Below are 54315 nucleotides of genomic sequence, written 5' to 3'. Positions count from 1 at the left end.
GCCTCCGTCGGCGTCGCTCTCATCATCCAGAACAGCGCGCTGCTGATGTGGGGATCCTCGGCACGCACCGTGCCGCCCGTCGTCTCCGGCGTTCTGTCCGTTGGCGGGATCGTATTCCCCTGGTCGCGGCTGGTGGTCATCATCGGGGCGATTGTCGCCGTCGTGTCGCTCAATCTGTTGATCGGGTATACCCGGATCGGCCGCGCCATGCGGGCGGTGGCGCAGGACTCCGAGATTGCCCAGGTGCAGGGCATTCGCGTCGACGTCATCTTTCCCGCGGCGTTCGTGCTCGGCGTCAGCCTCGCGGCCTTCGCCGGCGTTCTGATGGCGCCGGTCCTGTCGGTCTCGCCCTTCATCGGGCTGGCGCCGACACTGAAGGCCTTCGTGATCGTCGTCATTGGCGGGCTTGGCAGCGTTCCCGGCGCGGTTGTCGGCGGGCTGCTGATCGGCCTGATCGAGAGTTTTGCGGGCACCTTCGTCAGCGCCTCGCTGTCCGAGATTCTTCAGTTCCTGGTCGTGATCGCCGTCGTGTTGCTGCGCCCGCAAGGTCTGCTCGGCCGAAAGGAGCGTGAGGCGTGAAGTCTCCAACCATCAAGCCCCTGCATTATACCTGCGTCCTCGTCGCGGTTGCGCTTGCGGCGCTGCTGCCTTGGCTCGCGCCGAACCAGTTCTACATTCACCTCGCGACGGTCGGCTGCATCAACCTGATGCTCGTGCTTGGCCTTGCCATCATTGCCCGAGCGGGTCAGCTCTCCATGGGCCATGGCGGCTTTGCGCTGGTCGGCGGATATGTCTCCGCTCTGTTGTCGATGAAAGGCTGGCCGCCTCTGCTGACGCTGTTTATCGCAGGATTGGTTGCCGCCGTGATCGCCGCCGCCCTCGGCTGGATCATCCTGCGCCTGCGCGGCGTGTATTTCGTGCTGGTGGCCTTTGCGTTCAGCCAGATCGCGGTGCTGCTCGCGCTGGACATGAGCTCCATCACCGGAGGCGCGAACGGGCTCGTCGGCGTGCCTCCGATTTCGATCTTCGGCCATGTCCTTCGCGCCAAGCCGCAATTCTATCCCTTTGCGCTCGGCTGCGCGTTGACGACGCTGGTCCTGACCTGGCTGCTCTACCGCTCGCCGCTGGGGACGATGATGGCGGCCACCGCCGAGAACCAGCGTCTCACCGAATCCAGTGGGATCGACACGCACCGGGTCCAGGTGATCGCCTTCACGATCGGATCCGGCATCGCTGGCTTTGCCGGTGCATTGTCGACGCATTATCTCCGCTTCATTTCTCCTGATTCCTACACGTTCTGGGAATCCGTCTCCTATCTGACGATGCTGGTCGTCGGCGGCCGCGACGGCGTGCTTGGGCCGGTCGTCGGTATTCTCGTCCTCACGCCCCTGCCGGAGCTGCTGCGATCCACCGAAGGCCTCCAGCACATCATCTATGGGACCGTGCTGGTGCTCTGCCTGATGTTCGTGCCGAATGGCCTCGCGAGCATTGTCCAGATGTGGCGTGCGCGCCAGCGCGTCACAACGACCAGCGCAACCCTCGTGGCCGGGGAAATGCCATGAGCATGCTCAAGGTCGACAGGCTGAAGCGTTCCTTCGGCGGCCTTGTCGCCGTCCGCGACGTCTCCTTCGATGTTAGCGAGGGCGACTTTCTCGGTCTCATTGGCCCGAACGGCGCAGGCAAGACCACGCTGTTCAACGTCATCTCCGGCGTCCTCCGACCTTCGGCGGGCACGGTCCGGTTCATGGATCGCGATATCTCCGGGCAGCCTGCCAACCAGACGGTGCGCCAGGGGCTTTCGCGGACCTTCCAGGCCGCAACCGTTTACCCCGAGGCGACGGTGATCGAAAACGTGTCGCGCGGCACGTTGGGCTCGAGCCTGACCGGCCTGTGGGGCGGGTTTCTCTCCAACAAATGGCGCGTTGCGGCGGAAGAGAAAGCGCTGCATGTGCTCGACCTGCTCGGGTTGGCGCGCCGTGTGGGCCTGAAGGCGCGCGAACTGTCCTATGGCGAGCAACGGCGCCTTGGCGTTGCGATCGCGCTCGCCAGCGAACCCCGGCTGTTGATGCTCGATGAGCCCGTGGCCGGACTGAACCCTGAAGAGGCGGCCGAGCTCGCATCGGTGCTGCGCCGGGTCAAGGCGGAGCGCGGCGTCACCATGGTGATGGTCGAGCACCACATGCGCACGGTGATGGGCCTCTGCAATCGCGTCGTGGTGCTCGATCACGGCACGCTGATCGCGCAAGGAACGCCTGCGGAGGTCGTATCGAACCCGGTCGTGATCGAAGCCTATCTCGGCAAGGAAGCGGTCCATGCTTGATGTTCGCGGGATCAACGTCGCCTACGGCCCCCTTACGGCGGTCCGCAATCTGAGCCTGTCGGTTGCCGATGGATCCATCGTGTCTCTCATAGGCTCGAATGGCGCGGGCAAGACGACCACGATGAAGGCCATCATCGGGCTGAAGCCGGTGAGCGGCGGGGAGATCTATTTCGACGGTGAGCGCATCGATGGCGTCGCCGCCCCGCAGCGGGTCGGACGCGGCATTGCACTGTCGCCTGAGGGGCGGCGTGTGTTCCCGCAGATGAGCGTGCTCGATAATCTCCTGGTCGGCGGCTACTCGCAGGGCGACAAGGCGCAGCAGAAGAAGACGCTGGACCAGATCTATGGTTATTTCCCGCGCCTGGTGGAGCGACGGAGCCAGATGGCGGGGTCGCTGTCGGGCGGCGAACAGCAGATGGTCGCCATCGGCCGCGCGCTCATGGCAAGGCCGCGCCTGCTGCTGCTGGATGAGCCCTCGCTCGGGCTGGCTCCGATCATCGTCGACGAGATCGCGCGCATCATCGCCGAGATCAACCGTGATATCGGTGTGTCGATCATTCTGGTGGAGCAGAACGCAAAGCTTGCGCTGAACCTCTGCCACGAGGCCTTTGTGCTGGAAACCGGCGCGGTCGCGCTCAGTGGAAAGGGCCAGGAACTCCTGGCCAGCGACTATGTGCGCCGGGCCTATCTTGGTATCTGAATGACTCAGTCTGGAAATTCCGGAGTTTTGACATGACTGGCACTTCGACCTTCGGCTTCATCGGTTTGGGCGTCATGGGTGAGCCCATGTGCCGGCACCTCGTGCAGACGACGAAGCAGCCAGTGCTGATCCACGACATCAACCCCGAGCCGCTGGCGCGCCTGGTTCAGGCCGGCGCTGTCGATGTCGGCTCGATCGCGGGCCTTGCGAAGGCCGACATCATCTTCATCTCGATGCCGAGCGGCGAGCATCTCAAGAAGATCTGCGAGGTGCCGGGCGGGCTTCTTGAGCTTGCGCGCGCCGGCCAGACCATCGTCGACCTCTCGACCAGCCCGTTGAAGCTGACGCGTGAGCTGGCCGGCGCTTTCGCTGCGAAGGGCGCCGACTATGCCGATGCCCCTGTCGCCCGGACACGCGCGGCGGCTGAAGCCGGAACGCTTGCCATTTCCGTCGGCGCCACCGCAGGTGTGTTCGCCCGCATCGAGCCACTGCTCCGCTGCTTTGCCAGCGAGGTCACCCATTGTGGCGAGGTCGGGTCGGGCCAGGTGGTGAAGATCCTCAACAACATGGTCGTGGTCGGGACCGTGACCGCCTTGTGCGAGGCCGCCGCCATCGCGAACGCCGCGGGTGTCTCGACCGAGACCTTGTTCGATGCCTTCTCCAAGGGCTCCGCGGACAGCTTTGCGCTGCGCAATCACGGATACAAGGCCGTTGCGGCGGGCGAATTTCCCGAGCGGGTGTTCTCGACCGACTACATGCACAAGGACGTGTCCTACGCGCTCGACATGGCGAAGGACGCCGGCATCGAGGCAAGGGAGGCCGCGCTCGGTGCCAGACTGCTGACCGAGGCGTCTCGTGCCGGCTTCGGCGCGAATTACTGGCCTGTCATCGTGAAGATCATCGAGCGCTCCTCGAAATAGCGGTCAGGTGCCGGCAACCCGGCTGAACCATCAGGACGAACAATCAACGGGAGGACTTCGTGCGGGTGCCGTTGTTGACGATCGCGCTGCTTCTGTCGAGCTGGAGCCTGGCAGCCGCGGAAAACTATCCCTCGCAGAGAATTACCGTCATCGCGCCCTTTGCCCCGGGCAGCGGGACCGACGGCGTCGCGCGCATCGTGTTCCAGCGGCTGTCCGAGCTCTTGAAAACGACGATCGTCATCGACAATCGCGTCGGTGCAAACGGAGCGCTGGGAGCGACGGCGGCGGCGCGTTCGGCGCCGGACGGATACACCTTGCTGGTAGGTGGCACCTCCACGCATGCCGCCAATCCCAGCATGCTGAAGTCGATCCAGTACGACCCCATCGCCGACTTCGTTCCGATTTCCCAGTTCGGCCTGTTTCCCTATTTCCTGATCGTAGATCCCAGCCTGCCGGTCAAGAGCGTGGCCGATCTCGTGGCACTGGCCAAGAGCAAGCCGGGCACGCTGACATTCGGCTATGCCAACGCGCTAGGCCAATTGTCCGGCGAGGCATTCAGGCGCCGCGCGGGCATCGATATCGCCGCTGTACCCTACCGGAACAGCCCGCAGGTCGTGACCGACATCATCGCGCAGCGTGTCTCGATGACGTTCATGGACATGGCGCCCGCGGTCTCGCAGGTGGAGGCGGGCCAGGCGCGTGCGATCGCCACCACGAACCCGGCCCGTAGTTCGCAATTCCCGGATATTCCGACCATGAAGGAGGGCGGGCTCGCGTTCATCAATATCTCCGCATGGTCCGGGCTGTTCGCGCCGAAGGACACGCCGCCCGAGGTCGTGGCGAAACTTTCGGAAGGCGTCCGAGAGGTGTTGGCGGAGCCCGAGATCCGCAGCCGTCTCGCCGATATCGGCTTCGAGGCTCAATGGATCGGTCCGGCGGATTTCGCCAGGCACGTCAAGGACGACATCGAATTGTGGGCGACCACAACGAAGGAAGCCGGCATCGAGCGCCAGTAGGGATCGACATGTCCGAGTATGAAATCTACGCGATCCGATACGCTCGCAAGGACGAGCGCCGCGCATTGGAGAACTTCATCGACAGCAGCGACGTGCCGGATATTCCGATGCCGCTCGATTTCTTCGTCTGGGCGCTGGTTGGCCGGGATCGCACGGTGATCGTCGATACCGGCTTCGACGAGAATGCGGGCAAGCCGCGCAACTATGCCGTGACGCGCCCGGTCGCCGAAGGCCTCAAGCAGATCAGCATCAATCTGGACAGCGTCAAGGACGTCATCCTGACCCACATGCATTGGGACCATGCCGGCAACCACGATCTGTTTCCGCGAGCGCGTTATCACGTCCAGGAGCGCGAGATGAACTTCTGCACCGGTCGCTGCATGTGCGACGCCGAGCAGAAGAAGGCCTACAACGCGGAGGACGTCAGCCATATCGTCCGGCGGAACTTCGAAGGGCGCGTGACCCTTCATGATCCCAACTCCGCTTTTAACGACGGAATATCCCTGCACTGGCTGGGCGGCCATACCGCGGGACTTCAGGTCGTGAGGGTGAAGACGCGCCGGGGTTACGTGGTGCTGGCCTCGGACGCCTCGCACTATTACGCCAACATCCTGCGGCGCCGGCCATTTCCTGTCTTGTTTGACACGAACCAGATGCTGAACGGCTTTGCGATCATCGAGAAGCTGGCGGATAGCCCGTCGCACATCATTCCCGGTCACGACCGGCAGGTGCTCTCGCTGTTTCCTCCCGCCCGCGAAGGGATCGACGGGGTCGCGCGATTAGACGCCGATCCCCTCGGGAGTCCAGCCTAACCATCAACCGAAGACAGACGTCCCGTCCGGATCAGACAGGCAATTCGCCAGTTGCGGAGACAATCGACCATGCCAAAGAAGTACGGAATTGCCATTGCCAACGAGACGGTCAGCACGCCGAACCAGGAATGGTTCGCCGCCATAAACCCCTATACCCGCGAGGAATGGGCGCAGGTCGCGCAAGCGACCCCCGCGCAGGTCACGGACGCGATCGCGGCGGCGAGACGGGCCTATGACACCGTCTGGAGCAAGACCACGGGTCTTGCCCGCGCGACCTTGCTGAACAAGCTCGCCGATCTGCTCGACGCGCAGGCCGAGCGCATCGCCGTCATGGAGAGCACCGACAACGGAAAGATCATCCGTGAGACGCATGGGCAGATGCATTTTGCCGCGCGCGCCTACAGGTTCTTCGCAGGCTGTGCCGACAAGATCTTCGGCGATACCATTCCGCTCGACCAGCGCGATGTGTTTGACTTCACGCGCCGCGAGCCGATCGGCGTTGCGGTTCTCATTACCGCCTGGAATTCGCCGATGGGCCTGCTTGCGAACAAGCTCGCGCCGGCCTTGGCGGCGGGCAATTGCGTCGTCATCAAGCCGTCCGAGCATGCGTCGGTGACGACGCTCGAATTCGCCGAGCTGGTCCGCCAGGCGGGCTTCCCCGCGGGTGTCGTCAATGTCGTCACCGGCGATTACAGGACGGGGCAGGCGCTGCTCGCGAGCGGCCGGATCGACCGGGTCAGTTTCACGGGCAGCCCGAACGTCGGCCGCCAGATCGCGGCGGAAGCGGGTCGGTCTCTTGTCCCGGTCACGCTGGAGTTGGGCGGCAAGTCTCCCAATGTCATCTTCGAGGACGCCGATCTCGACAAGGCGACGGTCGGGGCTCTCGCCGGCATTTTCGGTGCGACCGGGCAGACATGCATCGCCGGCTCGCGGCTCCTCGTACAGCGTTCCATTCACGACGACATCGTGAAACGTCTGGTCGCCCGGGCGCACAAGATCAGGCTCGGCAATCCCCTGGACAAGGCGACGGATATGGGGACCGTGGCGAACGAGCCGCAATTCGAGCGCATCCTCAAATGTATCGGCGATGCGCAAAAAGAGGGAGCGGTTCTCGTGTGTGGCGGCAGGCCCGCGACAGGCGATGCTCTCGGCAACGGTCTGTTCATCGAGCCGACCATCTTCACGGGCGTCGAGAACAAGATGGCGATTGCCCAGGAAGAGGTGTTCGGACCCGTGCTCTCAATCATTCCCTTTGACGGGGAAGACGAGGCGATCGGCATCGCCAACGACAGCAAATATGGCCTCGCGTCCGGAATCTGGACGACGGACCTGTCGCGCGCCTTGCGCGTGTCGCGGGCTGTCCACGCCGGAACGGTCTGGGTGAATACCTACCGCGCCTCCAGCGCTATGGCGCCGTTCGGCGGTTTCAAGGAATCCGGCTTCGGCAAGGAGCGCGGCGTCGCGGCGCTGGACGAGTTCCTGCAGACCAAGAACGTGATGATCGATTTCTCCAACGAGGAGCGCGATCCGTTCGCGCTCAAGATGTGAGCTGCGTGGCCGCCGAACGGCGCCCGCGACTCATCTCGCGAATAGAGCGGCGCGAATGTGCCGTCTCCAATCTCCGGAGCCGCAATCGGTCGTCTGGAGAATAGCGGCGGTCGATGAGATCGCCGTCGCCCTCAGGGCGTCCTCCCTGGACTCGAGCTCCGTGACCCCTTGGGGTCGCGGAGCTCTTTTTCTTGGGTGGCCGGCTGCAGGTCCCTTCAGGCGCGGCGAGGAGGGATCGACGCGCTCAGAGAAGGCCGGCCCCCGCAGCCAGAAAATGCATTATCTGAAGGCGGGAAAATCGCGATCATCCCGCCGCTTCGCCTGACTGGTCTGGCTTTTCGGCATTTTTCGGCCTACGCGTTCGAAAATTACCCGGACAGGGTGTTGACCGTCGTCAAATAGAATGCATTATGCATTATATGTTGATCGCTGAAGCTCAAGGCAAGGCTCTGCTGCGCAGCGCCGCCATCGCCACTCCTTCCAGTCAGGAATTGCGCTCCCTCGACGAAGCGCGGGCCTGTCGCATCGCGCTGCCCGTCGCCGTGAAGGCGCAGGTTGCCGCCGGCGGACGGGGAAAGGCCGGCGGCATTCGCAAGGCGAGCTCCGCCTCGGAGCTGGAAAGCGCCTTCGAGGCGATCATGGGGATGCGGTTCGCTGGTGAAGCGCCGTCGTCCGTCCTAGTCGAGAGCTGGCTCGACATCGACCGCGAGCTCTATCTCGCGGTCGCGATCGACAGCCGGATCGGCGGCTTCAACGTGCTCTATTCGCCGCGCGGCGGGGTCAACATCGAGAACGGCCCGCTGCCGCTGAGCTATCCGGTCGGGCTCGCCCGTAATTTTCGCGCTCATGCCTTCCGCGCGCTGCTGGAGCCGGTCGAGAGCGATCCGAAGGTGCGCGAACGCGTCATCTCGACTGCGCGCCGGTTGCTGGAGATCGCGCAGGCCAGCGAATGCACGACGGTGGAGATCAATCCGCTGGTCGTTGCCAAAGGTGGCGCGTTGATTGCCGCGGACGCCAAGATCGTCCTGGACGAAGCTGCGGCGTTCCGCAAGGCCGCCACGGCATCCGCCATCGCAGCCTCCCGCGACAAGGCGGAGCACGACATCCGCCGATGCGAAGAAGCCAATCTGATGTTGGTCTGGCTGGACGGCGAGATCGGGCTGATCTCCGGTGGTGCCGGCATGACCATGGCTGCGATGGACGCCATCGACGGCGCCGGCGCACAGCCGGCCTGCTTTCTCGACGTCAGCGGCAACCCGACGCCGGCGGGATTTGGGCTTGCGTTCGACCTGCTCGACCGCGCGCCGAATGTGAAAGGCATCCTGGTCAGCATGTTCGGCGGCGGGCTGCACACTGACCGCGTGGCGAAAACGCTGGTCGAGCTTCTGGCGCGGCGAACCTCGGCGAAGCCGGTGACGTTGCGGCTGAACGGCACGCGCAGCGATCTTGCGACCACGATCCTCCGCGACGCCGGCCGTCAGAACCACGCGACGCTGGAGAGCGCGGTCGCCGATATCGTCAAGCGAGTGGCGGGAGCGCAGTCATGAGCATACTTCTCGATGCTGATGCCCGCGTGTTGATCGTCGGCATCACCGGCAAGTTCGGCACCTTCTCCGTCAAGGATCTCGCGCAGAGCCAGACCAAGGTCGTCGCCGGCGTGGCGACGGGACGCGGTGGCCGGGCCATCGAAGACGTTCCGGTGTTCTCCAGCGTCGCGGCGGCGATGCGGGAAACCCACGCCAATGCGGCACTGGTCTACGTGCCCGCCGTCGTTGCGCTCGATGCGGTGCTGGAGACGATCGAAGCCGGCTGTCCGCTGATCGCATATCCCGGCGACGGCCTGCCGGTGCTGGACGCGATGGAGATGCGCGCGGCCGCGCTCCACCGCGGCGCACATCTGGTCGGGCCGAACTCGCCCGGACTGATCTCGCCCGGCAAGGCCAAGCTCGGCTTCATGCCCTCGTTCTGCTACGCGCCCGGGCCGATCGGCGTGATCTCGCGCAGCGGCTCGCTGTCCTATGAGGCCTGCTTCCGCCTGTCGTCGGCAGGTCTCGGCCAGAGCAGTGTCATCGGCATCGGCGGCGATCCCGTGCGAGGCGTCAACGCCGCGGAAGCAATCGCGCTATTCCACGACGATCCGGAGACGCGCGCCATCATCTATCTCGGCGAGATCGGTGGTTCGGAAGAATATGCCCTCGCCGAATACGCCAAGCGGCCGGATGCGAAGCCATCGGCAGCTCTCCTGGTCGGCCGCACCGCGCCCGCCGGCAAGAAGATGGGGCACGCCGCCGCGATGATCGGCTCCTACGCCGAGACCTGGGCGGCGAAGGTCGAGGCGCTCGATCGCGCCGGTGTCGTGATCGCGCGCGATCTCGACGGCCTCGCCTCTGCCGCCGCTTCGGCGTTGGCCCGCGCCATGAAACCCGCAGCATAGCAAACTCAACTCGTACAGGGATTGGAGACGAAAATGTCAGACGTGATGGAAAAGGAAAAAGAGGTCGGCCACGCCCCGGCGGAAGGCAGGATCACCGACGAGGCGATCGCGCAGGCGCGGGGCATGATCGGGCTTCAGCTTCGCCCGGAAGGGCCGTATCTCCAGGACGCGACCGAAGACACCATTCGCAACTTCTGCAACGGCATCGGCGATCTCAACCCGCTCTACCGCGACGCCGAGCACGGTCGCCAAAGCCGCTACGGCACCAACGTTGCCCATCCGATGTTCCCGATGGCGTTCGGCTGGATCGGCCGCACCCGCTGGGGCCTTCCCGGCGTGCATGGTTTCTATGCCGGCAATGACTGGGAGCTATTCCGTCACATCCGTCCGGGTGACCGCATCACCGCGATCGAGCGCGTGGTAGGCATCGAGGAGAAGGAGAGCAAATTCTCCGGCCGTCTCGTGCTGCAATATGTCGAGGCCACCTATTCCAACCAGCGCGGCGAAATGGTCGCCCGCGCGCTCGGCACCTGCACCCGCCACGAGCGCAAGGCCGCGCGCGACGCCGGCAAATACAAGGACGTCAAGCCCTACGAATACACGGCCGACGAATTCGCTGCGCTCGACGAGGCGATCCTGAAGGAGGACGAGCGGATCCGCGGCACCACGATGCGCTATTTCGAGGACGTCAACGAGGGCGACGAACTGCCGCCGATCGTGCGCGGCCCGCTCTCGCTGATGGACACGATGGGCTTCCTGGTCGGCTGCGGCCGCGGCCACACCCACGGCATCGTGCTGAAATCCGCCGTCAAGCATCCCGGCCACTTCTTCCGAAATCCGGAGGCCGGCGGCGGCATCGAATATACCGGCATCGGGCATCACCGCGAGTCCGTAGCCAAGGAAGTCGGCGTGCCCGGCACCTATGATTACGGTCCGCAGCGCTCGTCCTGGCTCGCGAGCCTCGTCAGCAACTGGATGGGCGATGCGGCCTTCCTCAAGCGCGTGCGCACCGAGATGCGGCGCTTCAACACCATGGGCGATTCCACCTGGTGCAAAGGCAAGGTCACCAGGAAGTATGTCAAGGACGGCTTTGCATTGGTCGATCTCGAGATCTGGGGTGAGAACCAGCGCGGCGAGTTGACCACCCCGGGCCTTGCCACCGTGATGCTGCCCTCGCGCGACGTGAAGAACCGCGTGTTCTTCGATGGAGCGGGGCTTGAGCTGGAACTGCCGACCATCCGCTGAAGCCCTTCGTGCCCAGGCAAGAACCGAAGCGTGGTGCGCCACGCTTCGGACCCAACCAAGAACAACACGAGGAAGCGTTGCCATGACGGACGAGGCTGCTGCGCCTCCGCTTGCGGGCGTCATTGCCGTCGAGATCTCGCGCGGCGTTTCGGCTGGCCATGCCGGCCGGCTGCTCTCCACCCTCGGCGCAGAGACAGTCCTCGTCGAGCCGCCGGAAGGCAATCCTCTTCGCCGCGAGCCGCCGTTGCTTCCGCCGGCCCATGAAGCGAGCGCGCTGTTCGCGTTTCTGGCGGCAGGCAAGAAGAGCGTCACCTGCGATCTGACGACGCCAGCCGGACGGGCGGGACTGTCCGCGCTGCTGACTGAAGCCGATGTCCTCGTGCATGATCTTCGTCCCGACGAGCGCGCAAATCTCGAACTGGATGAGCAGACGCTCAGGGATCGCCACCCGAACCTGATCGATGTCTCGGTGTTGCCGTTCGGCGCCTTCGGACCGAAGGCCGACTGGCGAGCCGAGGAGATCAATCTGATCCACGCGTCCGGCGAGGGCTTTCTGCTGCCCAACGGACTTGCCGCCGAACTCTTTCCCGAGCGTCCGCCGTTGAAGGTTTACGGTCATTTCGCCGAGTATCAGGGCGGCGTGGTCGCCGCGTTGGGGGCACTGTCCGCGCTGGTCAGCCGCGCGCAAGGCGGTGCCGAAAGCGTAGATGTCTCCATCCAGGATGCGACGCTCGCCGTTGGCGCGTTCGCGCTTCAGCGTCTCGGGGACGGCTCGCTGGAGCACCGCAGCACGCGCTCGTTCAAATATGGCGGCGTGCTCGAATGTGCCGACGGCTATGTCGAGCTGCTGACGCTCGAGGAACGGCAGTGGCGCGGCCTGATCGAACTGATGGGGCGCCCCGACTGGATGCTCGACCCCGAACTCTCGGACTCGCTGGAGCGCAGCCGGCGCGGCGCGGAGATAAATCGCGCAATTCGCACCTGGGCACGCGAACAGCGGACCGCGGATATCGTCACGCGGGCCCAGGCGCTCGGTGTGCCCATGGCGAAATATGCCAGCCCCGCCGAAGTGCTGTCCGGTCCGCATGAGGCCGCGCGACACCTGTTTCAACCTGTCGAGATTCCCGGCGCTTGCCGGCTGCCGGTGCTGTCGGCGCCGTTTCACGTCGACGGCGCCGCGCTGGCCTTGCGAAGCGGGCCGCCCCGGCTCGGCGAACATCAGCACCTGCTCTCGGCCAGGCATCATCGCGAACGGACTGCAATTACCGCGGAGGTCTCATGAAGCCGCTTGCCGGAGTCCGCATCGCCGATTTCTCGCTGCATGCGGCCGGGCCGTTCTGCACTCACATTCTGTCGCAGCTTGGCGCGGAGTGCATCAAGGTCGAGAGCGCAGCGCGTCCGGACATCTTTCGCAAGCCGCATCCGGTTTATGGCCGGATGGGGCCGGCGAGCTTTGACCAGGTTGCTTCCAACAAGCTTTCGATCCGCATCAATCTGAAGGACGCCAAGGGAGTCGCGCTGGCAAAGAAGCTCGTCGGTGTCAGCGATCTCGTCTGCGAGAGCTTTCGCCCGGGCGTGATGGAGCGGCTCGGCCTCGGTTATTCGGCGCTCGCCGCGCTGAAGCCGTCGGTGGTGATGGTGTCGGTCTCGTCCTCGGGCCAGAGCGGACCGGATTCGCATTTCGCCGGCTACGCGCCGTTGTTCGGTGCCTGGGGCGCGCTCGGATATCTCACCGGTTATGAGGACGGGCCGCCGGTCGAGATGCGGCACGTGATGGACCACAGCGTCGGCATGAACGCCGCCATGGCAGCGGTGGCTGCGGTGTATCGGCTTCGCCAGACCGGGCGCGGCGGACATGTCGATGTCAGCGCGCGCGAGGTGGCCTGCTCGCTGGTCGGCGAAGCCCTGCTGTTCGCCGCCGCAGGCGGAGAACCGGCGCGGATCGGCAATGGCCATCTGCGGATGGCGCCGCATGGCGTGTTCCGGACCCGCGAGGAGGATCGCTGGCTGACCATTGCCGTCGGCACCGACGCCGAATGGCGGCGCCTGGCGAAGCTGATCGATGCGCCGCATCTGCTGTCCGATCCGCGGTTTCAGACAAGAGCGAGCCGTCACATGCACCGGCAGGTGCTGCATGGTGAGGTCGAGCATTGGACAATGACGCGCGAGGCCGGTGAGGCCGAGCGGAAGCTCCAGGCCGCCGGCATCGCCGCGCATGTCTCCTGCAACATGGAGGACATCGCCCACGATCGGCATCTGCGCGAGCGCGGGACGGTCGTCGATGTCGTCGACACGACCGGCCGCGAGCGCGCTGCGCTGAAAGCGCCGATCCGCTTCTCGAAGTCCGACGTCGGCATGACGCGCGGCACGCCGCGGCTCGGCGAGGACGAGGACTACGTGTTCGGCGATCTGCTCGGCCTCAGCCGTGAGGACCGCCAGAGTCTGATCGATCAGCAGGTGATTTACTGAACGCTTGAAGTGGAGTTTCCGTCATGAGCGAGAGCGTAGCATTGGCAGGCGAGGACTGGCAGGCCTGGGTCGGCCGCAAGGAAACGATCCGCGAGCGCATCGCGCCGGATCGTGTCGCCGCGTTGGCCTCCACGCTGGGCCTCGAAGGAAATCATGCGGCCGGTGCGCCCCTGCCGCCGGGCTGGCACTGGATCTTCTTCAATCGCTTCGTGCCGCGACAGGAGCTGGGAACGGACGGACATCCGAAGCGCGGCGGATTCCTGCCGCCGGTGTCGCTGCCGCGCCGCATGTGGGCCGGTGGGCGGCTCACCTACCACAAGCCGCTGACCATCGGCGGCGAAGGCGTGCGCGAAAGCACCATCCTGAAGGTCGAAGCCAAATCCGGCCGTGCCGGAGAGCTGGTATTCGTCACCGTCAGCCACAGCATTGCCTGCGACGGCGCGCCATGCATCACCGAACAGCAGGACATCGTCTATCGCGAGGCGGCCGCGCCGGGATCGCCGGCGCCCGCGGCCACGCCGTCTCCACGGGATGGCGCGTGGTCGGAGGAGTTTCGGCCCGACACCGTTCTGCTGTTCCGCTATTCCTCGCTGACGTCGAATGGCCACCGCATTCACTATGACCAGTCATACGCGCAGGCTGAGGAGAATTACCCCGACCTCGTCGTGCACGGTCCGCTGACAGCGACCCTGCTGCAAGGCTTCGCGCAGAAGCATGCCGGCAAGCCGCTCAAATCCTTTGAGTTCAGGGGCGTCTCACCGCTGTTCGTGAGCTCGCCGTTCCACCTGGAGGGAAAGGGGGACGGGCGCGCGCTCGACCTCTGGGCCAGCGGACCGGGCGGCGCGCTGGCGATGAAGGCTTCCGCAGAGGTCTGAACGCATCGGGACGGTCCAGGAAACAAGAAAAGCACGGCGGAGGCGAGGGCGATGAGATCGGCGCATCTTTCTGTTGTCCCGGTGCAAGGCGGGGAGGCGCGGTGCGCGCCCGCGGTCGAGCTGCGCGGTGTTGGCAAGAACTTTTCTTCGCGCAGCGGCCGCGTCGATGTCCTGAGCGGGCTCAACCTCTCGCTTGAAAGCGGCGAGTTTCTCGCCATCGTCGGCCCCAGCGGCTCCGGCAAGTCGACCGTGCTGAATCTGCTTGCCGGCCTCGATCGGCCGACCACGGGCACGGTGCTGTGTCAGGGCGCGCCGGTTGGCGCCATCAACACCGGGATCGGCTATCTCACCCAGCATGACAGCCTGCTGCCGTGGCGGACGGTGGAGCAGAACATCGCGGTTCCTCTCGAGCTGCGCAATGTCGACCGCGCGGAGATCGCCACCCGTGTGCGCGAACTGATCGCGCAGGTCGGTCTCGACGGCTTCGAACGTCACTATCCGAGCCACCTCTCCGGCGGCATGCGCAAGCGCGCGATGCTCGCCCGCACGCTGATCTACGATCCGCCGGTGCTGTTGATGGACGAGCCGTTCGGACCACTCGATGCTCAGCTCAAGCTGGTGCTCCAGGCGGAGCTTCTCAAATTGTGGTCGGTGCGGCGCAAGACGGTGGTGTTCGTAACCCACGACATTGTCGAGGCGATCACGCTCGCCGATCGCGTTCTGGTGTTCTCGCCGCGCCCCTGCCAGATCAGGCTCGATGAGCCCATCAATATCCCGAGGCCGCGCGAGGTGCATGAGGTGCGTTTCCATCCCGCCTTCGAAGAACATTACAGGCGGCTCTGGGCCGCTCTCGAACCGCCGGCGAGGCGAATGTCATGAGCACAGAGGCGCTGTCCGATACGCGAGCTGAACCCATGCTCGGCCAATCCGGTCGCGTATGGCTCTACCGTACGGTCTTCGTGGTCGCGATGCTCACGGCATGGCAGGCTGCATCCGGTACGCTGCTCGATCCGTTCTGGGTGAGCAGCCCGGCGGCAGTTCTCAAGACGGTGGTGGCGTGGACCGCCAGCGGGCAGCTCGCCTATCACCTGCTCATCACGTTCAAGGAAACCGCCGCCGGATTCGTGTTGGGCGCGACCGCCGGTGTCCTGTTCGCGCTGATGATCGGCGCGAGCGACATCCTGCATCGCACCGTCGATCCCTTCGTCACGGCGGTGTACGGCGTGCCGAAGGTCGCGCTCGCGCCGCTCTTCATCATGTGGTTCGGCATTGGCCTCGCGCCGAAGATCGTGCTCGCGGCGATCAGCGTGTTCTTCCTGGTGTTCTTCTCGACCCTGCGCGGCGTGCGCGAGGTGGATCTGAAGATGGTCGATGCGTTGCGGACCATGGGCGCCGGGCGGTTCGCGGTCCAGCGCATGGTCATCTTTCCGTCCGCGCTGCCATGGCTGTTCACGGGATTGAAGCTCGGTCTGCCCTACGGCTTCGTCGGCGCGGTCGCGGCCGAGATGATGGCCTCGAATGCGGGCATCGGTTACCTCACGCAGAATTCCGCCGGCCAGCTCGACACTGCCGGGGTGTTCGCAGCGCTGTTTGCCCTGATGGTCGTCACCACCCTCCTCAACGAAGTGCTTGGACGGCTGGAGAGCTGGATCTTCCGCTGGCGCTGAGGAGACCTTGCGGGAACGAGAACAAGAGGGAGGACATCATGATCACGCGTCGGACGATGTTGGGCAATATCGCGGTAGGAGCGCTGGCCGGCTCGGTCAAGCCAGCCCTGTCGCAGGGCGCCGGCAAGCCGGTGACGATCGCGATCGGCGGTTACACCTTCGCTTATTTGCCGCTGCTGGTCGCGACGGCGGCCGGCTACATGAAGGATGCGGGCCTCGACGTCTCCCTGATCGACACCGGAAGCGGCACCAACAGCATGGCGGCGATCCTCGGCGGCAGCGTCGACGTGGCCGGTCTCGTGATGAGCGACGTGATCCTTGCGGTCGCCAAGGGCCAGAAGATCAACGCCTTCGCGCCGCTGATGTCGCAATATGCAAGCGACGCGGTGATCGCGAAGAAGACCGCCGAGAAGATCGGACTTGTGGCGGACATGCCGCTGAAGGAGCGCATGGCCCGTATGAAGGGGCTGACGCTGGCGATCTCCGGTCGCGGCAGCGGCACCGACAAGATCTGGCGCTATCTGCTGTCGCTCGGCGGGCTCGATCCCGAGAAGGATGTCAGCCTGACGGTCGTCAAGCTCGACAAGATGTATCTGGCGCTGCGCTCCGGCCAGATCGACGGCTTCAACACCACGGCGCCCGCGAACAACCAGGCGGTGGAAGAGGGGCTCGGGGTATGGGCCGCGCGCCCGTCGCACGGCGAAGTGCCGGGCATCGAGAACTTCCTCTATACCGTTCTGTGCGGACGGCCGGACTTTCTGGACAAGAATCCGGAGACCGCCGCATCGCTGGTCCGGGGCATGACCAGGGCGTCGGAATTGATCCGCAACGATCCTGAGGCGACGGGCCAGATCCTGCACGATCGCTATTTCCAGCAGACGGATACAGCGCTGATCAAGCACACGGTCTCGGATCAGCGCACGACCGTCTCGGTGCCGCCGACATTGTCCGAGCAGCAGTTCGCGCACAACATGGAGTTCGAGCTGAAGTTCAGCGATGCCGTGCGCGGCGTGACCTACCGGCAGGCGATCGATCCGCGCTGGCTGGGCGCATAGTCTGAGATCCAGACCACAGTTTCGGTGCACCTTCTCCCACAAGGGGAGAAGGAAGAAGGCGCTAGCCGAAACTCACATCCGCGCTGTTCTTGATCGCGCTGAAGCGGGCGAGGCAGCGCAGCGCGCTGTCGTGCTCGTCGGTGGTGCCGCCGGCGCAGCAGTCTTCCAGCACCGTGCAGCCATAGTCGCGGTCGTGCGCTTCGCGCGCGCCGGTGTGCACCACGCCGTTGGTCGAAACGCCGCTCAGGAACAGATCAGTCACGCCATGGGCGCGCAGGATCGGCTCCAGGGAAGTGCCGTAGAACGGGCTCACCCGATGCTTGACAATGTCGAAATCGCTGGCTTTCGGCGCGAGCTCGGGATGGACCTCCGTGCCCCACGTGCCGAGCTTGAACATGCCGGCGCTCCTGGCGCGGGAGAAGATCGGCGAATTGGGCGGACATTCCCGATAATCGGGCGAAAAGCCGACGCGGACATAGCCGATCAGCACGCCCGCTGCGCGCGCCTTGGCGATGACGGCCTTGGTGCGGCCAAGCACGTCCCGCTCCTTCATCAGCGGCACGTAGGTCTTGGCTCCGCCGCCATTCTCATGGACGAGGTCGTTCAGCATGTCCATGACGAGTAGCATCGGCTTCATAGCGTCTCCTTCTCAGAGTTCTTGTTCTCGGAGCCTTTGGATCTGGTGCCGGTGTCGGCTCGCGCAGGCATGCTGTTGCGCAGCTCGATCCAGCCGGTTTCGATGTGCTGGCGCATCGTCAGCATCGCGCTTGCGGCATCGCCCTCGATCACGTTCTTCAGCAGCTCATTGTGCTCCTTGGCGGCCCGCACGGCCCGGCCGCCAATGCGGTTGATGACGTCGAACGGATATTGCGCCCACAAGACCTGCACGAAATGCAACGTCTTCGGCAGGCGGGCGAAATCATACATGCGGCGGTGGAAGCGGTAGTTGATGCCGCGTGCCGCGGTGCTGTCATTGGCGAGCGCGGCGTCCTCGAATTGTCGCGCCAGCTCGCGCAGCTCGGCGATCTCTTCGGCGGTGATGTTGCGCACCGCGCTCTCGACGAGCTGGGTCTCGAGCGTGATCCGCAGCTTGAGAATCTCCGTGGAGGCCTCGACGTCGAACGGTGCGACCGTGGCACCGCGATAGGAGTCGCTGGACAGGTAGCCTTCGGCTTCGAGCAGCTTCAACGCCTCGCGGACCGGCGTGATGCTGATCTTCAGTTCCTGCGCGATCTCGGTTTGCTTGAGCCGGACGCCGCGCGGCAGCCGCCCAGAGATGATGCCCTCGCGGAGATAGTCGGCGACCTGTTCCTCTTTCGTCCGATATTCCATTGGATGCCGCTGCCCCCGACCGATTTGCCGCGGCTACCATAGACGCGGGCCACCAGGGAGGATAGAAGTACAAACGATAATGCATAATGCATAATCGAGGTTGTCGCCCGATGTCCAGCTCTTTGTCCCGCTCGTTCCTGTTTGTCCCCGCCAACCGGCCCGAGCGCTTCGACAAGGCGCTGATGTCGGGTGCCCACCGGGTCATTCTCGATCTCGAGGATGCGGTGGCTCCTGGGGACAAGAGTGCAGCGCGCAGCGCCATCGCGCAGTGGACCCGGCGGACGGATGCGATCGTTCGCGTCAACGGCGCGGACAGTCCGTTCTTCGCCGCCGATATGGAGATGATTCGCCGTGCCGGCGTGACCAGGCTGATGCTGCCGAAGGCCGAGCCTGGCGCCCTCAATCGGCTGGTCGGTCTGCTGGAGGGCAAGTGCGACATCATCGCGCTGATCGAAACTGTGCGGGGATATGCCGAGCTGCGCAGCATCGGCAAGAGCGGGCTGGTTTCGCAGTGCGCCTTTGGCAATCTCGATTTCGGCGTCGATGCCGGGGTGACCGAAACGACGGGGGAGCTCGATCCGGTCCGTCTGCAAATCGTTCTGGAGTCGCGGCTGGCCGGCTTGGCGCCGCCGATCGACGGGGTGACGACGTCGTGGACGGATACAGCCGCCTTCGGCGCAGCCGTCGGCCGGACGAAGGCGCTCGGCTTTGGCGCCAAGCTCTGCATCCATCCGGCCCAGGTCAAGCTGGTCAACGAAGCCTTCCTGCCGACCGCTGATGAGCTCGATTGGGCGCATCGGGTGATGCAGGTCGCAAGGGAGGGGCAGGGTGCCGCGGTCGCGCTCGACGGCAAGATGATCGACGCGCCGGTGATCCGCCGTGCGGAGCTGATCCTGGCCGGCGCAATGCAAAACCCAAGATAATGCATAATGCATTTTCCCTTGACCAGGCCGGTTCCTCCCGCTAAGGATCGTCGGACAAGAAAAACAGATCTCGGGGAGGGCCTATGAAGAGGCGTGACTTTCTCAAGCTATCTGGTGCCGCCGCGCTCGCGTCGGCCTATCCCGGCAGTCCGCTCCTCGCCGACGAGATCGGCGTCGATGCCGCTGCCAAGACCATCACCATCGGCGGGTTTACCCCGATCACGGGACCTGTCCCGTTCTACGCGATCCTGACCCACGCGGCCGACGCCTACTTCAAGAGCGTCAACGAGGCCGGCGGCATCAAGGGCTGGAAGATCAACTACGTGACGCTCGACGACGGCTATGATCCGGCCCGCAGCGTCGCTGCGGTCCGGCGCCTCGTCGAGGACAACCACATCTTCGCGCTCGTCGCGGCGGTGGGCACGGCGACCAATGTCGCCGTCATTCCCTACGCCAAGGAGAACGGCCTTGCGATGATCGGCCCGATCGGCGGTGCCAGCGCCTTCTTCGCCGAGCCGAACATCTTTCCGTTGTTGCCCGACTATGGCTGGTCGGCGGCATCCAATGCCGAGTTCGCCGTCAACGATCTCAAGCTCAAGAAGATCGCACTGCTGTGGGAGAACGATGAGCTCGGCCGCTCCGCCAAGCGCGGCTTCGATCTCTTCATGGAGGCGAACAAGCTGACGCCGGCGGAATCGGTGCCGTTCGAGGTCAAGACCACGGATTTCACGCCGCATATCCGCCGCGTCGCAAATGCCCAGGCCGACGCCGCGATCCTGTTCGGCTCCAATGCCAATCTTGCGGCGGCGTTGAAGGCGGCCGACCGGCAAGGCGTCAAGTTGACCTGGTTCGCGCCGTTCTTCACGGCCGATCCCGCCACCTACAAGCTGACCGGCGATCTGCTCAACGGCGTCTACTTCTCCTCCTGGCTGCTTCCGGTCGACAGCGCCGAGCCCGAGATCAAGGCCTATCGCGCAGCCGTGACGAAATACTATCCGAACGATCCGGTCGGTGTGTTCGGCCTCAACGGCTGGAGCAACGCCGCGCTGTTCGGCAGCATCTTCGGTACGCTCGTCGACAGCGGCAAGCCGATCACGCGTGCCAATCTGATCGAGGCGGGAAATAGCTTGAGCAACGCCTCGGTCGGCGGTGCGCGCAAGGTGACCTTCACTGGCTCCGATCACCGCGGCACGCGCCAGGAGGCGATCCTGCAGGCGCAGGGGTCCTTCGTCATGGTGCGCGACTTCAAGCCCTATCCAGCCGTGGCCTTTGACGCCAAGCCGGCTTGAGTCGATCGCGTCGGCGGGTGATCGCAAGACGCGACCGCCCGCTGCTCGCTGAACTGCCGGATAGTTACCAAGAAGAACAAGGAAAATACGACATGGCTGGATCGCCTCTGAGCGGCCCCTCGCGTCTCGACGGACAAACTGCCCTCATCACGGGAGCTGCCGGCGGCATCGGCCGCGCTGTCGTTGCCGCCTTCTGCGAAGCCGGCGCCGACGTTATTGCCACCGACATCGTGGAAGACGGCGGCAAGTTTCCCGCCAGGGCGAGCTATCGCCGCTGCGACGTGACGGACAGGACTGCGGTCGAGAAGCTGATCGACGACGAGCTGAAGGCGCGCGGCAAGATCGACATCCTCGTGCTCTGCGCCGGCACCATCGCCAACACGCCGCTGCCTCAGTCGACCGACGAGGAGTGGGAGAGGATCCTCGCCGTCAATCTGATGGGCACGGTCAATCCCGTCCGGAAGCTCTATCCCGTCATGGCCGAGCGCGGCTTCGGCAAGATCGTGGCGCTCGGCTCGATCGCCGCCAAGATCGGCGGCGTGGCGTCGGGACCGGCTTATGTCGCAGCGAAATCCGCGGTGCATGGGCTGATGAAATGGGTTGCCAAGAATGGCGCCGGCAAGGGCGTCTACGCCAACATCATCGCGCCGGGTCCGGTCGAGACGCCGATGTGGGCGACGGTCACGGGCCGTGCCGCGCCGTCGGCGAACGGCAATGTGCCGCTCGGCCGGTTCGGCCAGCCCGAGGACATCGCGCAGAGCATTCTGTTCCTCTGTTCGCCGGCGTCGAACTGGATCACCGGAACGGTGCTCGACGTCAACGGCGGCATGTTGATGGATTGATGCCATGAGCGCAGCAGACACCATCGGCTTTGTCGGTCTTGGCGTCATGGGGGGACCCATGTGCCGCAACGTCGCGAAAAAACATGCCGGCCGCGTGCTGATGCTGGATCGCGATGCGGCGGCGGTTGCGGCGCTGTCCGACACCAAGGCGGAAGCAGCAAGCTCATTCGAGGCACTCGCCGCGGCCGCCGACGTCATCTTCCTGTCATTGCCCGGCGGACCGCAGGTAGAGGCGGTCTCAAGCGCGATCGCACTAGCCGCGAGGCCGGGAACAACCATCGTCGATCTCAGCACCACGCCGGTCGCGCTCGCTCGCAGCGTGTCCGAGCGGCTGAAGGCCGGCGGATTTCACTTCGCCGATGCGCCGGTGGCGCGCACGCGGGAGGCCGCGCAGCGCGGAGAGCTCAGCATCATGGTCGGCGCCGAGCCGCAGGTGTTCGCGCGGATCGGGCCGCTGCTCGGCTACATGGGGTCCGACGTGACCCATTGCGGCGAGGTCGGCTGCGGCCAGGTCGTCAAGCTGATCAACAACGCATTGGTGTTCGAGAACACGCTCGCGCTCGCCGAGATGATGGTGGTGGGCGAGCGGGCCGGCGTGAAGCCCGAGACGCTGCTCGGCGCGGTGTCGAAGGGCTCGGGCGACAGCTTCGTCCTGCGCAATCACGGCATAAAGGCGATGCTGCCGCGCAATTTCCCGGACAAGGCGTTTCCGCCGGAATACGTGCTGAAGGATCTCGACTACGTGCTTCAGCTCGCCGCCGACACCGGCATCCGGCCTGGCGTCGCCGAGCTGGCGCGCCGCTATTACGACGCCGCCTGCAAGCAGGGGCTCTCGGGCCGCTACTTCCCCGGCGTCATCGAGTTCATCGAGAAGGGCGGCAGGCTCGGCGAAGGGCGGGGCTGAGCGTGGGGGGATTCATCAGGGACATCCTGCCGCTGCTGTGGTCCGGCCTGATTTCAGGCTGCCTCTACGGTGTCGGCGCGCTCGGCCTAGTCATGGTGTTCAAGAGCTCGCGCGTGGTGAATTTCTCGCACGGCAATCTCGCCTGTCTCGGCGCCTTCGTTGTCTACGGCTTCTCCAGCGGCAGCCTGCTGAGCCTGTCCTGGGGCAGCGCTGTTGCGCTGGCGCTGGGAATCGCCTGCGCAGTCGCGGTGGTCAGCTATGCCCTGATCGCGCCGATCGTCTTCAAGTCCGATCTTGCCTCCACCATCGCGACGCTCGGCGTCGGGCTGATCCTGCAGGGCGCGGTGCAGCTCGTGTTCGGCGCGGACATCGTCAATCTCGACCTGCCGGTGCCGCGCTACAGCTTCAGCCTGGGCGCGATCCGCATCTCCTCTTACGATCTTGCCGTGCTCGCCGTCACGCTCGCGATCGTTGGCGGCCTGTTCGTGATCATCGAGCGCACCAAGCTCGGCGTCGCGTTCCGCGCCGTGTCGACCAATCCCTTTGCCTGCGAGGTCTGCGGGCTGAATTTGCGCTCGGTGCACCTGTTCTCCTGGCTCGCCGGCGCCGTGCTCGGCCTCATTGCCGCCTTGCTGATCGTGCCGACGACGTTCCTCAGCTCGACGACGGTCCCGTCCTTCATGCTGCAGGCGTTCACGGCGGCCGTGGTCGGCGGCTTCTCGAGCCTGCCGGGTGCCGCCGTTGGCGGCATTCTGGTCGGCATCGCCATGAATCTGTTCTCGTTCTACGTCGCGCCGGAGTTCATGAACACGTTCCTGCTCGGCGTGATCCTGCTGACGCTGAACTTCTTCCCTAACGGCCTGCTGGAAAGGGCGATCGGTGGCCGTGTCTGATCTCGCGCAGACGTCCAAGGCCGACATGTCCGCCCGCGGCGGTCATGTCGACGTCGTGCGGCTGTTCATGCTCGCGTTGGTCGCGGTCCTGTTGCTGGCGCCGCTGCTCGCCGGCGGCTTCCTGCTCTACAGCCTGTCGCTGTGCTTTGCCAATGCGGTGGCGGTGCTGTCGGTCAGCATGCTCGTGCGTTATGGCGGCGAAGTGTCGATCGGGCACAGCTTCTTCGTTGCGCTCGGCGCCTACGCGGTGGCGATCGTCGAGCACCGGCTCGGCCTCTCGATCGTGGTGAGCCTGCCGCTGGCGGTTCTGCTCGGCGCGGGCGCCGGCTTCGTCTTCGCATTTCCCTCGCGTCGGCTGTCCGGGATCTATCTTGCAGTTGCGACCATGGCGCTTGCGCTTGCACTGCCGGAAATCCTCATCGGCTTCGAAAAATTCACAGGCGGGTTCGAAGGGCTCTATATCGCGCAGGACCTGGTCCCCGGCATTCCCAAGGCTTTGCAGCGCTACTACGTCGCCCTCGCGGTGCTCGTGCTGGTGTGCCTCGCGCTCGGGCATTTCCGCAAATCGGCGCAGGGATTGGCGCTGTTGATGGCGCAAGCCCAGCCGCGCGCCGCGGAAGCGATGGGGATCACGCGAAGCTGGGCGCGGATCTCGATCTTCACCCTGAGTGCCGCCCTTGCTGCGCTCGCCGGCGCGCTGACCGGTTTTGCCTCCTCGACCGTCTCCCCAAACAGCTTCACCTTCTTCAGCGGCGTCTTCCTGCTGGTCGGATCGGTCGTCAGCCTCAATCGGTTGTCCCTGCCGGCTGCGCTCGTCGGCGGCGCCTTCATCACGTTGGTGCCGACATATCTTGCGCGGGCCGGCGACTGGGTCCCGATCCTCTACGGCGTCGCGCTCGTCGTCGTGACGCTGGTGGCGAATGCCGGCGATCTGCGCCGCTTCCTGCCGCGGGGGATCCGGCGATGATGGAAGCTGTCACCAGCGACGGGCTGGTCGCCGAGGGCATCTCGCTCGCCTTCGGCGGGCTCCACGTCCTGAACGACGTGTCGATGACGCTGCGGCCCGGCGTGGTCACCGGCCTGATCGGGCCGAACGGCGCCGGCAAGACCAGCCTGTTCAACTGTCTCACCGGGCTCTATCACGGCCAGCGCGGCCGCAGCAGCTTTGCCGGTACGCCGTTGAACGGCCTCGGCCCCGCGCAGCGCGCCGCATGCGGCATCACGCGCAGCTTCCAGAACCTGGCGATGTGTCCCGAGCTGTCGCTGCTGGAAAACGTGCTCGTCGGTCTCACCCTGAAGCGCCGGTCCGGCTGGTTCAGCGCCTTCGTGCCGACGCCGGCGCAGCGGGCCGAGCAACGGGATGCGGAACGGCGCGCCATGGCGGCACTGAACGAGCTCGGCATCGCCTCCGCCGCGCGTGAGAAGCCGTCCGATCTGCCGCCGGGAACGCTGCGTCTTGCCGAGATTGCGCGCGCGGTCGCCTGCGAGCCCAGGGCGATCCTGCTCGACGAGCCGGCGGCCGGTCTGAACGCGGTCGAGACGCGCGATCTGATGCGCGCGTTGAAACGCCTGATGCGGCCCGATCTCATGCTGCTCGTCGTCGAGCACGACATGGACCTGATCATGGAGCTGTGCGAGCAGATCTACGTGCTCAATTTCGGCAAGATGATCGCGAGCGGCACGCCGGCCGAAATCCGCGTGCATCCCGATGTGATCCGCGTCTATCTCGGAGACGAGGTCGATGACTGAGCTGTTCTCCGCGCGCGGTCTCTGCGTTAGCTATGGTGCGGCACGCGCCGTAGAGAATGTCGAACTTTCCGTGCCCGAGAAAGGCGTGGTGGCCTTGCTCGGCGCCAACGGTGCTGGCAAATCGTCGGTGCTCAAGGCCATTGCAGGCCTGGTGCCGGCGGAAGGCGAGCTGCGCTTTGCCGGCGAGGACATCGGCGCGCTCGTCGCGCGACAGCGCGTCCGCCGCGGCATCGTCTATGTCCCCGAGGGCCGTCACGTCGTCGGCTCGCTCACGGTTGCCGAGAACCTTCTGCTCGGCGGCTACTTCCTTGATGCGCGCACACAGCGGCAGCGGCGCGACCTCATGCTGGAATTGTTCCCTGAGATTGCGGGTCGCCTCAAGTCGCCCGCCTGGATGCTGAGTGGCGGCGAGCAGCAGATGCTGGCGATCGGGCGCGGCCTGATGAGTGCGCCGCGCCTGCTGCTGCTGGATGAGCCTTCGCTCGGGCTAGCGCCGCTTCTGATCCGGCGGGTGTTCGAGCGCCTCGTCACCATCAAGCAGGATACCGGGCTTGCGATCATGCTGGTCGAGCAGAATTTTCGCATGACGATGAAGGTTGCCGACGAGCTCTATTTCGTCCGCAATGGCGCGATCGTCGGCCATCGCAGCGCGGCGGATCTTGCGACCGCGGCAAACCGGGCCGAGGTCGTGGACGCCTATCTCGGCGCGGGCCAGCCGGCGCCGGCATGAGAGAGTGACAGGATGCGCCTCGAAGCCAGAGAGATCACGAATGGATTGGCGTTTCCGGAAGGACCGGTCGCGCTGGCTGACGGCAGCGTCCTCGTCGTCGAGATCGAAGGCGGCCGGCTCACGCGGGTGCTGCCATCCGGCAAGAAAGAGGTGATCGCGCAGCTCGGCGGCGGCCCGAACGGCGCGGCCATCGGACCGGACGGCAAATGCTATGTCTGCAACAATGGCGGCTTCTCCTGGCACAAGGACAAGAGCAACTTTGCTCGTCCCACCGGCCGGGCCGAGGACTATACCACGGGCCGTATCGAGCAGGTTGATCTCGGCACCGGCGCCGTCAGGACTCTTTATGACAGTTGCGACGGCCTTCACCTGAAGGGGCCGAACGACATCGTCTTCGACGCCAAGGGCGGCTTCTGGTTCACGGATCTCGGCAAGACCTATGGTCGCCTGATGGACCGCGGCGCGGTCTATTACGCACGCATCGACGGCTCGATGATCAAGGAAGCGATTTTCCCGATCATGACGCCGAACGGCGTCGGTCTGTCGCCGGACGGACGCACGCTCTACGTCTCGGAAACCGAGACCAGCCGGGTCTGGAGCTACCCGATCACGGGCGAAGGCGAGGTCGCGAAGGAGCCCTGGCCGTCGCCGAACGGCGGCCGGCTGCTGCACGGGCTGCCGGGGTATCAGCGTTTCGATTCGCTTGCCGTGGAAGAAGGCGGCAACATCTGCGTCGCCACACTGGTGCGCGGCGGGATCAGCGTGTTCTCTCCGGACGGCGATCTCGTCGAATTCCACGAGGCGGATGAGGTCTACTGTACTAATATCTGTTTCGGTGGCTCTAACATGCACACAGGTTTCATTACGCTCTCTGGTACCGGGCGCCTTATCGCGGTGGACTGGCCGCGCCCAGGTCTTGCTCTTCACGATCCCTGCACCGCGCGCAAGCGCTGATTGTTACCGGCGGCGTTCGTTCAGCATTAGGCGTAAAGGCCTCGGCTCGGCAGACAAAATTCCCTTCCTTCGGCCGTAGTTCAGGTTGTGGGTTTCGGCCCAGGAAACTCAAAAATCCCTGATCTTTCAACGGGGATTGACTGACACTCTCTCCGCGATTTGCGCGATTTTCCACGCCAAACTGCGATTCTCTACGATTTCGTGCGATGCCGGTAGCGATTGTCGCGCGGGTCGCGAATGAGCAACGATCGGCTCGTTCGTTTTCGCGGGCGAGTGAGATGCCTCGGATGCCGGACGTGCTTGGCCAGGAGGCTCCTATTCGCGCAGGCTATGACCAAACAGGCTTGCGCCGGCAGCCGTTTCCACGGACGCGTCAGGCGTCGGCGATCAGTGAGGCGATGTCCTCGAGCGGCTGCATGCCGAATTCTGTCTTGATCCTCACCGTTAGCGCCGCTTGCGCTTTCGCATCATATTCCTCCGGCATGGTAAAACGCTCCAACGCTCGGACGGCCGCGCGATGGACAATCATGATGGATCGGTGAGTTGCGCACAAAAGCTTCGAAGGCGAGCGAGGGAAGGGCGTCGTCCCGCGCATCTCGCCCATCGCGGTGGTTGCATAGGAGCGTACGAGCTGCGACGAGCCGACTCGGGCTGAGTAAAGGTCCGGCAAGCACGCGATCAGCCGCCGAACGCCATCCGCCAACCTGATCTCCTGGCTCAGCGCGTGCCGCGCACGAACGCGAAGCGGCCGAGCGATGCGCCGCGCGCCTGATCGGGTACGTCGAAGGGAGCGGGCCGCGGCGCGAACCCGCAGTCGGATCGGACCGGTGCCCGCGGAGTTTCGGACGTTGTACGGACTGTTGTGTCGGCGCTCTCCGACAGCCTGCTCAGCAGAGCCCGCAGTCGTCGGTTCTCGGACTGTAATTCCTTCATGGCCAAGAGCGCCGGTGGCGTCAGGCTGCCGTAGCGCTTGCGCCAGCGATAAAACGTCCGCTCGGAAATGTGGGCCGTTCGGCAGATTTCCGGTATCGGAATACCGGTTTCGGCCTCGTGCAACAGATACAGGATCTCGGTGTCGGTGTGCTGCGAGTGGCGCATGGGCTGACGCTCTCATCGTTGCGTAGCTGCAGAACGAAAACCGCCCGCCCGGCACAACACGCCCGTGCAGTCACCTGCGGCGATTATCATTCGCGGCGCCGACCATGTCGAGTTGCGACGCCGTGATGATGCCGAAAAGACTACAGCGAAATGCCGGCGATCCAAAATGGCAAAATTGACATCAAGCGTGTCGGAGAAGCGCTTTTGCTGACTGATTAAGCAGCGTTGCAGGTTATTTGGAGTTGCTGCTTCGCCGCCCGCGGGCAAACACTCGCGCCACTTCCACGACAGGGGTTGGCACATGAGCAGGTTTACGCGGCGTTCGTTTCTTCAGACCACCGGACTTGCAGCGGCAGCGCTGACGTCGCCGCTCGGCGCGCCTTCTATCATCCGCTCCGCACAGGCTGCCGGCACTGTGAAGCTTGGTTGTCTGTTCTCCTCATCCGGCACGATGGCGAATATCGAAGGTCGGCTCAATCACGTCGTGCGCATGGCCGCCGACGAGATCAACGCCAAGGGCGGCATCAACGGCCGCACCATCGAAGTTGCGGTGTCCGATCCCGCCTCGGACTGGCCACTCTATGCGCAAATCGGCAAACAGATGCTGGAGCAGGACAAGGTTGCGGCTCTGTTCGGCTGCTGGACCTCGGTTTCGCGCAAGTCGGTGCTACCGGTGGTCGAGCAGGCCAACGGGCTGCTGTTCTATCCGTTGCACTTCGAGGGCGACGAGAATTCCAAGAACGTCGTCTACGTCAATTCGCCGCCAGCCAGTTCCGTGCTGCCCGCGGTCGACTACCTGATGAGCGAGGACGGTGTCAGCGCCAAGCGGTTCTTCATGCTCGGCTCGGACTACGTCTGGCCGCGAACCATCAATAAGCAACTCAAGGGGTATTGGAAGTCGAAGGGTATCCCGGAGAGCGCGTGGAAGGAGGAATATGTCCCGCTTGGCTTCTCCAACTTCCAGACGCTGGTCAATCAGATCCGAGCTTTCGCCGATCAAGGCGGCGGCAAGCCGATCGTGGTGCTGACGGTGGTCGGCTCGTCGATCCCGGACTTTCTGCGCGAGTTTGCCAATCAGGGCATCAAGGCGACGGACGTGCCGGTGCTTGGCCTCGATATGGTGGAAGCCGACCTCGAGGGGCTCAATACCGAGCCGCTGGTTGGCCACCTCAACTGCTGGGCGTATCTGCAGAACGCCAAGGGCGACGCCAACACCAAGTTCCTCAAGCAGTGGGCGGACTACGTCAAGGCGAAGAACGTGCCGTTCAAGGCCGACGTTGCGATCGACCCAATGGTCTCGGCCTACGACGCCGTGCATCTGTGGGCAATGGCGGCCGCCAAGGCGAACTCGTTCGACGTGCCGGAGGTGCGCAAGGCGTTCGCAGGGCTCAGCTTCGATTGTCCATCCGGCTACAAGATCCAGATGTCCGGCGAGAATAACTACGCCTCGCGCGGCGTGTTCATCGGCTCGGTCAACGAGAAGCAGGGCTTCGACGTGCTATGGCAATCGAAGGACGCACCGAAGCCGGTGCCGTTCAGCCCATACAGCTGATGATGCGATGGATGAGCGACTGTCGGCCGGGATCAGGCCGACAGAACCGGCGGACTTGATGCGGCGTTTATTTCTCATTCTGTTGTTCCTGTCTGCGGCCGTCGGCTCGTCCACGGCCGCCGAGCTGGATCGGGCGGAATTGATCAACCGGCTGTGCGGTGATGCCGCCGCGCTGGGCGAGGCGGGTCGCTCGTTGATGGGTGTCGCCGCCGAGGGCTCCGCAGCCGATCGCGCCTGGGCCGCTCCGATCGCGCGGGCGATGATGGACCGTAAGCTGACATGCGACGGCGCGGGCGCGGTGGCCATAACCGCTGACGGCGGCCGGGATGCGCTCAGCGGTGCGCCGCGCACCGCTGCCGAGAGCGGTCGCTCGCCCTTGCTCAGCCTCAAGAACCGCAGCGTGTTCGAGATGGCCGATGCGGCGCTGGCGCTGCGTAGCTCATCCGAGCTGGGACGGCGCGCGGCGGCGCTTCGCACGTTGGAGCGGCAGGCCGTAACCCTGCCGGAGCTCCTGTTCGAGTCCGCGGCCGCGGAGGAAAGCGATCCGATACTGAGAGCGCAGATCAGCGCGGTTGCGGAAGCCGCGGCGCTCAATTCCGCCGACCCGGCGAAGCGGATCGCAGCATTGCAGCGCATCGCCGCGACCCCGGACCGGCGCGCGCTTGCCAAGGTCGGGCCCTTAACCAAGGACCCCGCCTACGCCGCCGATCCGGCCTTCAAAGGTGCCGTCGACGCGACGGTCAGAAAGATCGAGCGCGGCATCAAGATCGGCGACGTGCTGGCGACGCTGTATAATGGCCTGAGCTTCGCCAGCATCCTGTTCATGGCGGCGATCGGACTCGCGGTGATCTTCGGCCTGATGGGCGTGATCAACCTGGCGCAAGGCGAGCTGATCATGATCGGCGCCTACGCCACCTGGCTGGTACAGGAGGCGCTGCAGCGGTTCGCGCCGGCGCTGACCGAATACTACCTGATCATCGCCGCTCCCGTCGCGTTCCTGGTCACCGCCACGATCGGCATCGCGCTCGAAGCGGCCCTGCTGCGGCATCTATATCGCCGGCCGTTGATGAGCCTTCTAGCGACGTGGGCGGTCAGCCTGTTCCTGATCAATATCGTCCGAGTGACGTTCGGCACGCAGAATCTGAACTTTGTCACGCCTTTCTACGTCACCGGTGGCGTGCCGGTGATCGGCGATTTCATCTTCACGTGGAACCGGATGTTCGCGATCGCCTTCGCGGCGGTCACGTTGGGGCTGACCTGGAGCCTTATCCGGCTGACGCCGCTCGGCCTCAACATTCGGGCCGTGACGCAGAACCGCACCATGGCTGGCTGCATCGGCATTCCGGTCCGCCGTGTCGACATGCTGGCGTTCGGGTTGGGCTCGGGGCTTGCCGGGCTTGCGGGCTTGGCGCTGGCGCCGATCTACAGCGTCAATCCACAGATGGGGCAGAACTTCATCATCGACAGTTTCATGGTGGTGGTGCTCGGCGGCGTCGGCACCATCGTCGGCACCGTGGTCGCGGCTCTCGGCATCGGCCAGGTCAACGTGCTGATCGAGCCGCTGTGGGGCGCGGTCGCCGCCAAGGTGATCGTGTTGCTGATGATCATCGCCTTTCTGCAATGGCGACCTGAAGGACTGTTCGCCATCAAGGGGCGCCGCAAGTGAAGCCTCTGGCATCCGACCGCCCGTTTCAGATCCTGTTCGCCGTCGTGCTGGCGGTCGCCGCGCTGCTCGCCGGATCCATGGTCACGCCGCTCGGCATCTCAGCTTACCTTGCGAACGCCATCGGGCAGCTCGCGGCCTTCGCCGTGTTGGCGCTCGCGCTCGACCTGATCTGGGGCTATCTCGGCATCCTGTCGCTCGGCCACGGATTGTTCTTCGGCATTGGCGGCTACGTCGTGGCGATGCATCTGCTGAAGCATTCGAGCGAAGTCACCGGCCGGGTACCGGACTTCATGCAGTTCATGGGCTGGTCCAGTTATCCGTTCTACTGGGCCGGGCTCGGCTTCTTCCCGTACGCCTTGCTGGTCGCAGCGGTGGTGACGATTCTGATCTCTGGCGTGTTCGGCTACGTCTCGTTCCGCTCGCGGGTCGACGGCGTGTATTTCGCGATCATCACCCAGGCGCTGGTCTATGTCGCCATGCTGCTGATGTTCCGCAATGATACTGGCTTCGGAGGCAACAACGGCATGACTGGCTTCTTGGTGCTGTTCGGCTGGCCGATCGGCGGCCGCGGTGTGGTGATTGCAATGGCGGTGGTCTCCGTGCTGTTGCTTGCAGCGGTCCTGCTTGGCTGCCGGCTGTTGCTCGGCAGCAATTTCGGCGTGCTGATGATTGCGACGCGGGACGACGAGGTGCGGCTGCGCACACTGGGCTATGAGACGCTACGGCTGAAGCTTGCGGTGTGGTGCCTGTCGGCGCTGATCGCCGCGCTTGCCGGCATGCTCTACGTACCACAGGTAGGCATCATCAATCCGCGGCTGTTGTCACCCGAATTGTCCTTGGAAATCGCCGTATGGGTCGCGATCGGTGGGCGCGGACATCTGATCGGCGCGGTGATCGGCGCCGTGTCGGTCAACGCGCTGAAATTCTGGCTGTCCGCGGCGGCGCCGGAATTGTGGCCGTTCATCCTGTCCGGCCTGATCGTCCTGGTCGTGCTCGTATTTCCCAACGGGCTGGTGGATCTCGCCAAGTTGAAGCTGACGCGGCCAATGGGTATCAAGCGTCTCGCCTCCGAGCCGGAGTTGCGCTGATGGCGGCCGCGCTGCTGATCGACGCGGTCACGGTGGAGTTCGGCAGCTTCCGCGCCATCGACGGCCTGTCGCTGGCGATCGATTTCGGCGAAGTGCGCGCCGTGATCGGTCCGAACGGCGCTGGCAAGACCACGATGCTCGACGTCGCCTCCGGCATCACGCGCGCCAAACAGGGGCGGGTGATATTCGACGATACGATCGACATCACCCGGTCGAGCGAATCCGATATCGCGCGCGCCGGGGTGCGCCGCAAATTCCAGAAACCGAGCATTTTCGAGGGGCTCGACGTGCGTCAGCATATCGCGATCGGCGCGCAAGGCGGGCTGCGGCGGATACTGTCGTCTCACGCTCTCGCGCAGCGCGTCGACGACGTGCTGACGGAGGTTGGGCTCGCAGATCTTGCGCTTCGCCCGGCGTCCGAACTGGCGCACGGCCAGAAGCAGTGGCTGGAGATCGGCATGGTGCTGGCCTCCCAACCCAAGGTGCTGATGCTGGACGAGCCGGTCGCGGGCCTCACCGACGAGGAGACCGAGCGCACCGTCGCGCTGGTCCGCAAGCTTCGACGTCCTGATCGCGCCATCGTTGTGGTCGAACACGACATGGACTTCGTTGAGCAAATCGCGGATCGCGTTACCGTGTTGCACGAGGGGAGGACGCTGTTCGAAGGCTCGATGCAGGACGCCCGCGCCGATGCGCGGGTCGTCGACGTCTATCTGGGGCGATGACGATGCGCTTCCGCGTCGAAAGTCTCGACCAGCACTATGGCAGCGCGCAGGTGCTGCGCCGCGTCGACTTCGAAATCGCCCCGGGCGAATGCCTTGCCGTGCTCGGTCGCAACGGCGCCGGTAAGACCACGCTGCTGAAATGCCTGATGGGTGTGCTGTCGGTGACGCGTGGCAAGATCCTGGTCGACGATGCCGACGTTGCCGGTTGGTCGTCGCATCGCCGCTCCACCGCCGGCCTCGCTTATGTGCCGCAGGGCCGCGAAATCTTCTCGGAGCTGACGGTCGGCGAGAACATCGAGGCCGCGGCGCGCGCGCATGGCACGTTCGGAACGCCGTTCATGGACGAGGCGATCGGGCTGTTTCCGGTGCTTAGCCAGATGTGGCGACGTCCCGGGGGCGCGCTGTCCGGCGGCCAGCAGCAACAACTCGCGATCGTGCGGGCGCTGGTGACGAAGCCGGACCTGCTGATCCTCGACGAGCCGACCGAAGGCATCCAACCCAACTTGGTTGCGATGATCCGCGACGTGCTGGCCACGTTCAAGGGTCGGATGTCGCTGCTGCTGGTTGAGCAGTATCTCGATTTTGCCGTCAGCCTCGCCGACTCCTTCGTGGTGCTGTCGCGCGGCAGTGTCGCCGAAGCCGGCCGCATCGATCGTGCCAGCCGCGAAGCACTTGCCCGCCATATCTCGATCTGATCCCTGTTTAACCTCCCAACGGAGCCATGCGATGTCCCGCCGCCACGAAATTCCAGCGACGCCCGAAAACATGGTGTGGGGCTATCTCGACAGCACCACGCCGCCGGTGATCGAGGTCGCCTCCGGCGATACCGTGACGTTGCATTCGTTTCCGGCTGGGGGCAAGGAAACGCTGCCGGAAGACCGCAGTATCGTGCCCGCGGACTATCTGAACGCGCTCGACACGATGCTACAGGGACCGGGCCCGCATTTCATCACCGGCCCGGTGCACGTGAAGGGCGCCAAGCCCGGTGACGTGTTGCAGGTCGACATCCTCAGCGTCAAAGTGCGCCAGGATTGGGGATTTGTGTCGATCCTCCCGTTGCTCGGCACGTTGCCGGACGAATTTACCGAGTATGAAACCATTCATCCTAAGGTCGATCATGACCGCAATGTCTGCATCATGCCGTGGGGAACGGAGATCCCGCTCGATCCGTTCTTCGGTATCATCGCCACCGCGCCGCCGCCGGCTTGGGGCCGGTGCGGCTCGCCCGTGCCACGCGCCTTCGGCGGCAACATGGATAACAAGGAACTGCGTGCCGGCACGACGTTGTATCTGCCGGTGTTCAATGAAGGCGCGCTGTTCTTCGCCGGAGATGGCCATGGCGTCCAGGGCGATGGCGAAGTCTGCATCACCGCGCTGGAAACCGGGGTCACCGGCACCTTTAGGCTGACGGTCCGCAAGGACATGGACCTGACCTGGCCGTTCGCGGAAAGCGCCACGCACCTGATGTCGATCGGCCTCGACGAGGATCTTGACGACGCCGCCAAGCAGGCGGTGCGCCAGATGGTCAAGCACGTCTGCGACCGTACCAACCTGTCGCGGAACCAAGCCTACATGCTATGCTCATTGGTCGGCAATCTGCGCGTCACGCAACTCGTCGATGGCAATAAAGGCATTCACATGCTGCTGCCGAAGGCGTATCTCTAAGAGCCAACGGAGAAGCAATCCGGCGAACCCGGTCGCTCATGCAATGCAGCCAGAGGTGATACATCGCGCATGTCCGGTGATGTAGCGTTGGCCCGAGCTGCTGGCAGTGCAGGGATCCCGTTTGTACTTTCAATGGGGATGGCCTGACACCCTCCGCCGCACTGCCTCGCCACGGCGTCGAAGCGACAGCAAATCAAGGAAAAGTACGATGATGGCTGTTGGAGGCAGTTCCGTGATGTTTTGGTCACCTCGCAAACCGTAGCGCGTAAGGGCAGGCGATGGATTGAGAAGTACACGGCGCTTAGGCTCGAGCTACGGACGTCGGACGCGAAAGGGACGAAGGAGGCGTTCGGCTAGATCGTAACCTGAGGTGAATGTCAGTATCGGTCGTTGCGGCCGTCCGATTTAACTTATCCGATGGCCTCGTAGCCGCAGTTGACCCACAAGATCAGACAGCGCGCGTCCAAACATCTACGACTATTATCGTGCGACGAATGCCCATTTGGAGTCGGCTAAGTCAGTCGTACGATCAGTAAGTCATTGAGTTTTCTCAAGCCAGGGCTGACTCTTAATCAGCGGGTCCCAGGTTCGAGCCCTGGTGCGCCCACCAAATCAACGACTTAGCCATCCAAACCGCTTGAGCATCTGATTTGTCAAACGGTCGTTTTTGGCCCCAGCAATCGCCACTGCATTGATAATGCGAAGGCCGGCATCGCACTACAGCCCAGCAGTTCGTTGTGCGGGTGAGGTGCAGACTGGCTCAGCAGACGGCGACCAGAATGGTGCTCCGATTTAGCCAATGATGGATTGGAACGAGACTTCAAGTCTTTCAATCGGTTAGAAGGTGGCGTGTGCACCGGGAGATCAAGAAAAGTCTATCGAGAGCAAGTGCGGATCATTTCTCTTGAGTGATGCCTATGCAAGTTTGGACTTGTTGGAGAGGCGGGCTCGCAAGCGGCCACTCGATGCAAGCCCGCTCGATCAGCTTCTCGGAACTAGCTTTCGCAATTTGAATTCCCGAGTAGCAGAAGCGCTCGGGGATGACGGCTGAGTAGCTCGCTTGAAACACTAGGTCGAAGCCCCGAATAGTCTTCGCACGGCTGGCAGCCATTCGCCCGTCATCGTGAACTCGAGCCCAAGGCGCGCGCCGCAGGCGATGGCCAGCATCGCTATCGGAGCCGATACGGCAAGCGTCGAGAATGCGCTCAGGCCCTGACCGATGGTGCAGCCCATCGACATGATGCCGCCGACGCCCATCAAGAGCGCGCCGATCATGTGACGTTTCAATTCGCGGGCGTCGTCGCAGGCCTCCCAGCGGAAGCCGCGCGCGAGCATCGCGGCGGCAAACGAGCCTGTGACCACGCCCGCCACAGAGCCGATGCCGAAGTTCAGCCGTGCGCCGGAGAAGGTTGCGATGTAGAGGATGGTGTCGCCGAGCGGGGCCACAAAGGTGAGGGAAGAGACCCGCACGGGATCGAACTCGTCGTCTGCAAGCCATCCGGTCGCGAACCAGCCGAACGCGATCGCGGCGCCGACGGCAAGACCGGAGGCCAGCAGTCGCGGCGACCGGATCAGCCTGCCGTCCGCAAGCGCCCAAAAGGCGAGTGCGGCGGCAATTGTCACGACGAGAATCGCGCGTGCCGTGCTGCCTGCGCCGAGCAGCGATGTCAGGGTCTGGTTGCTACCCTCTGCAAGCTGCAGGGACAGTGGCTCGATCAACGCCACGCGCAGCATGCCGGTAATGCCGCGCATGGTCGCGAGCGCGGACAGGCCGAGCACGAGAAAGACCACGATGGCGCGCAGATCGCCGCCGCCGACGCGCACCAGCGTGCCGAAGCCGCAAGTGCCGACGAGCGCCATGCCGACGCCGAACATCAGCCCGCCGATGATCACACCGCCAAGCCCGATCGATGCGGTGAGATAGATCGATCGCGACAGGTCAACGATGCCGAAAGCTGCGAGCGCCTGCGTCACCAGCAGCGCCACGGCCGCAGCGAGCGCAAAGGATTTCAGGCGACGATGATCCGATCCGAAGAACGCGTCCTCAAGCATCGCGAGCGTGCAGAAACGGCCCGCTCGGCCGGCAATACCGAGGACGGCGCCGGCGGCAAACCCGCATGCGAATGCTATGGTCGAGGGATTGAGCATTCCTCCCGCAAGATGTTTGTTCTGCCTCTTTGGGCAGTTTGCGCCGGAGGGTTGCGAAAATCCAGCGCGGAAAATTACCGTCGGCGCCGGCGTACCGGCTCGCAGAACACGTCATAGACGGCGGTGAGAATCTTGCGGACGTCCTCGTTGGCGAGGCTGTAATAGATCGTCTTGCCGTCGCGGCGGGTCGTCACCAGCCGATCGAGTCTCAGCCGCGCGAGCTGCTGGGAAACGGTCGACTGCCGCTCGCCGAGGAACTGTTCGAGCTCAGTCACGGACTTCTCGCCCTCAGCGAGGATGCAAAGCAGCAGCAAACGGGACTCGTGCGACAGCGCCTTCAGCATGTCGCTCGCCTCGCGCGCCTTCTCGATCATCTGCTCGAGCTCGGCGGAGCCCTCGATCTCCTTCAGCTTTGGCAACGGCATTACGTCAAAGTCCCCTGAGCAAAATCCAATGAACGGTCACGACTTGGCTGGCTCCGGTACTGTACTGGACAGGATCCGGTCCAGGAGGCCGAAGAAGAAGGCATCCCCCGGATAGCCGCGAATGCGCCCGATCTCACGGCCTTCTTTTACCACGACGAAGGTCGGCGTGAAGACGCCAGGATCGATTCCGGCCAGATCGGCGGGCAGGGGGCTGTTCAGGTCGACCCGGCGCAGCGGCGCGGCCTGGCTTTCCTCGGTCTTGGCATAGATTGGCGCGATCTCGGCATTGAAGCGCGCGCACCACACGCAGCCGGGACGCTCGAACATGACGAGCTCGGCCGCGCGCAATCCCGTCGCGGGCAGCGCGAGCGCGATAGCAACTGCGAGCGAGGCGATGATTCGGTTCATTCCAGGCAACGGACCTCTGGACTTCCTGGGCGCGTTATATCATTAAATTCGTATATGTGCTAGGGATGAGGCGCCATGACCTTGGACGTCACGCTGGGAGCTGCCTTTGTCGCAGGGCTGTTGTCGTTTCTGTCGCCATGTATCCTGCCCCTGGTGCCGCCCTTCCTGTGCTACATGGCCGGCGTCTCGGTGACGGATCTGTCCGGCGACAGGCCGGATATGCGGCCACGCGTCCTGGTCTCCGCACTGGCCTTCGTGGCGGGCTTTTCGCTGGTCTTCGTCGCGCTCGGCTCGACCGCATCGCTCGCCGGACGCTTCATCTCGGCGCATCTGTCGACGCTCGGCATCATCGCCGGCGGCCTGATCATCGTGATGGGCCTGCATTTTCTCGGGATGTTTAAGGTTCCTCTGCTCTATCGCAGCGCGACCTTGCAGGTCGGCAACCGGCCAGCGGGCGTGGCGGGAGCCTTCGTCATGGGGGTGGCGTTCGCGTTCGGCTGGACACCCTGCGCCGGCCCCATCCTCGCTGCCGTCCTGCTGATGGCAGGCTCGGAGGAGACGACGGGACGGGGGGCGCTGCTGCTGCTCGCCTATTCGGTTGGGACCGGCATTCCGTTCCTGATCGCGGCTGCCTTCACCAGCGAGTTCATTGTCGCGCTTGGCCGTGCCCGCCGGCATCTCGGCCTGGTCGAGAAAGCGATGGGTGTCTTCCTGGTCGTGACCGGCCTGATGTTCCTGACCGGGCTGATGCCGGCGGTCTCGGAGTGGCTGCTGGAGCGATTCCCCGGCCTGACCAGCATCGGCTAAGTCTCAACCGAAGCGGAAATCGAGCAACTGAGCGTAGGACTGCAGCTCGATCAGGTAACGATGCACGAGCGGCCCGTCGCCGACCATTGCCGCGTGCGCAATCGCGCCGCTGCTCGCGATCGCGCCGTCGATCAGGCGGCGGAACTCGCTCGTCTTGGCGATCTCCGCGCTCGCCCACTCGTTGCAGCGCTGCAGGCGATCGCGAAATGCACCCGCGGCGGCAACGGTGTCCTCGGCGTTCGCCGGTACGGGTTGCTCGCCGTACCGCGTGGCCGCGACACGCAGCTTCTCCATCGCCGGCGCGATCTCGAAGACGCAGTCGCCGAGATCGTAGAGGCCCGCACGAAGCCTGAGCTCATGAAGTGACTGACGAAGCGCAAGCAGCTCGCGGCCGGCAGCGACGGTGTCTCCACTGTCCAGCGCACGCGTTGCTGCCGTGAGGCGTTCGCGACCGCGATCGAGAAAGTCCGATAGCACGGCCGGCGCATAGACGGGCAGGGGGATGGATGCGTTCGGCTCGAGCCGCTTCCATGCGGCCACTGCCTCGCCGGTCTCCATCTGGGCCAGCGCGATGTTACCGGTGCGGGCATAGCTCGCAGCGGTGCGCAGGTTGGCCATAATCGGCGCCATCGCCGATGCGAAATCCGCGGGTTCTGCGGCGTCCGCGCCTAGGGCGAGCGCGTTCGAAGCCAGCCATGCCAGCAGGACGATGATGCGGCGCACGATCGGAAATCCTTGTCACATTCGTATATTCGAATATCATAGCGAAAATGACCGACGCGCAAGATCTCCCAGAGCACGAATCCCTGATCTCGCTTCGCGCACCCACGCGGCGCGGCTTCCTCGCCTTGGCGTCCGGCGCCGCCCTTGCCGCGGGTCGCGGCGTGGCCGCAGCAGAGCCGTCGCTCGGGGAAGACGGGCTCTATCATGAACCCTGGTTTCTGCAGAGTTTTCTCGATCTGCGTGAGGATCTCGACAGCGCCGCCGCCAGCGGCAGGCGCCTCGCCATCATGTGGGAGCTGCGCGGCTGTCCCTACTGCCGCGAGACGCATTTAGTGAACTTCGCGGACGCCGATATCACCAGATACGTCCGCGACAATTTCGAAGTCTTGCAGCTCAATCTGATCGGCTCCCGCAAGGTTACGGACTTCGATCGCCAGGAATTGTCCGAGAAGGAGCTCGCGCAGAAATACGGGATCAGGTTCACTCCGACCTTCCAGTTCTTTCCGCCGTCCTCCGACGGCATCGAAGCGAAAGAGGTGATGGCGCGGGAAGTGGCGCGGGCGCCCGGCTATCTCAAGCCGCCGCATTTCCTTTCGATGTTTCGTTTCGTGCGGGAGCGGGCCTATGAGCGCGGCTCGTTCCGGGATTTTCTCGCCGCAAACGGTTGAGAGCGCCCCGTGAATTTCGCTTGACGCCGCCTTTTATATGAACATATCATAATAAATGAATTTGATGGACTGTGAGTCCATCGCAATCAAAGACGGGCGTCACCCCGTCATAAGGGTAGGGAACATGCGGCGCTCGCTCGTAGCTGCGTTTGCACTGTGTTTGTCGGCCGGAGGCGCGCTCGCCCAGCAGCCGGCTGCGGAGCCGATCAAGCTCGACGTCGTCAACGACTCGTTGCCGAAGTCGTTGACCGGTACGCCCGGCAATGCGGAGGCCGGCAAGAAGGTGTTCTTGACGCGTACGCTCGGCAACTGCCTGGCCTGCCATCAGGTCACCAGCCTGAAATCCGAGGAATTCCACGGCGAGTTCGGTCCGTCGCTTGACGGCGTCGCCGGACGCTACACCGAGGCGCAACTGCGCCTCATCGTTGCCGACCCCAAGCGCATCTTCACGAACACGGTCATGCCCGCATTCTTCAAGAACGACGGCTTGAGCCGGGTGCGCCCGGAGTTCGTCGGCAAGTCTATCCTGACGGCCGCGCAGGTCGAGGACGTCATCGCTTTTCTCAAGACGCTGAACTGACGGCGGGGAGGACCAGGAATGAAAGCCATCAATCGACGGCAGGCCTTTGCGCTCGGGGGCGGCTTCGTCATGCTGACCCTGTTGCCCATGGCGGCCGATGCCGAAGTGACCAACGACGCGGCCAAGTGGATCGAGAAGTTCACCGGCGGCAAGCAGCCCACCAAGGGCAAGATCTCGCTCGACCTGCCGGAGATCGCCGAGAATGGCAATACCGTGCCGCTGTCGCTCACCGTCGAGAGCCCGATGACGGCGGAATCCTACGTCAAGGATGTCATGATTCTCGCGGACGGCAACCCGAATGCGGGCGTGGCGACGCTGTCCTTCACGCCGCTGTCGGGCAGGGCAGAGGCCTCGATCCGGATCCGGCTCGCGTCCACGCAAAACGTGGTTGCGATCGCGAAGATGAGCGACGGTTCGCTGTTTACGGAGCAGAAGACCGTGAAGGTCACCATCGGCGGCTGCGGCGGCTAAGGGCTAAGGAGAAGACAGATGGCAGACAAACCGCGCATCAAGCTCCCGAAGGAAGCGGCCAAGGGCGAGGTCATCCAGATCAAGACCCTGGTCTCGCACGTGATGGAATCGGGCCAGCGCAAGGACGCGCAGGGCAAGCCCATTCCGCGCAAGATCATCAACAAGTTCGCCTGCGAGTTCAACGGCAAGCCGGTGTTTGCCTGCGCGCTGGAGCCGGCGATCTCCGCCAATCCGTACATCCAGTTCGATGCCAGGGTGGATGAAGCCGGGACGTTCAAGTTCTCCTGGACCGACGACGACGGCACAGTGGTCACGGCCGAAGAGAAGATCGCACTCAAGGCATGATGCGCATCGCGCATTGAGGGAGGCTCGGATGGCGCCACGACATGTTGGTTTGCTTGCTGTGATCGTGGCCGCCATATCGGTTGCGACGGTCGCTTCCGCCGAGGACGCCGAGCGCAAGGGCATCCCAGCGCCGCCCGGCCACGTCTTCAAGACCATCATTTCTGGCTACGAGTTTCGCAGCAAGGAGACACGGGCGCTGCAAGACGACGATCTGGAGAATCCGGGCTTCCTCGCCGTAGAGCGTGCGGCGGATGTCTGGAAGAAGGTCGAAGGCAGCGAGGGCAAGTCCTGCATGAGCTGCCACGGCGCGGCTGAGACCGCCATGAAGGGCGTCGGCGCCGCCATGCCGAAATGGGACGACAAGCTGAAGAAGCCGGTTAATCTCGAGCAGCGCATCAACATCTGCCGCACCGAGCACATGAAGGCGGAGCCCTGGAAGTTCAAATCCCGGGAATTGACCGACATGACCACTTTCGTGCGTTACCAGTCGCACGGCATGCCCGTGGCGGTGAAGACCGACGGGCCGATGTCGCCCTGGTTCGAGCGCGGCAAGCAGATCTATTACACCCGTTACGGCCAGCTCGATCTCGCCTGCGAATCCTGCCACGAGCGCAACAACGGCAAGTTCATGCGTGCCGACTTCCTGAGCCAGGGCCAGACCAACGGCTTTCCGACCTATCGGCTGCGGGACCAGCGCCTGGTGGCGCTGCACGAACGCTTCGAAGGCTGCATGTTCGACGTGCGCGCCGAGCCGTTCAAGCCACTCTCGGACGAGTTCCTCGCGCTCGAGCTCTACGTGTCCTGGCGCGGCATCGGTCTGCCGGTCGAGACGCCGTCGGTGCGCAACTGAAACGATGAGCTTGCAGGAGCATTGCGCATGATCTCTCGCCGCGAGTTCATTCAGGTTGCCGCGGCAACCGCGGCCCTGTCGACCGGCGTCGGCACTGGCCTGGCCCGGGCGGTCGCCCAACAGCGACTGACCGAGAAGGAATTGCTGGCCTTCCAGCCGCTCGGCAACGTCACGCTGGTGCATGTGACTGACATTCACGGCCAGCTCATGCCGCTCTATTTCCGCGAGCCCTCGACCAATCTCGGTGTCGGCGAGGCCAAGGGCCTTCCGCCGCACGTCACCGGCAAGGAGTTTCTCGCCCGTTTCGGCATCGCGCCCGGTTCGTCCGCGGCCTACGCCCTGACCTCGGAGGATTTCGAGGCGCTGGCCAAGAGCTACGGCCGGATCGGCGGCCTCGATCGCGCCGCGACCGTGATCAAGGCGATCCGCGCCGAGCGCGGCGACAAGGTCGCGCTGCTCGACGGCGGCGACACCTGGCAAGGTTCGTGGTCGTCCTTGAAGACGCGCGGCCAGGACATGATCGACTGCATGGCGTTGCTGAGGCCCGACGCCATGACCGGCCATTGGGAGTTCACCTATGGCACCGAACGGGTGAAGCAGGCCATCGATGGCCTTGGCTTCCCGTTCCTCGGCCTCAACATCCGCGACACCGAATGGAACGAGGCGGCGTTCGAGGCCTCGACCATGATCGAGCGCGGCGGCGTCAAGATCGCGGTGCTCGGCCAAGCCTTCCCCTATACGCCGGTCGCAAACCCGCGCTGGATGATTCCGAACTGGTCGTTCGGCGTGCGCGAGGAAGACGTGCAGGCGCAGGTCGACAAAGCCCGCAAGAGTGGCGCGCAGCTCGTCGTGCTGCTCTCGCACAACGGCTTCGACGTCGACCGCAAGCTCGCGAGCCGCGTCAAGGGAATCGACGTTATCCTGACCGGCCACACCCATGACGCGTTGCCCGAGGCCGTGAAGGTCGGCAAGTCCCTGCTGATCGCATCGGGCTCCTCCGGCAAGTTCGTCTCGCGGCTCGATCTCGACGTCCGCGACGGCGAGGTCAAGGCCTACAGCTACAAGCTGATCCCGCTGTTTTCCGACGTGATCACGGCGGACGCCGAGATGGCCGCGAAGATCGCCGAGGTGCGCAAGCCCTTTGCGTCGGACCTCGCCAAGGTGCTGGGCAAGACGGATTCGTTGCTCTACCGACGCGGCAATTTCAACGGCACGTTCGACGATTTGATCTGTCAGGCGCTGATGCAGGAGCGCGACGCCGAGATCGCACTGTCGCCGGGCTTCCGCTGGGGCACCAGCGTGCTGCCGGGGCAGGACATCACCTTCGAGGACGTCACCAACGCAACCGCGATCACCTATCCCGCGGTCTACCGCATGGGCATGACCGGCGCGCGGCTGAAGGAGATCATCGAGGACGTCGCCGACAATCTCTTCAACGTCGATCCCTACTACCAGCAGGGCGGCGACATGGTGCGGATCGGGGGACTTGCTTACGCGATCGATGTCACCAAGCCGCAGGGACAGCGCATCTCGGACATGCAGATGGTCAAGACCGGCGCGCCGGTCGATCCCGCCAGGGAATACCAGGTCGCGGGCTGGGCCAGCGTCAACGAGGGAACCGAAGGGCCGCCGATCTGGGACGTCGTCGCGAACTACCTGATGCGACAGAAAACCGTTCGGCTCGAACCCAACCGGGCCGTCAAAGTTACCGGAGCGTGAGAAGCGATGTCGAAGATGGACAGTTCCCGGCAATCCCGACGCAGTTTCCTCGCCGCTGGTGCCGGCGTCGCGGCGTCGGTGCTCGCCAAGCCCGCCGCGGCGGGAGCCGGCAATCCCGCCAACCAGCCGCCCAACGTTCCTGAATGGACCAAGTCGCTCGGCGAGGGCGTCGCCGTGCGCCCGTACGGCAAGCCGTCGAAATTCGAGAAGGACGTGGTCCGGCGCGACGTCGAATGGCTGACCGCCTCGCGCGAATCCTCGGTGAGCTTCACGCCGCTGCACGAGCTCGAAGGCATCATCACCCCGAACGGTCTCTGCTTCGAGCGCCATCACGGCGGCATCGCCGAAGTCGATCCGGCCGATCATCGCCTGATGATCCATGGGCTCGTGGAGCGTCCATTGATCCTCACGCTGGAGGAACTGAAGCGCTACCCGCGCGTCAATCGCATCCACTTCATGGAATGCGCGGCGAATTCGGGCATGGAATGGCGCGGTGCCCAGCTCAATGGCTGCCAGTTCACCCATGGCATGATCCACTGCGTGCAGTACACCGGCGTATCGCTGCGCACGCTGCTGGAAGAAGCCGGCGTCAAGACCAACGGAAAGTGGCTGCTGGTCGAGGGTGCAGATGCGGCCGCGATGGATCGCAGCCTGCCGATCGAGAAGGCCCTCGACGACTGCATCATCGCCTACAAGATGAACGGCGAGGCGCTCTATCCCGAGCAGGGCTATCCGATGCGCCTCGTGGTGCCGGGCTGGCAGGGCAATCTCTGGGTCAAGTGGCTGCGCCGCATCAAGGTCGGCGACCAGCCCTGGCACACCCGGGAGGAGACGTCGAAATACACGGACCTCATGCCGAACGGCAAGGCGCGTCGCTTCACCTGGTCGATGGACGCGAAGTCCGTGATCACGAGCCCGAGCCCGCAGGCGCCGATCAGGCACGGCAAGGGCTTCACCATCGTTTCGGGGCTCGCCTGGAGCGGCGCCGGCAAGGTCAAGCGCGTGGACGTCTCGCTCGACGGCGGCCGCAACTGGTGGCCGGCGCGGCTCGATGGTCCGGTTCTCGACAAGGCGTTGACGCGCTTCTACTACGAATTCGATTGGAACGGCGAGCCGCTGCTGCTGCAATCGCGCGTCCAGGACGAGACCGGATACGTGCAGCCGAGCAAGGCCGAGCTGCGCAAGATTCGTGGCGTGAATTCGATCTATCATAACAATGGCATCCAGACCTGGCATGTGCAGGCCAACGGTGAGGTCGAGAATGTCGAAGTCGCCTAAGTTCATTGCAGCCGCACTGATGACTTGCGCGCTGGGCGCTCAGGCGCTTGCGGAGCAGAAGCCGGACGCCAAGAGTGCTCCCCGCTATCACATCGGCCGCGCGCCAACCGCGAACGAGATCCGCGGCTGGGATATCGATGTGCGGCCCGACGGCCAGGGCCTGCCGGAGGGAAAGGGCACGGTTGCCCAGGGCGAGAAGCTGTTCATGGACAATTGCGCGACCTGCCATGGCGAGTTCGGCGAGGGCAACGGCCGCTGGCCGGTGCTCGCCGGCGGCAAGGGCTCGCTGACGTCAGACAATCCGGTCAAGACGGTGGGCTCGTACTGGCCCTACGCGTCGACCGTGTTCGACTATGTCCGTCACGCCATGCCCTACGGCAATACGGGCTCCTTGTCTGTCGATGAGTATTACGCGCTGGTCGCCTACGTCCTCTATCTCAACGACGTCGTCACCGATCAGAATTTCGAGCTGAACAAGAAGACCCTCGCCACGATCAAGATGCCGAACGAGCAGGGTTTTGTGATGGACGACCGCGCCACCAGCGAGAAGTCGTTCTGGCAGAAAGACCCCTGCATGAAGGATTGCATCGCCCCGGTGAAGATCACTGGACGCGCTGCCGCCATCGACGTGACGCCTGAGGACGGCAAGGAGAAGAAGTCGCGGGGCGTGGAGTGAACCTCGGCCGGGCGAGCCGCCGCACGCTGCTGCATGCGGCTCTCGTTGCCGGCCTGCTCGTCACGATCCATCCGGCCGTGGCCCAGGCGGGCGAGCCTCACAGGCTCGCGCTGCAGATCAGCGACGACGACCCGGTCAAGATGCGCGCCGTCCTCGATGTCGCCGCCAACGTCTCGCGGCATTATTCCGGTCAGGGCGAGGACGTCGAGATTGTGGTGGTCGCCTTCAACGGTGGCATCGACATGCTGCTCGAAGACCGCTCGCCGGTGAAGGAGCGCCTGGTGAATTTCCTGAAATCGATGCCCAATGTCAGCTTCATCGCCTGCGGCAACACGCTGGAGACGCTGGCAGCGAAGGAGGACAGGCGACCGCCGCTGATCGAGGGCGTCGGCGTCACCCAGGTCGGGGTTGCCGCGCTGATGGACTTGGCGGAGAAGAACTGGACGATTGTCCGGCCGTAGGGGAGTTATCCAACGATGCGATGGTTGCTGGGACTGACGGTCTTGCTGGCGCTCGCCGGGGCTGCGCGCGCGGCCGAGCAGGAGCTCGAACTGTCGGTCGCCGGTCGCACGACGCTCGCGACGCTGCGCACACCCGACGCGATGACGCCGGATACGCCGCTGGTCGTGATGACCCACGGCACGCTGGCGCACAAGGACATGGAGGTCATTCAGAGCCTCGCCAAGGCGCTGGAGCAGCGCGGCATCGCGTCGCTTGCGCATACGCTGTCGCTGGGGGCCGATCGCCGCAAGGGCATGTATGACTGCGCTGTTCGGCATGCCTATGTCGTCGAGGATGCGATCGCCGAGATCGGCGCCTGGGTTGCGCGGGCAAAAGGCGTATCCCGGCTCGTCTTCGCGTTCGGCCATTCGCGCGGCGGCAACCAGGTCGCGCGCTATCTTGCAGCAAGCGAAACCCCGGCAGTGGCGGGTGCGGTGCTGCTGGCGCCGGTCACCGCAAAAGCCGAAGCCGATCTGCGGGCCGCTTACGCCGCGACCTATGGCAAGCCGCTCGAACCGTTTCTGGAGCTGGCAACGAAAGCCGTTGCAGGTGGCCGCGGCGCGCAGTGGATGGACGTGCCGGGCTTCATCTATTGCCGCAACGCCGTTGTGACCGCGCGCGCCTTTGCGTCCTTCTATGCTGCCGATGCCGGCCAGGACACGGCCGGCCTCGTGGCGCGCGTGAAGCTTCCGGTGCTGGTGCTCGCCGCGACCAAGGATAGCGTCGTCCCCGACGTGGCTGCCGCCTTCGCTCCGCTGGCCGGGTCGAGCGGGGGCAGGGTGCAGCTCGACAAGATCGAGGATGCCGATCACTTCTTCCGCGACCTGTTCGCGGAAGACGTCGCCGACCGCATCGCCGAGTTCATCAAGCAGACACGCTAGGGGGGACCATGCAGCGTCGATCCATGCTTCGCGCGAGCCTTGCCGGACTATTTGGTGCCTTCGCGGTGCGCCAGGCCTCCGCGGCGACGGAAACGCCCGTGCAGCAGCGCGTCGTCTATCATCTCGCCGATGCCGATCGTGTCGTCTTTGTTCTGGGCAATCTGCAGAATCATGTCGACGGCGTCGGCGGACCCGGCAAGGCCGACATCAGGCTGGTCGTGCACGGGCCGGCACTGCGGGCCTTCCATGCGCTCGCTGCCCAGGACCATACCGTTGCGATGATGACGAAGCTCGTCGATGCCGGCGTCGGTTTCGACGCCTGCGCCAACACGATGAAGGCGCAAGGCGTCAAGCTCGACGATCTCACGCCCGGCTTCGTGGTGGCCGAGAAGGGCGGCGTGGTGCGGCTCGCCGAGCTGCAGCAGCAGGGATTTGCCTATTTGCGCCCCTGAGGCCGCCATGTTCCAGCATGCGGCAGTGCTGGAGCCTTGATCTGGCTCATGGGACGCGACGACGAGATCGCTAGACTGGCAGGCTCACAGGAACAGCCGAGGCGGACGTGCTGACGCCGATCATCGATCTCTTGGGTGAAGACCGGTTGTCATGGCTCGGCGGCCTCTTGGTCGGAGGTCTGTTCGGGTTCTTCGCCCAGCGCAGCCGCTTCTGCCTGCGCGCCGCGGCCGTCGAATTCTCCCGTGGCGAGGGCGGGCCGCGCCTTGCCGTCTGGCTGCTAACGTTTGCCGCGGCGCTGGTGGGCACGCAAGGCCTGGTCGCAATCGGCTGGCTCGACGTATCCGAGGCGCGCCAGCTCGCTCAGCAGGGCAGCATCTCCGGCGCGCTCGCGGGCGGCGTGATGTTTGGCTGCGGGATGATCTTGGCGCGCGGCTGCGCCAGCCGACTGCTCGTGCTCTCCGCCAATGGCAATCTGAGAGCCCTGCTTTCGGGTCTGGTGTTTGCAGTGACCGCCCAGGCCGCTTATCGTGGTCTGCTGTCGCCCGCGCGCGAATGGGTGACCAATCTGTGGCTGGTCGATGGCGGACCGTCGCGCGACATCATGGCCGTGTTCGGCGCCGGTGCCCCCGAGAAGCTCGCATTTGGGGGATTGTGGTTGATTGCCGGATTGGCTTTCGCCTTTCGCAGCAACCTGCCACGCGGTCTCATCCTCTCCGCGCTTGCCACGGGAGCGGCAGTCGTTGCCGGCTGGCTCTTCACCTATCAGCTCTCGCAGGCGTCATTCGCGCCCGTGACGCTGAAGAGCCTCACCTTCAGCGGGCCTTCGGCCGAGTTGCTGATGTTGGTGCTGAGTTCGCAGCTCCGGCTCAGCTTCGACCTCGGCATTATTCCCGGCGTATTCCTCGGCTCATTCGCCGCAGCGGCGCGCGCGGGTGAGCTGAAGTTGGAGGGATTCTCGGACGGGCTTGGCATGAGACGCTATCTATTCGGCGCGGTGCTGATGGGGTTCGGCGCGATGCTCGCGGGCGGCTGCGCGGTCGGCGCCGGAGTGACCGGTGCGTCGGTATTTGCGCTCACGGCTTGGCTCGTGCTTGCTGGCATGTGGCTTGGGGCAGGGCTGACCGATCGCTTCGTCGACCGCGCCGGCATACCGCGACCGCGTCAGGCGGCAAACTCGCCGACCTCGGGTGTCTGATTCTTTATTTTAGAGATTGCTAAATAAAATTCCTTGAATATGATTTTCGTCGATGCGCGCCGATCGAGCCGCAGGAACGCGGTAGTGCGCCGCTGCCCCGGGGAAAGGCACATGACCACCATCACGGAAAGCTATGTTCGCGAAACGCCGCGCACCGCGCGGATCGACTGGTCGCCCTATCTCGTTGGCGCCGGAATCGGGCTGTTGAGCTGGATCGCTTTTGCGGTGTTCGGCGATCCGCTCGGCGTCACCACCGCCTATTCGCGCGTCGCCTCGCTGTTCGCCGTCCCGGTGGTCGGGCCCGAGGCCGTGGCGCAGAATTCCTATTGGAAGAGCATGCCGCTGAAGTGGGACTACGGCGTCTGGTTCCTCATCGGCATACCGCTTGGCGCGTTCCTCTCGGCGGTGATGTCGGGCACGTGGCGCCTCGAGCTCGTGCCTGACGTCTGGAAGGAGCGGTTCGGCCCGTCAGTTGCGAAACGTTTCGTCGCCGCGTTCCTCGGTGGCATCGTGATCATGTACGGCGCCCGGCTTGCCGGCGGATGCACCAGCGGGCACGGCATCTCCGGCGGGTTGCAGCTTGCGGTCTCGAGCTGGCTGTTCCTGGCGGTCATGTTCGCCACCGGACTCGCTGTCTCCGCCCTCATGTTCCGTACACGGTGAGGAGAATTGAGATGACCGCAATGATGACGATCCTTGGGCCGGTACTGATGGGTGCAGCTTTCGGCTTCCTCCTGCAGCGAGGCAAGGTGACCAGCTGCAACGTGATCGAGAATCAATTTCGCTTGCGCGACTTCACCGTGCTGAAGGTGATGGGCACGGCGATCGTGGTCGGCGGCATCGGCGTGCTGCTGCTCGTCGACACCGGCAACACGAAATACTACGTGAAGGATGCCAACATGCTGGCGGTCGCGCTCGGCGCCGCACTGTTCGGCGTCGGCATGGTGGTCTACGGCTACTGTCCTGGAACGGCGCTTGGCGCCATTGCGACCGGCAGTGTCCATGCTCTGGTCGGGGCGCTCGGTATGGTCGCCGGCGCCATCCTCTACGCTCTGAGCTTCGATTGGCTCAAGGCGAACGTGCTCAACGTCGGGGCGCTGGGCAAGGTTCGCCTCCCGGACGTGACGGGCATCCCCGACGTCGTCTGGTTCGCCGCACTGGCAGTCGGTGCGGGGTTGTTCTTCTGGTGGATCGAATCCACGGAAGCCAGGCAGAAGAAGGGTTGAGCGAGTCCTACTGTCCGCGCCGAGGTGCGCGGAGACAAGCTCATCGTTTCCGAGGACGACAGAAGAGCCGGTGCAGGGTTGAAAACAGCTCTTCGACCCGGCGGTCCGCGATGCGATACCACATCGTTTGGCCGTCGCGTCGGGCAGCGACGACGCCCTCTGCCTTCAGCTTGGCGAGGTGTTGGGACAGTGCCGAGGCGGAAAGGCCGACGTCGTCGGCGAGAGCACTGGCGGCAACCTCGCCATACTCCACCAGCCTGCAGAGGATGAGCAGGCGGTGCTCGTTCGCGAACATGCGCATGAGCGCAGCCACCTCCTTGGCCTGTCGCTCCAGTTCGGTCGTGTTCAAGTGGGGCATGACAGCGGTTTCAATAGCATCTGTATTGCAGCAGTCAAACACGCTCGCACGAGCAATGTTTGCGAGAGCGTCGCGACGCAGCGAGACCAGCGACAGCTGGTGTGCCCTTGTGCGCCGCCCTGATCAACGAGTGATTTCAGGACGACAATCCCAGGTCGGAGCGCAGCTCACCAGATCGAATCGCAAAGATAGCAGCGGCACCAGATCGGAGCTGACGCTCGATGTACGATCAGGGGCCGGTGCCGCGGCATGACACGCGATTGTCTCGGGCCTATACGCAGGTCTGCGCGCCACCTTTCAGCTTCACGGGGATCGCGAGGTAGCGCACCCCGTTGGCTTCGGCCGGCGGGAATTTGCCGGCGCGGATATTGACCTGAATGGAAGGCAGCAGCAGCCTAGGCGCCGAAAGCTTGGTGTCTCGCGCGCGCCGCAAAGCCACGAATTCGTCTTCCGAAACGCCGTCCCTGACGTGAACGTTGTTCTCGCGTTGCTCGCGTACCGTGGTCTCCCACGCGAACGTATCACGGCCTGGGGCCTTGTAGTCGTGACACATGAACAGCCGCATCTCCGGTGGCAGCGCCAGCAGCCGCTTGATCGAACGGTAGAGCTTGTGAGCATCGCCGCCGGGGAAATCGGCGCGCGCGGTGCCGTAGTCCGGCATGAACAGAGTGTCGCCGACGAATACGGCATCCTCGATCTTGTAGGAGATGTCCGCCGGCGTATGCCCCGGCGTGTAGAGAACCTCGACGTCGAGTTCTCCGATCTTGAAGCGCTCGCCGTCGCGGAACAAATGATCGAAATCGCTGCCGTCGGTTTTCAAGTCGGTGGCGTTGAAGATCGGTCGAAAGATGCGCTGGACGTCCGTGATGTGCTCTCCAATGCCGATCTTCGCGCCGGTCCTCGCCTTGATGAACGGCGCGCCCGAGAGATGGTCGGCATGTGCGTGCGTCTCCAGCACCCGTTCGACGGTATAGCCGGCATCTTCAGCAGCTTTCAGCATCGCCTCAACAGATCGCGTATCCACTTCGCCCGAACTGTGGTCGTAGTCGAAGACCGGGTCGATGATAGCGGCCTTTCCCGTTGCGGGATCACCGACCAGGTAGCTTACCGTGTTGGTCGGCTCGTCGAAGAATGATCGGATGATGGGTCGTGACATGTCTGGAGCCTCCTGATGTCATCGTCCGGTTGGTCTTGACGGATATATTAGCATAAACTAAATAAGCAATATCTAAAATAAAAGAGGAAGGCCCGATGGCATCTCCAACGTTTGATCCGGAAACCTTCGAGAAGCAGGCCGTCGAGGTCGCCGCCATCTTGCGGGCGCTCGCGAATGAGCGCCGATTGATGATCCTGTGCAGGTTGGTTGAATGCGGCGAGGACAACGTCAGTTCCCTGGCTCAAGCCGTGGGCCTGTCACAATCGGCCCTGTCCCAGCACCTTGCGAAAATGCGCGACGAGGGTCTCGTCGCGTTCCGGAGGGAGAGCCAGACGCTCTGGTATTGCATTGCCGATCCGCGCATCGAACAACTCTTCGCAACGCTCTACAAGCTGTTTTGCGCGCCCGTCAGAACGAAGAGCAGATAAGCAACATAGGAGCCGATAATGTCGCTACCCACTATCAATCCCGCTCAAGCTCGTAGTCTCCTCGCGAAAGGCGCTATTCTCATCGACATCCGCGAACCGGGCGAGCACGCCCACGAAAGGATCGTGGGCGCTCGAAACCTGCCCTTGTCGAAGCTCGACGAGGCGGATCTTGCGGCGCATCAGGGCAAGCAGGTCATTTTCCACTGCAAGAGCGGCGCTCGCACGCAGATCAACGCAGCGCGGCTCGCGTCTAAACTGAACGGAAGCTGCGAAGCCTTCATCGTGGAGGGCGGGCTCGACGCCTGGCGCAAAGCGGGTCTGCCGGTTGAGAACGAGCGCCATTGAGCCTACGGCCTCAACGCCAAATGCAGATCGGTGTCGACTGATCGTCGCAGCGGTGCCGGCCTGTGGCCGTCTCGATGTGCGTGTCCTGGAATTGCGGGGGCTGCCACGTGCCGTCAGGAGTTGCATGACGGCGAATTGAGGAGTTCACAATGCTGTCGCTGACCCAAGGCGCGCTCGGCATCGCCTCCGGTTCGTTGGTCGGCTTCTCGCTGGGGCTGGTCGGCGGCGGTGGCTCTATTCTGGCCGTCCCGCTCCTAATCTATCTGGTCGGAGTGACCGACCCGCACGTCGCGATTGGGACGAGCGCCATCGCCGTCGCGGCGAACGCGGCTGCCAACCTGGCCAACCATGTCCGTGCCGGAAACGTGAAGTGGCGCTGCGCCTCCGTGTTCGCGGCCGCCGGTGTGGCTGGGGCCTTTCTCGGCTCCACTCTCGGCAAGATCATGGATGGCCAGAAGCTGCTCGCCCTTTTCGCGCTGGTCATGCTGGTAGTGGGCGCGCTGATGCTGAGAGGAAACTCCGGCGAGGGCGAGCCATCGGTAAGGCTGAGCCGGGAGAATCTGCCGAAGCTTGTTGCCTTTGGCCTCGCCACGGGAGCCTTGTCCGGTTTCTTCGGGATCGGCGGCGGCTTCCTGATCGTCCCCGCCCTGATCGCCGCCACCGGCATGCCCATATTGTATGCGGTAGGTTCCTCTCTCCTGGCGGTCACCGCGCTCGGGCTGACAACTGCGGCGAACTACGCCGTGTCCGGACTTGTGGATTGGTCTCTCGCCGGGTTGTTCATCGTCGGCGGCGTTCTCGGCGGGCTTCTCGGCGCCCGCTCCGCAACCTCCCTTGCCGGCCGCAAGGGCGCGCTGAATACGGTCTTTGCGGCGCTCATATTTGCGGTCGCGGTCTACATACTGGTCCGCAGCCTTGGCCTGATGTGACTTGGCCTGATGTGACGAGGCTTGCCCGAGCTCTTTCTCAGAGCCATCTGTCCGAGGGACAACTGCTGAGCTGTTTCGTTCTTCCAAGCATTGGCTCCCGAGATCTGCTGCCCGCAGAGTGTGCCAGCCAAGTTCCTTGTCGAGGTTCTGGATCATTTCGGGTTCGAGTTGTCCTACCGGCAGCGCTGAAGCGCTGTCGATCTGCCACGTCTGTTGCCTCAAATCGAACGGACCTTGCAGCGAGCGCGGACAGCATTAGACGCCCGTTCTCGCCGATAGTTCGTCCGCCAACGGCTCTCCCACGCGCTGTCAATGGTCCACGCGCAGTCCCTTGAAAATCGTATCGCACTTTGCCCTCCGCCGACTTTGCCCGATCGAACTCGGCGAGCAGCTTCGGCTCGACCCAAATGCCTTGTGAGAGATCCGCTTCGAGTAGGCCTGCATCTTCCGGATCACCGTTGCCGCGGTCACCGTCGCCCGGGATGTCTTCCGCAAGCCGCGGAATTGAAGGTCCCCCATTTTCCGACGTCCGGAACTGGCTTTTTGTACCAGGATTGAATCGCAATGCGAAAATTACGGAACAATTGGCCTTTCCTGCGTTGATCGTCACGTCCCTCTAGGTGATGGAATGCATCAATGTCGAAGAGCTTCGCTTTCGAGCTGTCCCGGCGGAAACTTCTTGCGGGAACCGCCGCCACAGTTGCGCTTGGCGCGACTGTTGGCAACGCCAAAGCCCAAACACCGATCGCGCAGGCTCTTGCCGCCGGCAGGCCGTCGCTATCGAAGGTTTCGTTCACCGTGAACGGCGCCGCCCGCGAATTCGAGCTCGACACTCGAACGACCCTGCTCGACGCATTGCGCGAGCATTTGCACCTCACGGGCACGAAGAAGGGCTGCGACCACGGCCAGTGCGGCGCCTGCACGGTGATCGTCGATGGACGCCGGATCAATTCCTGCCTGACCCTGGCGGTCATGCATGACGGCGACAGCGTCACGACGATTGAGGGTCTCGGCACGCCGGACAACATGCACCCGATGCAGGCTGCGTTCGTCAAGCACGACGGCTATCAGTGCGGTTACTGCACGCCTGGCCAGATCTGTTCGGCTGTGGCCGTCCTCGACGAGATCAAGTCGGGCATCCCGAGTCACGCCACCGCCGACCTCAACGCGCCGGTGGCGTTCTCCAACGCCGAACTCCGTGAACGAATGAGCGGCAACATCTGCCGCTGCGGCGCCTATTCCAACATCGCCGAGGCGATCACCGAAGTCGCCGG

Annotated in this window: 61 protein-coding genes and 1 pseudogene (2 of these 62 running past the window's edge); 51 read left to right on the top strand and 11 right to left on the bottom strand. The window is 64.2% G+C overall.

Going from position 1 to position 54315, the window contains the following annotated elements; genetic code table 11:
* From FJV43_RS08680 to FJV43_RS08600, 17 genes are all read left to right on the top strand, one after another.
* Positions 1-579 carry the 3' portion of a branched-chain amino acid ABC transporter permease gene (locus FJV43_RS08680; RefSeq protein ID WP_239629362.1) on the top strand. Its footprint begins 291 nt before the window's first position, so the window shows 579 of its 870 coding nt (coding positions 292-870); the start codon falls outside the window, past its left edge; its stop codon occupies positions 577-579.
* Entirely contained in the window at positions 576-1562 is a 987-nt protein-coding gene (locus FJV43_RS08675) for a branched-chain amino acid ABC transporter permease (protein ID WP_239626202.1), read from the top strand. Before FJV43_RS08680 ends, FJV43_RS08675 begins: the two co-directional genes overlap by 4 nt.
* Positions 1559-2320, top strand: a complete 762-nt coding sequence (locus FJV43_RS08670) for an ABC transporter ATP-binding protein (protein WP_239626201.1) — start codon at positions 1559-1561, stop codon at positions 2318-2320. The genes FJV43_RS08675 and FJV43_RS08670 overlap by 4 nt, the downstream gene beginning before the upstream one ends.
* Positions 2313-3020: an ABC transporter ATP-binding protein gene (locus FJV43_RS08665; protein ID WP_239626199.1), complete on the top strand. Its 708-nt coding sequence runs from the start codon at positions 2313-2315 to the stop codon at positions 3018-3020. Before FJV43_RS08670 ends, FJV43_RS08665 begins: the two co-directional genes overlap by 8 nt.
* A gap of 32 nt (positions 3021-3052) precedes the next feature.
* Positions 3053-3940, top strand: coding sequence for an NAD(P)-dependent oxidoreductase (locus FJV43_RS08660; RefSeq protein ID WP_239626197.1), 888 nt, complete (start codon positions 3053-3055; stop codon positions 3938-3940).
* A gap of 59 nt (positions 3941-3999) precedes the next feature.
* Positions 4000-4956 (top strand): tripartite tricarboxylate transporter substrate binding protein, encoded by a 957-nt coding sequence (locus tag FJV43_RS08655; protein WP_239626196.1) that lies wholly within the window; start codon positions 4000-4002, stop codon positions 4954-4956.
* An 8-nt stretch (positions 4957-4964) separates the two neighbouring features.
* On the top strand, positions 4965-5768 hold the full coding sequence (locus tag FJV43_RS08650; RefSeq protein ID WP_239626194.1) for an N-acyl homoserine lactonase family protein: 804 nt from the start codon (positions 4965-4967) through the stop codon (positions 5766-5768).
* A 69-nt stretch (positions 5769-5837) separates the two neighbouring features.
* Positions 5838-7316 (top strand): aldehyde dehydrogenase, encoded by a 1479-nt coding sequence (locus tag FJV43_RS08645; protein ID WP_239626192.1) that lies wholly within the window; start codon positions 5838-5840, stop codon positions 7314-7316.
* Positions 7317-7726: 410 nt separating this feature from the next.
* Complete coding sequence (locus FJV43_RS08640; protein ID WP_239626190.1) at positions 7727-8863, top strand: ATP-grasp domain-containing protein; 1137 nt, start codon at positions 7727-7729, stop codon at positions 8861-8863.
* On the top strand, positions 8860-9750 hold the full coding sequence (locus FJV43_RS08635; protein ID WP_239626188.1) for a succinate--CoA ligase subunit alpha: 891 nt from the start codon (positions 8860-8862) through the stop codon (positions 9748-9750). Before FJV43_RS08640 ends, FJV43_RS08635 begins: the two co-directional genes overlap by 4 nt.
* 33 nt (positions 9751-9783) lie before the next feature.
* Positions 9784-10995 (top strand): MaoC family dehydratase N-terminal domain-containing protein, encoded by a 1212-nt coding sequence (locus FJV43_RS08630; RefSeq protein WP_239626186.1) that lies wholly within the window; start codon positions 9784-9786, stop codon positions 10993-10995.
* 82 nt (positions 10996-11077) lie between these two features.
* Positions 11078-12277, top strand: a complete 1200-nt coding sequence (locus tag FJV43_RS08625; RefSeq protein WP_239626184.1) for a CoA transferase — start codon at positions 11078-11080, stop codon at positions 12275-12277.
* Positions 12274-13464 carry a CoA transferase gene (locus FJV43_RS08620; protein WP_239626182.1) on the top strand — a complete coding sequence of 397 codons (1191 nt, stop codon included), beginning with the start codon at positions 12274-12276 and terminating at the stop codon, positions 13462-13464. Before FJV43_RS08625 ends, FJV43_RS08620 begins: the two co-directional genes overlap by 4 nt.
* 23 nt (positions 13465-13487) lie before the next feature.
* Entirely contained in the window at positions 13488-14339 is an 852-nt protein-coding gene (locus FJV43_RS08615; RefSeq protein ID WP_239626180.1) for a MaoC family dehydratase N-terminal domain-containing protein, read from the top strand.
* A 51-nt stretch (positions 14340-14390) separates the two neighbouring features.
* A complete protein-coding gene (locus FJV43_RS08610) occupies positions 14391-15218 on the top strand; it encodes an ABC transporter ATP-binding protein (RefSeq protein WP_239626178.1) in 828 nt (275 codons plus the stop codon).
* Entirely contained in the window at positions 15215-16006 is a 792-nt protein-coding gene (locus tag FJV43_RS08605; RefSeq protein ID WP_239626177.1) for an ABC transporter permease, read from the top strand. Before FJV43_RS08610 ends, FJV43_RS08605 begins: the two co-directional genes overlap by 4 nt.
* Before the next feature lie 38 nt (positions 16007-16044).
* On the top strand, positions 16045-17061 hold the full coding sequence (locus FJV43_RS08600; RefSeq protein ID WP_239626175.1) for an ABC transporter substrate-binding protein: 1017 nt from the start codon (positions 16045-16047) through the stop codon (positions 17059-17061).
* A gap of 61 nt (positions 17062-17122) precedes the next feature.
* On the opposite strand, the gene FJV43_RS08595 is transcribed toward FJV43_RS08600, so the two are convergent.
* Entirely contained in the window at positions 17123-17698 is a 576-nt protein-coding gene (locus tag FJV43_RS08595) for a cysteine hydrolase (protein WP_239626174.1), read from the bottom strand.
* A complete protein-coding gene (locus tag FJV43_RS08590; protein ID WP_239626172.1) occupies positions 17695-18393 on the bottom strand; it encodes a GntR family transcriptional regulator in 699 nt (232 codons plus the stop codon). The genes FJV43_RS08595 and FJV43_RS08590 overlap by 4 nt, the downstream gene beginning before the upstream one ends.
* A 110-nt stretch (positions 18394-18503) precedes the next feature.
* Here FJV43_RS08590 and FJV43_RS08585 point away from each other — a divergent pair, with 110 nt between their 5' ends.
* From FJV43_RS08585 to FJV43_RS08545, 9 genes are all read left to right on the top strand, one after another.
* Positions 18504-19316: a CoA ester lyase gene (locus FJV43_RS08585; protein WP_239626170.1), complete on the top strand. Its 813-nt coding sequence runs from the start codon at positions 18504-18506 to the stop codon at positions 19314-19316.
* An 83-nt stretch (positions 19317-19399) separates the two neighbouring features.
* The gene (locus FJV43_RS08580) at positions 19400-20605 is read left to right on the top strand and encodes an ABC transporter substrate-binding protein (RefSeq protein ID WP_239626168.1); all 1206 of its coding nucleotides are present in this window, start codon (positions 19400-19402) and stop codon (positions 20603-20605) included.
* Positions 20606-20697: 92 nt separating this feature from the next.
* Positions 20698-21447, top strand: a complete 750-nt coding sequence (locus FJV43_RS08575) for an SDR family NAD(P)-dependent oxidoreductase (protein ID WP_239626167.1) — start codon at positions 20698-20700, stop codon at positions 21445-21447.
* A 4-nt stretch (positions 21448-21451) separates the two neighbouring features.
* Positions 21452-22351 carry an NAD(P)-dependent oxidoreductase gene (locus tag FJV43_RS08570; protein WP_239626165.1) on the top strand — a complete coding sequence of 300 codons (900 nt, stop codon included), beginning with the start codon at positions 21452-21454 and terminating at the stop codon, positions 22349-22351.
* A 2-nt stretch (positions 22352-22353) separates the two neighbouring features.
* Entirely contained in the window at positions 22354-23244 is an 891-nt protein-coding gene (locus tag FJV43_RS08565) for a branched-chain amino acid ABC transporter permease (RefSeq protein WP_239626163.1), read from the top strand.
* A complete protein-coding gene (locus FJV43_RS08560) occupies positions 23231-24211 on the top strand; it encodes a branched-chain amino acid ABC transporter permease (protein ID WP_239626161.1) in 981 nt (326 codons plus the stop codon). Before FJV43_RS08565 ends, FJV43_RS08560 begins: the two co-directional genes overlap by 14 nt.
* Positions 24208-24993, top strand: coding sequence for an ABC transporter ATP-binding protein (locus FJV43_RS08555; protein ID WP_239626159.1), 786 nt, complete (start codon positions 24208-24210; stop codon positions 24991-24993). Before FJV43_RS08560 ends, FJV43_RS08555 begins: the two co-directional genes overlap by 4 nt.
* On the top strand, positions 24986-25723 hold the full coding sequence (locus tag FJV43_RS08550) for an ABC transporter ATP-binding protein (RefSeq protein WP_239626157.1): 738 nt from the start codon (positions 24986-24988) through the stop codon (positions 25721-25723). The genes FJV43_RS08555 and FJV43_RS08550 overlap by 8 nt, the downstream gene beginning before the upstream one ends.
* 12 nt (positions 25724-25735) lie before the next feature.
* A complete protein-coding gene (locus tag FJV43_RS08545; RefSeq protein WP_239626155.1) occupies positions 25736-26677 on the top strand; it encodes an SMP-30/gluconolactonase/LRE family protein in 942 nt (313 codons plus the stop codon).
* 373 nt (positions 26678-27050) lie between these two features.
* Here the strand turns inward: FJV43_RS08545 and FJV43_RS08540 are convergent, their stop codons facing one another.
* A complete protein-coding gene (locus tag FJV43_RS08540; protein ID WP_239626153.1) occupies positions 27051-27380 on the bottom strand; it encodes a hypothetical protein in 330 nt (109 codons plus the stop codon).
* A gap of 14 nt (positions 27381-27394) precedes the next feature.
* Positions 27395-27775 (bottom strand): transposase, encoded by a 381-nt coding sequence (locus FJV43_RS08535; RefSeq protein ID WP_239626152.1) that lies wholly within the window; start codon positions 27773-27775, stop codon positions 27395-27397.
* 301 nt (positions 27776-28076) lie between these two features.
* On the opposite strand from FJV43_RS08535, the gene FJV43_RS08530 reads away from it, so the two are divergent.
* From FJV43_RS08530 to FJV43_RS08505, 6 genes are read left to right on the top strand one after another with little or no spacing between them, the layout of a single operon-like run.
* Positions 28077-29327 (top strand): urea ABC transporter substrate-binding protein, encoded by a 1251-nt coding sequence (locus FJV43_RS08530; RefSeq protein ID WP_239626150.1) that lies wholly within the window; start codon positions 28077-28079, stop codon positions 29325-29327.
* 58 nt (positions 29328-29385) lie between these two features.
* On the top strand, positions 29386-30993 hold the full coding sequence (urtB, locus tag FJV43_RS08525) for an urea ABC transporter permease subunit UrtB (RefSeq protein ID WP_239626148.1): 1608 nt from the start codon (positions 29386-29388) through the stop codon (positions 30991-30993).
* A complete protein-coding gene (gene urtC / locus FJV43_RS08520) occupies positions 30990-32081 on the top strand; it encodes an urea ABC transporter permease subunit UrtC (RefSeq protein ID WP_239626146.1) in 1092 nt (363 codons plus the stop codon). Before urtB ends, urtC begins: the two co-directional genes overlap by 4 nt.
* Positions 32081-32806, top strand: a complete 726-nt coding sequence (locus tag FJV43_RS08515; RefSeq protein ID WP_239626145.1) for an ATP-binding cassette domain-containing protein — start codon at positions 32081-32083, stop codon at positions 32804-32806. Before urtC ends, FJV43_RS08515 begins: the two co-directional genes overlap by 1 nt.
* Positions 32803-33501, top strand: a complete 699-nt coding sequence (locus FJV43_RS08510; RefSeq protein ID WP_239626143.1) for an ATP-binding cassette domain-containing protein — start codon at positions 32803-32805, stop codon at positions 33499-33501. The genes FJV43_RS08515 and FJV43_RS08510 overlap by 4 nt, the downstream gene beginning before the upstream one ends.
* Before the next feature lie 31 nt (positions 33502-33532).
* Positions 33533-34471, top strand: a complete 939-nt coding sequence (locus FJV43_RS08505; RefSeq protein WP_239629360.1) for an acetamidase/formamidase family protein — start codon at positions 33533-33535, stop codon at positions 34469-34471.
* A 1068-nt stretch (positions 34472-35539) separates the two neighbouring features.
* On the opposite strand, the gene FJV43_RS08500 is transcribed toward FJV43_RS08505, so the two are convergent.
* The 3 genes from FJV43_RS08500 to FJV43_RS08490 all read right to left on the bottom strand — a co-directional run bounded on the left by FJV43_RS08500 (position 35540) and on the right by FJV43_RS08490 (position 37452).
* On the bottom strand, positions 35540-36619 hold the full coding sequence (locus FJV43_RS08500) for a YeeE/YedE family protein (protein ID WP_239626141.1): 1080 nt from the start codon (positions 36617-36619) through the stop codon (positions 35540-35542).
* A 74-nt stretch (positions 36620-36693) separates the two neighbouring features.
* Positions 36694-37044 carry a metalloregulator ArsR/SmtB family transcription factor gene (locus tag FJV43_RS08495; protein WP_024337386.1) on the bottom strand — a complete coding sequence of 117 codons (351 nt, stop codon included), beginning with the start codon at positions 37042-37044 and terminating at the stop codon, positions 36694-36696.
* Positions 37045-37080: 36 nt separating this feature from the next.
* Positions 37081-37452, bottom strand: coding sequence for a thioredoxin (locus tag FJV43_RS08490; protein ID WP_239626139.1), 372 nt, complete (start codon positions 37450-37452; stop codon positions 37081-37083).
* Between the two features lie 75 nt (positions 37453-37527).
* Here FJV43_RS08490 and FJV43_RS08485 point away from each other — a divergent pair, with 75 nt between their 5' ends.
* Positions 37528-38259 (top strand): cytochrome c biogenesis protein CcdA, encoded by a 732-nt coding sequence (locus FJV43_RS08485; protein WP_239626138.1) that lies wholly within the window; start codon positions 37528-37530, stop codon positions 38257-38259.
* 3 nt (positions 38260-38262) lie between these two features.
* Here FJV43_RS08485 and FJV43_RS08480 read toward each other — a convergent pair whose 3' ends face one another.
* Positions 38263-38982 carry a hypothetical protein gene (locus FJV43_RS08480; RefSeq protein WP_239626136.1) on the bottom strand — a complete coding sequence of 240 codons (720 nt, stop codon included), beginning with the start codon at positions 38980-38982 and terminating at the stop codon, positions 38263-38265.
* 47 nt (positions 38983-39029) lie between these two features.
* Here FJV43_RS08480 and FJV43_RS08475 point away from each other — a divergent pair, with 47 nt between their 5' ends.
* The 14 genes from FJV43_RS08475 (at position 39030) to FJV43_RS08410 (ending at position 49825) form a co-directional block, all read left to right on the top strand.
* Positions 39030-39650, top strand: a complete 621-nt coding sequence (locus FJV43_RS08475) for a thioredoxin family protein (protein WP_239626135.1) — start codon at positions 39030-39032, stop codon at positions 39648-39650.
* 124 nt (positions 39651-39774) lie between these two features.
* Positions 39775-40230, top strand: coding sequence for a sulfur oxidation c-type cytochrome SoxX (gene soxX, locus FJV43_RS08470; protein ID WP_239626133.1), 456 nt, complete (start codon positions 39775-39777; stop codon positions 40228-40230).
* 18 nt (positions 40231-40248) lie between these two features.
* A complete protein-coding gene (gene soxY / locus FJV43_RS08465) occupies positions 40249-40701 on the top strand; it encodes a thiosulfate oxidation carrier protein SoxY (protein ID WP_239626132.1) in 453 nt (150 codons plus the stop codon).
* An 18-nt stretch (positions 40702-40719) separates the two neighbouring features.
* Entirely contained in the window at positions 40720-41046 is a 327-nt protein-coding gene (gene soxZ / locus FJV43_RS08460) for a thiosulfate oxidation carrier complex protein SoxZ (protein ID WP_239626130.1), read from the top strand.
* A gap of 28 nt (positions 41047-41074) precedes the next feature.
* Positions 41075-41896 (top strand): sulfur oxidation c-type cytochrome SoxA, encoded by an 822-nt coding sequence (soxA, locus tag FJV43_RS08455; RefSeq protein WP_239626128.1) that lies wholly within the window; start codon positions 41075-41077, stop codon positions 41894-41896.
* Between the two features lie 27 nt (positions 41897-41923).
* Entirely contained in the window at positions 41924-43615 is a 1692-nt protein-coding gene (soxB, locus tag FJV43_RS08450) for a thiosulfohydrolase SoxB (RefSeq protein WP_239626126.1), read from the top strand.
* Positions 43616-43621: 6 nt separating this feature from the next.
* Positions 43622-44893, top strand: coding sequence for a sulfite dehydrogenase (gene soxC, locus FJV43_RS08445; RefSeq protein ID WP_135169139.1), 1272 nt, complete (start codon positions 43622-43624; stop codon positions 44891-44893).
* The gene (locus FJV43_RS08440) at positions 44877-45569 is read left to right on the top strand and encodes a cytochrome c (RefSeq protein ID WP_239626124.1); all 693 of its coding nucleotides are present in this window, start codon (positions 44877-44879) and stop codon (positions 45567-45569) included. The genes soxC and FJV43_RS08440 overlap by 17 nt, the downstream gene beginning before the upstream one ends.
* A gap of 26 nt (positions 45570-45595) precedes the next feature.
* Entirely contained in the window at positions 45596-46030 is a 435-nt protein-coding gene (locus FJV43_RS08435; RefSeq protein ID WP_239629358.1) for a DsrE family protein, read from the top strand.
* Between the two features lie 15 nt (positions 46031-46045).
* Positions 46046-46951: an alpha/beta fold hydrolase gene (locus FJV43_RS08430; protein ID WP_239626123.1), complete on the top strand. Its 906-nt coding sequence runs from the start codon at positions 46046-46048 to the stop codon at positions 46949-46951.
* Positions 46952-46959: 8 nt separating this feature from the next.
* Positions 46960-47403, top strand: coding sequence for a DsrE family protein (locus FJV43_RS08425; protein ID WP_239626121.1), 444 nt, complete (start codon positions 46960-46962; stop codon positions 47401-47403).
* A 107-nt stretch (positions 47404-47510) separates the two neighbouring features.
* Positions 47511-48599, top strand: coding sequence for a YeeE/YedE family protein (locus FJV43_RS08420; protein WP_239626120.1), 1089 nt, complete (start codon positions 47511-47513; stop codon positions 48597-48599).
* A gap of 111 nt (positions 48600-48710) precedes the next feature.
* Entirely contained in the window at positions 48711-49262 is a 552-nt protein-coding gene (locus FJV43_RS08415) for a YeeE/YedE thiosulfate transporter family protein (protein WP_239626118.1), read from the top strand.
* A gap of 11 nt (positions 49263-49273) precedes the next feature.
* Positions 49274-49825: a YeeE/YedE thiosulfate transporter family protein gene (locus FJV43_RS08410; protein ID WP_239626117.1), complete on the top strand. Its 552-nt coding sequence runs from the start codon at positions 49274-49276 to the stop codon at positions 49823-49825.
* A 40-nt stretch (positions 49826-49865) separates the two neighbouring features.
* Here FJV43_RS08410 and FJV43_RS08405 read toward each other — a convergent pair whose 3' ends face one another.
* Both FJV43_RS08405 and FJV43_RS08400 read right to left on the bottom strand, forming a co-directional pair.
* Positions 49866-50183, bottom strand: coding sequence for a metalloregulator ArsR/SmtB family transcription factor (locus FJV43_RS08405; RefSeq protein ID WP_239626115.1), 318 nt, complete (start codon positions 50181-50183; stop codon positions 49866-49868).
* 271 nt (positions 50184-50454) lie between these two features.
* A complete protein-coding gene (locus FJV43_RS08400) occupies positions 50455-51339 on the bottom strand; it encodes an MBL fold metallo-hydrolase (RefSeq protein ID WP_239626113.1) in 885 nt (294 codons plus the stop codon).
* A 95-nt stretch (positions 51340-51434) separates the two neighbouring features.
* Here FJV43_RS08400 and FJV43_RS08395 point away from each other — a divergent pair, with 95 nt between their 5' ends.
* The 3 genes from FJV43_RS08395 (at position 51435) to FJV43_RS08385 (ending at position 53041) form a co-directional block, all read left to right on the top strand.
* Entirely contained in the window at positions 51435-51767 is a 333-nt protein-coding gene (locus tag FJV43_RS08395; RefSeq protein ID WP_239626111.1) for a metalloregulator ArsR/SmtB family transcription factor, read from the top strand.
* Between the two features lie 18 nt (positions 51768-51785).
* Entirely contained in the window at positions 51786-52112 is a 327-nt protein-coding gene (locus FJV43_RS08390) for a rhodanese-like domain-containing protein (protein WP_239626110.1), read from the top strand.
* Between the two features lie 149 nt (positions 52113-52261).
* Positions 52262-53041, top strand: a complete 780-nt coding sequence (locus FJV43_RS08385; RefSeq protein WP_239626108.1) for a sulfite exporter TauE/SafE family protein — start codon at positions 52262-52264, stop codon at positions 53039-53041.
* Between the two features lie 334 nt (positions 53042-53375).
* On the opposite strand, the pseudogene FJV43_RS08380 reads toward FJV43_RS08385, so the two are convergent.
* Positions 53376-53497: pseudogene (locus tag FJV43_RS08380) on the bottom strand (DNA ligase); the annotation flags it as partial.
* 180 nt (positions 53498-53677) lie between these two features.
* Between FJV43_RS08380 and paoA the strand changes: the two are divergent.
* A protein-coding gene (gene paoA / locus FJV43_RS08375; protein WP_239626106.1) for an aldehyde dehydrogenase iron-sulfur subunit PaoA crosses the window boundary here: on the top strand, positions 53678-54315 show its 5' portion. The gene runs 13 nt beyond the window's last position; 638 of the gene's 651 nt are visible here — the first part of the coding sequence; its start codon is at positions 53678-53680; the stop codon falls past the right edge of the window.

This window comes from Bradyrhizobium sp. I71 (genome assembly GCF_022354745.1).
GTDB classification, from domain to species: Bacteria; Pseudomonadota; Alphaproteobacteria; order Rhizobiales; family Xanthobacteraceae; genus Bradyrhizobium; species Bradyrhizobium liaoningense.
This window is presented reverse-complemented; position numbering and strand designations above follow the sequence as displayed.

What these genes read in the sequence shown, in the direction of transcription:
- FJV43_RS08670 (WP_239626201.1), top strand. Translation starts at nt 1,559, where the DNA reads ATGAGCATGCTCAAGGTCGACAGGCTGAAGCGTTCCTTCGGCGGCCTT.
- FJV43_RS08665 (WP_239626199.1), top strand. Translation starts at nt 2,313, where the DNA reads ATGCTTGATGTTCGCGGGATCAACGTCGCCTACGGCCCCCTTACGGCG.
- FJV43_RS08660 (WP_239626197.1), top strand. Translation starts at nt 3,053, where the DNA reads ATGACTGGCACTTCGACCTTCGGCTTCATCGGTTTGGGCGTCATGGGT.
- FJV43_RS08650 (WP_239626194.1), top strand. Translation starts at nt 4,965, where the DNA reads ATGTCCGAGTATGAAATCTACGCGATCCGATACGCTCGCAAGGACGAG.
- FJV43_RS08645 (WP_239626192.1), top strand. Translation starts at nt 5,838, where the DNA reads ATGCCAAAGAAGTACGGAATTGCCATTGCCAACGAGACGGTCAGCACG.
- FJV43_RS08640 (WP_239626190.1), top strand. Translation starts at nt 7,727, where the DNA reads ATGCATTATATGTTGATCGCTGAAGCTCAAGGCAAGGCTCTGCTGCGC.
- FJV43_RS08635 (WP_239626188.1), top strand. Translation starts at nt 8,860, where the DNA reads ATGAGCATACTTCTCGATGCTGATGCCCGCGTGTTGATCGTCGGCATC.
- FJV43_RS08630 (WP_239626186.1), top strand. Translation starts at nt 9,784, where the DNA reads ATGTCAGACGTGATGGAAAAGGAAAAAGAGGTCGGCCACGCCCCGGCG.
- FJV43_RS08625 (WP_239626184.1), top strand. Translation starts at nt 11,078, where the DNA reads ATGACGGACGAGGCTGCTGCGCCTCCGCTTGCGGGCGTCATTGCCGTC.
- FJV43_RS08620 (WP_239626182.1), top strand. Translation starts at nt 12,274, where the DNA reads ATGAAGCCGCTTGCCGGAGTCCGCATCGCCGATTTCTCGCTGCATGCG.
- FJV43_RS08615 (WP_239626180.1), top strand. Translation starts at nt 13,488, where the DNA reads ATGAGCGAGAGCGTAGCATTGGCAGGCGAGGACTGGCAGGCCTGGGTC.
- FJV43_RS08610 (WP_239626178.1), top strand. Translation starts at nt 14,391, where the DNA reads ATGAGATCGGCGCATCTTTCTGTTGTCCCGGTGCAAGGCGGGGAGGCG.
- FJV43_RS08605 (WP_239626177.1), top strand. Translation starts at nt 15,215, where the DNA reads ATGAGCACAGAGGCGCTGTCCGATACGCGAGCTGAACCCATGCTCGGC.
- FJV43_RS08600 (WP_239626175.1), top strand. Translation starts at nt 16,045, where the DNA reads ATGATCACGCGTCGGACGATGTTGGGCAATATCGCGGTAGGAGCGCTG.
- FJV43_RS08595 (WP_239626174.1), bottom strand. Translation starts at nt 17,698, where the DNA reads ATGAAGCCGATGCTACTCGTCATGGACATGCTGAACGACCTCGTCCAT.
- FJV43_RS08590 (WP_239626172.1), bottom strand. Translation starts at nt 18,393, where the DNA reads ATGGAATATCGGACGAAAGAGGAACAGGTCGCCGACTATCTCCGCGAG.
- FJV43_RS08585 (WP_239626170.1), top strand. Translation starts at nt 18,504, where the DNA reads ATGTCCAGCTCTTTGTCCCGCTCGTTCCTGTTTGTCCCCGCCAACCGG.
- FJV43_RS08580 (WP_239626168.1), top strand. Translation starts at nt 19,400, where the DNA reads ATGAAGAGGCGTGACTTTCTCAAGCTATCTGGTGCCGCCGCGCTCGCG.
- FJV43_RS08575 (WP_239626167.1), top strand. Translation starts at nt 20,698, where the DNA reads ATGGCTGGATCGCCTCTGAGCGGCCCCTCGCGTCTCGACGGACAAACT.
- FJV43_RS08570 (WP_239626165.1), top strand. Translation starts at nt 21,452, where the DNA reads ATGAGCGCAGCAGACACCATCGGCTTTGTCGGTCTTGGCGTCATGGGG.
- FJV43_RS08555 (WP_239626159.1), top strand. Translation starts at nt 24,208, where the DNA reads ATGATGGAAGCTGTCACCAGCGACGGGCTGGTCGCCGAGGGCATCTCG.
- FJV43_RS08550 (WP_239626157.1), top strand. Translation starts at nt 24,986, where the DNA reads ATGACTGAGCTGTTCTCCGCGCGCGGTCTCTGCGTTAGCTATGGTGCG.
- FJV43_RS08545 (WP_239626155.1), top strand. Translation starts at nt 25,736, where the DNA reads ATGCGCCTCGAAGCCAGAGAGATCACGAATGGATTGGCGTTTCCGGAA.
- FJV43_RS08535 (WP_239626152.1), bottom strand. Translation starts at nt 27,775, where the DNA reads ATGCGCCACTCGCAGCACACCGACACCGAGATCCTGTATCTGTTGCAC.
- FJV43_RS08530 (WP_239626150.1), top strand. Translation starts at nt 28,077, where the DNA reads ATGAGCAGGTTTACGCGGCGTTCGTTTCTTCAGACCACCGGACTTGCA.
- urtB (WP_239626148.1), top strand. Translation starts at nt 29,386, where the DNA reads ATGCGGCGTTTATTTCTCATTCTGTTGTTCCTGTCTGCGGCCGTCGGC.
- FJV43_RS08515 (WP_239626145.1), top strand. Translation starts at nt 32,081, where the DNA reads ATGGCGGCCGCGCTGCTGATCGACGCGGTCACGGTGGAGTTCGGCAGC.
- FJV43_RS08510 (WP_239626143.1), top strand. Translation starts at nt 32,803, where the DNA reads ATGACGATGCGCTTCCGCGTCGAAAGTCTCGACCAGCACTATGGCAGC.
- FJV43_RS08505 (WP_239629360.1), top strand. Translation starts at nt 33,533, where the DNA reads ATGTCCCGCCGCCACGAAATTCCAGCGACGCCCGAAAACATGGTGTGG.
- FJV43_RS08500 (WP_239626141.1), bottom strand. Translation starts at nt 36,619, where the DNA reads ATGCTCAATCCCTCGACCATAGCATTCGCATGCGGGTTTGCCGCCGGC.
- FJV43_RS08495 (WP_024337386.1), bottom strand. Translation starts at nt 37,044, where the DNA reads ATGCCGTTGCCAAAGCTGAAGGAGATCGAGGGCTCCGCCGAGCTCGAG.
- FJV43_RS08490 (WP_239626139.1), bottom strand. Translation starts at nt 37,452, where the DNA reads ATGAACCGAATCATCGCCTCGCTCGCAGTTGCTATCGCGCTCGCGCTG.
- FJV43_RS08485 (WP_239626138.1), top strand. Translation starts at nt 37,528, where the DNA reads ATGACCTTGGACGTCACGCTGGGAGCTGCCTTTGTCGCAGGGCTGTTG.
- FJV43_RS08475 (WP_239626135.1), top strand. Translation starts at nt 39,030, where the DNA reads ATGACCGACGCGCAAGATCTCCCAGAGCACGAATCCCTGATCTCGCTT.
- soxX (WP_239626133.1), top strand. Translation starts at nt 39,775, where the DNA reads ATGCGGCGCTCGCTCGTAGCTGCGTTTGCACTGTGTTTGTCGGCCGGA.
- soxY (WP_239626132.1), top strand. Translation starts at nt 40,249, where the DNA reads ATGAAAGCCATCAATCGACGGCAGGCCTTTGCGCTCGGGGGCGGCTTC.
- soxZ (WP_239626130.1), top strand. Translation starts at nt 40,720, where the DNA reads ATGGCAGACAAACCGCGCATCAAGCTCCCGAAGGAAGCGGCCAAGGGC.
- soxA (WP_239626128.1), top strand. Translation starts at nt 41,075, where the DNA reads ATGGCGCCACGACATGTTGGTTTGCTTGCTGTGATCGTGGCCGCCATA.
- soxB (WP_239626126.1), top strand. Translation starts at nt 41,924, where the DNA reads ATGATCTCTCGCCGCGAGTTCATTCAGGTTGCCGCGGCAACCGCGGCC.
- soxC (WP_135169139.1), top strand. Translation starts at nt 43,622, where the DNA reads ATGTCGAAGATGGACAGTTCCCGGCAATCCCGACGCAGTTTCCTCGCC.
- FJV43_RS08440 (WP_239626124.1), top strand. Translation starts at nt 44,877, where the DNA reads ATGTCGAAGTCGCCTAAGTTCATTGCAGCCGCACTGATGACTTGCGCG.
- FJV43_RS08430 (WP_239626123.1), top strand. Translation starts at nt 46,046, where the DNA reads ATGCGATGGTTGCTGGGACTGACGGTCTTGCTGGCGCTCGCCGGGGCT.
- FJV43_RS08425 (WP_239626121.1), top strand. Translation starts at nt 46,960, where the DNA reads ATGCAGCGTCGATCCATGCTTCGCGCGAGCCTTGCCGGACTATTTGGT.
- FJV43_RS08415 (WP_239626118.1), top strand. Translation starts at nt 48,711, where the DNA reads ATGACCACCATCACGGAAAGCTATGTTCGCGAAACGCCGCGCACCGCG.
- FJV43_RS08410 (WP_239626117.1), top strand. Translation starts at nt 49,274, where the DNA reads ATGACCGCAATGATGACGATCCTTGGGCCGGTACTGATGGGTGCAGCT.
- FJV43_RS08405 (WP_239626115.1), bottom strand. Translation starts at nt 50,183, where the DNA reads ATGCCCCACTTGAACACGACCGAACTGGAGCGACAGGCCAAGGAGGTG.
- FJV43_RS08400 (WP_239626113.1), bottom strand. Translation starts at nt 51,339, where the DNA reads ATGTCACGACCCATCATCCGATCATTCTTCGACGAGCCGACCAACACG.
- FJV43_RS08395 (WP_239626111.1), top strand. Translation starts at nt 51,435, where the DNA reads ATGGCATCTCCAACGTTTGATCCGGAAACCTTCGAGAAGCAGGCCGTC.
- FJV43_RS08390 (WP_239626110.1), top strand. Translation starts at nt 51,786, where the DNA reads ATGTCGCTACCCACTATCAATCCCGCTCAAGCTCGTAGTCTCCTCGCG.
- FJV43_RS08385 (WP_239626108.1), top strand. Translation starts at nt 52,262, where the DNA reads ATGCTGTCGCTGACCCAAGGCGCGCTCGGCATCGCCTCCGGTTCGTTG.